Annotated in this window: 57 protein-coding genes, 1 tRNA gene and 1 riboswitch (1 of these 59 only partly in view); of the genes, 39 read left to right on the forward strand and 19 right to left on the reverse strand. The window is 71.5% G+C overall.

Features of this window, described 5'->3' with window-relative positions; genetic code table 11:
* Together ACFY32_RS32005 and ACFY32_RS32010 are read left to right on the forward strand one after the other, a co-directional pair.
* A partial coding sequence (locus tag ACFY32_RS32005; RefSeq protein WP_390676142.1) for an RDD family protein occupies window positions 1–1151 on the forward strand: 1151 nt, incomplete at its 5' end.
* Between the two features lie 86 nt (window positions 1152–1237).
* Window positions 1238–1999, forward strand: coding sequence for an RDD family protein (locus ACFY32_RS32010; RefSeq protein WP_390676143.1), 762 nt, complete (start codon window positions 1238–1240; stop codon window positions 1997–1999).
* Between the two features lie 16 nt (window positions 2000–2015).
* On the opposite strand, the gene ACFY32_RS32015 is transcribed toward ACFY32_RS32010, so the two are convergent.
* On the reverse strand, window positions 2016–2300 hold the full coding sequence (locus ACFY32_RS32015) for a hypothetical protein (RefSeq protein WP_390676144.1): 285 nt from the start codon (window positions 2298–2300) through the stop codon (window positions 2016–2018).
* 407 nt (window positions 2301–2707) lie between these two features.
* On the opposite strand from ACFY32_RS32015, the gene ACFY32_RS32020 reads away from it, so the two are divergent.
* Complete coding sequence (locus tag ACFY32_RS32020) at window positions 2708–5065, forward strand: immune inhibitor A domain-containing protein (protein WP_390676145.1); 2358 nt, start codon at window positions 2708–2710, stop codon at window positions 5063–5065.
* Between the two features lie 120 nt (window positions 5066–5185).
* Entirely contained in the window at window positions 5186–5521 is a 336-nt protein-coding gene (locus ACFY32_RS32025; RefSeq protein WP_359192594.1) for a hypothetical protein, read from the forward strand.
* Window positions 5522–5584: 63 nt separating this feature from the next.
* Here the strand turns inward: ACFY32_RS32025 and ACFY32_RS32030 are convergent, their stop codons facing one another.
* Together ACFY32_RS32030 and ACFY32_RS32035 are read right to left on the reverse strand one after the other, a co-directional pair.
* Window positions 5585–6172: an isochorismatase family protein gene (locus ACFY32_RS32030; protein WP_359192591.1), complete on the reverse strand. Its 588-nt coding sequence runs from the start codon at window positions 6170–6172 to the stop codon at window positions 5585–5587.
* 139 nt (window positions 6173–6311) lie between these two features.
* Window positions 6312–7706, reverse strand: coding sequence for a nicotinate phosphoribosyltransferase (locus ACFY32_RS32035; RefSeq protein ID WP_390676146.1), 1395 nt, complete (start codon window positions 7704–7706; stop codon window positions 6312–6314).
* A gap of 89 nt (window positions 7707–7795) precedes the next feature.
* On the opposite strand from ACFY32_RS32035, the gene clpS reads away from it, so the two are divergent.
* From clpS to ACFY32_RS32070, 7 genes are all read left to right on the forward strand, one after another.
* Window positions 7796–8113: an ATP-dependent Clp protease adapter ClpS gene (gene clpS / locus ACFY32_RS32040; RefSeq protein ID WP_359192588.1), complete on the forward strand. Its 318-nt coding sequence runs from the start codon at window positions 7796–7798 to the stop codon at window positions 8111–8113.
* A 13-nt stretch (window positions 8114–8126) separates the two neighbouring features.
* Window positions 8127–8735 carry a DUF2017 domain-containing protein gene (locus tag ACFY32_RS32045; protein WP_359192583.1) on the forward strand — a complete coding sequence of 203 codons (609 nt, stop codon included), beginning with the start codon at window positions 8127–8129 and terminating at the stop codon, window positions 8733–8735.
* A 312-nt stretch (window positions 8736–9047) separates the two neighbouring features.
* On the forward strand, window positions 9048–10490 hold the full coding sequence (locus tag ACFY32_RS32050) for an amino acid permease (protein ID WP_359192580.1): 1443 nt from the start codon (window positions 9048–9050) through the stop codon (window positions 10488–10490).
* Between the two features lie 82 nt (window positions 10491–10572).
* Complete coding sequence (locus ACFY32_RS32055; RefSeq protein ID WP_359192577.1) at window positions 10573–10995, forward strand: M67 family metallopeptidase; 423 nt, start codon at window positions 10573–10575, stop codon at window positions 10993–10995.
* 109 nt (window positions 10996–11104) lie between these two features.
* Window positions 11105–11200, forward strand: a complete 96-nt coding sequence (locus ACFY32_RS32060) for a winged helix-turn-helix domain-containing protein (RefSeq protein WP_216825713.1) — start codon at window positions 11105–11107, stop codon at window positions 11198–11200.
* A 93-nt stretch (window positions 11201–11293) separates the two neighbouring features.
* Window positions 11294–11572, forward strand: coding sequence for a MoaD/ThiS family protein (locus tag ACFY32_RS32065; RefSeq protein WP_359192573.1), 279 nt, complete (start codon window positions 11294–11296; stop codon window positions 11570–11572).
* Between the two features lie 5 nt (window positions 11573–11577).
* Window positions 11578–12528 (forward strand): cysteine synthase, encoded by a 951-nt coding sequence (locus ACFY32_RS32070; RefSeq protein WP_359192570.1) that lies wholly within the window; start codon window positions 11578–11580, stop codon window positions 12526–12528.
* A gap of 13 nt (window positions 12529–12541) precedes the next feature.
* Here ACFY32_RS32070 and ACFY32_RS32075 read toward each other — a convergent pair whose 3' ends face one another.
* Window positions 12542–12997, reverse strand: coding sequence for a type II toxin-antitoxin system PemK/MazF family toxin (locus tag ACFY32_RS32075; protein WP_359192567.1), 456 nt, complete (start codon window positions 12995–12997; stop codon window positions 12542–12544).
* Window positions 12998–13201: 204 nt separating this feature from the next.
* Between ACFY32_RS32075 and ACFY32_RS32080 the strand changes: the two genes are divergently transcribed.
* Window positions 13202–13954 carry an MBL fold metallo-hydrolase gene (locus tag ACFY32_RS32080; RefSeq protein ID WP_359192564.1) on the forward strand — a complete coding sequence of 251 codons (753 nt, stop codon included), beginning with the start codon at window positions 13202–13204 and terminating at the stop codon, window positions 13952–13954.
* A gap of 71 nt (window positions 13955–14025) precedes the next feature.
* Here ACFY32_RS32080 and ACFY32_RS32085 read toward each other — a convergent pair whose 3' ends face one another.
* Both ACFY32_RS32085 and ACFY32_RS32090 read right to left on the reverse strand, forming a co-directional pair.
* Complete coding sequence (locus tag ACFY32_RS32085) at window positions 14026–15276, reverse strand: PTS transporter subunit EIIC (protein WP_359192560.1); 1251 nt, start codon at window positions 15274–15276, stop codon at window positions 14026–14028.
* A gap of 94 nt (window positions 15277–15370) precedes the next feature.
* Window positions 15371–16660, reverse strand: coding sequence for a PTS transporter subunit EIIC (locus ACFY32_RS32090; RefSeq protein WP_359192557.1), 1290 nt, complete (start codon window positions 16658–16660; stop codon window positions 15371–15373).
* Window positions 16661–16837: 177 nt separating this feature from the next.
* Between ACFY32_RS32090 and ACFY32_RS32095 the strand changes: the two genes are divergently transcribed.
* The 4 genes from ACFY32_RS32095 to rdgB all read left to right on the forward strand — a co-directional run bounded on the left by ACFY32_RS32095 (window position 16838) and on the right by rdgB (window position 19095).
* The gene (locus tag ACFY32_RS32095; protein ID WP_359192554.1) at window positions 16838–17071 is read left to right on the forward strand and encodes a PTS glucose/sucrose transporter subunit IIB; all 234 of its coding nucleotides are present in this window, start codon (window positions 16838–16840) and stop codon (window positions 17069–17071) included.
* 90 nt (window positions 17072–17161) lie between these two features.
* Window positions 17162–17899, forward strand: a complete 738-nt coding sequence (rph, locus tag ACFY32_RS32100; protein WP_359192552.1) for a ribonuclease PH — start codon at window positions 17162–17164, stop codon at window positions 17897–17899.
* A 150-nt stretch (window positions 17900–18049) separates the two neighbouring features.
* A complete protein-coding gene (locus ACFY32_RS32105; RefSeq protein ID WP_390676147.1) occupies window positions 18050–18451 on the forward strand; it encodes a hypothetical protein in 402 nt (133 codons plus the stop codon).
* Window positions 18452–18492: 41 nt separating this feature from the next.
* Entirely contained in the window at window positions 18493–19095 is a 603-nt protein-coding gene (gene rdgB / locus ACFY32_RS32110; RefSeq protein WP_390676148.1) for an RdgB/HAM1 family non-canonical purine NTP pyrophosphatase, read from the forward strand.
* Window positions 19096–19147: 52 nt separating this feature from the next.
* Here the strand turns inward: rdgB and ACFY32_RS32115 are convergent.
* Window positions 19148–19231, reverse strand: a tRNA-Leu gene (locus tag ACFY32_RS32115).
* Between the two features lie 80 nt (window positions 19232–19311).
* Complete coding sequence (gene bcp, locus ACFY32_RS32120) at window positions 19312–19779, reverse strand: thioredoxin-dependent thiol peroxidase (protein WP_359192543.1); 468 nt, start codon at window positions 19777–19779, stop codon at window positions 19312–19314.
* Between the two features lie 96 nt (window positions 19780–19875).
* Here bcp and ACFY32_RS32125 point away from each other — a divergent pair, with 96 nt between their 5' ends.
* From ACFY32_RS32125 to ACFY32_RS32135, 3 genes are all read left to right on the forward strand, one after another.
* Window positions 19876–20205 carry a DUF3618 domain-containing protein gene (locus ACFY32_RS32125; RefSeq protein WP_359192540.1) on the forward strand — a complete coding sequence of 110 codons (330 nt, stop codon included), beginning with the start codon at window positions 19876–19878 and terminating at the stop codon, window positions 20203–20205.
* Window positions 20206–20228: 23 nt separating this feature from the next.
* Window positions 20229–20585, forward strand: coding sequence for a co-chaperone GroES (locus ACFY32_RS32130; RefSeq protein ID WP_359192538.1), 357 nt, complete (start codon window positions 20229–20231; stop codon window positions 20583–20585).
* A gap of 56 nt (window positions 20586–20641) precedes the next feature.
* Window positions 20642–20707, forward strand: a riboswitch (guanidine-III (ykkC-III) riboswitch).
* 30 nt (window positions 20708–20737) lie between these two features.
* Entirely contained in the window at window positions 20738–21058 is a 321-nt protein-coding gene (locus ACFY32_RS32135) for an SMR family transporter (protein WP_359192535.1), read from the forward strand.
* Here the strand turns inward: ACFY32_RS32135 and ACFY32_RS32140 are convergent.
* Complete coding sequence (locus tag ACFY32_RS32140; protein ID WP_390676149.1) at window positions 21052–23466, reverse strand: transglycosylase domain-containing protein; 2415 nt, start codon at window positions 23464–23466, stop codon at window positions 21052–21054. The genes ACFY32_RS32135 and ACFY32_RS32140 overlap by 7 nt on opposite strands.
* 226 nt (window positions 23467–23692) lie before the next feature.
* Here ACFY32_RS32140 and ACFY32_RS32145 point away from each other — a divergent pair, with 226 nt between their 5' ends.
* Genes ACFY32_RS32145 through ACFY32_RS32160 form a run of 4 tightly spaced genes read left to right on the forward strand, consistent with a single transcriptional unit; the run spans window position 23693 to window position 27123 of the window.
* Window positions 23693–24493: an ABC transporter permease gene (locus tag ACFY32_RS32145; RefSeq protein WP_390676150.1), complete on the forward strand. Its 801-nt coding sequence runs from the start codon at window positions 23693–23695 to the stop codon at window positions 24491–24493.
* 49 nt (window positions 24494–24542) lie between these two features.
* Window positions 24543–25307 carry an ABC transporter permease gene (locus ACFY32_RS32150; RefSeq protein ID WP_359192680.1) on the forward strand — a complete coding sequence of 255 codons (765 nt, stop codon included), beginning with the start codon at window positions 24543–24545 and terminating at the stop codon, window positions 25305–25307.
* A gap of 5 nt (window positions 25308–25312) precedes the next feature.
* On the forward strand, window positions 25313–26284 hold the full coding sequence (locus tag ACFY32_RS32155; protein WP_390676151.1) for an ATP-binding cassette domain-containing protein: 972 nt from the start codon (window positions 25313–25315) through the stop codon (window positions 26282–26284).
* 32 nt (window positions 26285–26316) lie between these two features.
* Window positions 26317–27123 carry a DUF1707 domain-containing protein gene (locus ACFY32_RS32160; protein WP_390676152.1) on the forward strand — a complete coding sequence of 269 codons (807 nt, stop codon included), beginning with the start codon at window positions 26317–26319 and terminating at the stop codon, window positions 27121–27123.
* Window positions 27124–27173: 50 nt separating this feature from the next.
* On the opposite strand, the gene ACFY32_RS32165 is transcribed toward ACFY32_RS32160, so the two are convergent.
* Window positions 27174–28541: an SGNH/GDSL hydrolase family protein gene (locus tag ACFY32_RS32165; RefSeq protein WP_390676153.1), complete on the reverse strand. Its 1368-nt coding sequence runs from the start codon at window positions 28539–28541 to the stop codon at window positions 27174–27176.
* A 190-nt stretch (window positions 28542–28731) separates the two neighbouring features.
* On the opposite strand from ACFY32_RS32165, the gene ACFY32_RS32170 reads away from it, so the two are divergent.
* Entirely contained in the window at window positions 28732–30081 is a 1350-nt protein-coding gene (locus ACFY32_RS32170) for a DUF445 domain-containing protein (protein ID WP_359192520.1), read from the forward strand.
* Window positions 30082–30211: 130 nt separating this feature from the next.
* Window positions 30212–31744 carry an MFS transporter gene (locus tag ACFY32_RS32175; RefSeq protein ID WP_390676154.1) on the forward strand — a complete coding sequence of 511 codons (1533 nt, stop codon included), beginning with the start codon at window positions 30212–30214 and terminating at the stop codon, window positions 31742–31744.
* Between the two features lie 141 nt (window positions 31745–31885).
* On the opposite strand, the gene ACFY32_RS32180 is transcribed toward ACFY32_RS32175, so the two are convergent.
* On the reverse strand, window positions 31886–32188 hold the full coding sequence (locus tag ACFY32_RS32180) for a hypothetical protein (protein WP_359192515.1): 303 nt from the start codon (window positions 32186–32188) through the stop codon (window positions 31886–31888).
* Window positions 32189–32382: 194 nt separating this feature from the next.
* Between ACFY32_RS32180 and ACFY32_RS32185 the strand changes: the two genes are divergently transcribed.
* From ACFY32_RS32185 to ACFY32_RS32205, 5 genes are all read left to right on the forward strand, one after another.
* Window positions 32383–32805 carry an Hsp20/alpha crystallin family protein gene (locus ACFY32_RS32185; RefSeq protein WP_359192512.1) on the forward strand — a complete coding sequence of 141 codons (423 nt, stop codon included), beginning with the start codon at window positions 32383–32385 and terminating at the stop codon, window positions 32803–32805.
* Between the two features lie 99 nt (window positions 32806–32904).
* Window positions 32905–33360 (forward strand): DUF2267 domain-containing protein, encoded by a 456-nt coding sequence (locus ACFY32_RS32190; RefSeq protein WP_390676155.1) that lies wholly within the window; start codon window positions 32905–32907, stop codon window positions 33358–33360.
* 325 nt (window positions 33361–33685) lie between these two features.
* Window positions 33686–35356: a glycosyltransferase family 2 protein gene (locus ACFY32_RS32195; RefSeq protein ID WP_390676156.1), complete on the forward strand. Its 1671-nt coding sequence runs from the start codon at window positions 33686–33688 to the stop codon at window positions 35354–35356.
* 79 nt (window positions 35357–35435) lie between these two features.
* Complete coding sequence (locus tag ACFY32_RS32200) at window positions 35436–36320, forward strand: alpha/beta hydrolase (protein WP_359192505.1); 885 nt, start codon at window positions 35436–35438, stop codon at window positions 36318–36320.
* Window positions 36321–36414: 94 nt separating this feature from the next.
* Window positions 36415–36888, forward strand: a complete 474-nt coding sequence (locus ACFY32_RS32205) for a carboxymuconolactone decarboxylase family protein (protein WP_359192502.1) — start codon at window positions 36415–36417, stop codon at window positions 36886–36888.
* 277 nt (window positions 36889–37165) lie between these two features.
* Here the strand turns inward: ACFY32_RS32205 and ACFY32_RS32210 are convergent, their stop codons facing one another.
* The gene (locus ACFY32_RS32210; protein WP_390676157.1) at window positions 37166–38269 is read right to left on the reverse strand and encodes a methyltransferase domain-containing protein; all 1104 of its coding nucleotides are present in this window, start codon (window positions 38267–38269) and stop codon (window positions 37166–37168) included.
* 5 nt (window positions 38270–38274) lie between these two features.
* The gene (locus ACFY32_RS32215; RefSeq protein WP_390676158.1) at window positions 38275–38664 is read right to left on the reverse strand and encodes a hypothetical protein; all 390 of its coding nucleotides are present in this window, start codon (window positions 38662–38664) and stop codon (window positions 38275–38277) included.
* A gap of 333 nt (window positions 38665–38997) precedes the next feature.
* Between ACFY32_RS32215 and ACFY32_RS32220 the strand changes: the two genes are divergently transcribed.
* Window positions 38998–40275, forward strand: a complete 1278-nt coding sequence (locus ACFY32_RS32220) for a transcriptional regulator (RefSeq protein WP_390676159.1) — start codon at window positions 38998–39000, stop codon at window positions 40273–40275.
* On the opposite strand, the gene ACFY32_RS32225 is transcribed toward ACFY32_RS32220, so the two are convergent.
* On the reverse strand, window positions 40256–40918 hold the full coding sequence (locus ACFY32_RS32225; protein ID WP_390676160.1) for an HAD family hydrolase: 663 nt from the start codon (window positions 40916–40918) through the stop codon (window positions 40256–40258). The genes ACFY32_RS32220 and ACFY32_RS32225 overlap by 20 nt on opposite strands.
* A 158-nt stretch (window positions 40919–41076) precedes the next feature.
* On the opposite strand from ACFY32_RS32225, the gene ACFY32_RS32230 reads away from it, so the two are divergent.
* Window positions 41077–42795 (forward strand): DUF262 domain-containing protein, encoded by a 1719-nt coding sequence (locus ACFY32_RS32230; RefSeq protein WP_390676161.1) that lies wholly within the window; start codon window positions 41077–41079, stop codon window positions 42793–42795.
* Between the two features lie 500 nt (window positions 42796–43295).
* Here ACFY32_RS32230 and ACFY32_RS32235 read toward each other — a convergent pair whose 3' ends face one another.
* Both ACFY32_RS32235 and ACFY32_RS32240 read right to left on the reverse strand, forming a co-directional pair.
* The gene (locus ACFY32_RS32235) at window positions 43296–44324 is read right to left on the reverse strand and encodes an SEC-C domain-containing protein (protein ID WP_390676162.1); all 1029 of its coding nucleotides are present in this window, start codon (window positions 44322–44324) and stop codon (window positions 43296–43298) included.
* Between the two features lie 288 nt (window positions 44325–44612).
* A complete protein-coding gene (locus ACFY32_RS32240; protein ID WP_390676163.1) occupies window positions 44613–46046 on the reverse strand; it encodes an MFS transporter in 1434 nt (477 codons plus the stop codon).
* 165 nt (window positions 46047–46211) lie between these two features.
* On the opposite strand from ACFY32_RS32240, the gene ACFY32_RS32245 reads away from it, so the two are divergent.
* The 4 genes from ACFY32_RS32245 (at window position 46212) to ACFY32_RS32260 (ending at window position 48935) form a co-directional block, all read left to right on the forward strand.
* The gene (locus ACFY32_RS32245; RefSeq protein WP_390676164.1) at window positions 46212–46742 is read left to right on the forward strand and encodes a winged helix-turn-helix transcriptional regulator; all 531 of its coding nucleotides are present in this window, start codon (window positions 46212–46214) and stop codon (window positions 46740–46742) included.
* Window positions 46743–46806: 64 nt separating this feature from the next.
* Window positions 46807–47118: a DUF6412 domain-containing protein gene (locus tag ACFY32_RS32250; protein ID WP_359192458.1), complete on the forward strand. Its 312-nt coding sequence runs from the start codon at window positions 46807–46809 to the stop codon at window positions 47116–47118.
* A gap of 135 nt (window positions 47119–47253) precedes the next feature.
* Window positions 47254–47940, forward strand: a complete 687-nt coding sequence (yidC, locus tag ACFY32_RS32255; protein WP_359192455.1) for a membrane protein insertase YidC — start codon at window positions 47254–47256, stop codon at window positions 47938–47940.
* A gap of 137 nt (window positions 47941–48077) precedes the next feature.
* A complete protein-coding gene (locus ACFY32_RS32260) occupies window positions 48078–48935 on the forward strand; it encodes a fumarylacetoacetate hydrolase family protein (protein ID WP_390676165.1) in 858 nt (285 codons plus the stop codon).
* Between the two features lie 220 nt (window positions 48936–49155).
* Here the strand turns inward: ACFY32_RS32260 and ACFY32_RS32265 are convergent, their stop codons facing one another.
* From ACFY32_RS32265 to ACFY32_RS32275, 3 genes are all read right to left on the reverse strand, one after another.
* Window positions 49156–50031 (reverse strand): LLM class F420-dependent oxidoreductase, encoded by an 876-nt coding sequence (locus tag ACFY32_RS32265; RefSeq protein WP_390676166.1) that lies wholly within the window; start codon window positions 50029–50031, stop codon window positions 49156–49158.
* A gap of 99 nt (window positions 50032–50130) precedes the next feature.
* Entirely contained in the window at window positions 50131–50634 is a 504-nt protein-coding gene (locus ACFY32_RS32270; protein WP_359192446.1) for a heme-degrading domain-containing protein, read from the reverse strand.
* Window positions 50631–51710, reverse strand: a complete 1080-nt coding sequence (locus ACFY32_RS32275) for a Gfo/Idh/MocA family oxidoreductase (protein ID WP_390676167.1) — start codon at window positions 51708–51710, stop codon at window positions 50631–50633. The genes ACFY32_RS32270 and ACFY32_RS32275 overlap by 4 nt, the downstream gene beginning before the upstream one ends.
* A 47-nt stretch (window positions 51711–51757) precedes the next feature.
* Between ACFY32_RS32275 and ACFY32_RS32280 the strand changes: the two genes are divergently transcribed.
* The 3 genes from ACFY32_RS32280 to ACFY32_RS32290 form a co-directional block, all read left to right on the forward strand.
* The gene (locus ACFY32_RS32280) at window positions 51758–52909 is read left to right on the forward strand and encodes an ROK family transcriptional regulator (protein WP_359192439.1); all 1152 of its coding nucleotides are present in this window, start codon (window positions 51758–51760) and stop codon (window positions 52907–52909) included.
* Between the two features lie 387 nt (window positions 52910–53296).
* Window positions 53297–54085 (forward strand): hypothetical protein, encoded by a 789-nt coding sequence (locus tag ACFY32_RS32285; protein ID WP_390676168.1) that lies wholly within the window; start codon window positions 53297–53299, stop codon window positions 54083–54085.
* A 141-nt stretch (window positions 54086–54226) separates the two neighbouring features.
* A protein-coding gene (locus ACFY32_RS32290; protein ID WP_359192433.1) for an HAD-IIA family hydrolase crosses the window boundary here: on the forward strand, window positions 54227–54595 show its 5' end (the start). Its footprint extends 411 nt past the window's final position; only the first 369 of its 780 coding nucleotides appear in the window; the start codon lies at window positions 54227–54229; its stop codon lies off the right edge, out of view.

Here is a 54595-nt window from a genome sequence, read left to right on the forward strand (position 1 = left end):
CGTCCGCGCCCGCTCAGGTTCCGGCTTCCGCGCCCGCTCAGGTTCCGGCTTCCGCGCCCGCTCAGGTTCCGGCTTCCGCGCCCGCTCAGGTTCCGGCTCCCGCGCCCGCTCAGGCTCCGGCTTCCGCGCCCGCTCAGGGCCCGGCTTCCGCGCCCGCTCACCCCTCGGCCCCCGCGCCCGCCCCTGCCCCCGGGCCCGCGCCTGCTCCCTCCCCGGCCCCTGCCCCCGGGCCCGCGCCCGCCACCGCTTCCGCCGCGCCGACCGGCCCAGCCGCCCCCCTCGGCCCCACCGCCCCCGCCGGCCCCGGCTTCGGCGCCGGAAAGGCCGCCGCCGCCGTACAGCCGGAGGCCGTCCCGGCCCCCTCCGGCCCGCAGCAGGCCCCCGGCGCCGTGCCCCCGCGGGCCGCGCCCCCGCAGGCCACCCTCCCGCAGTCGGCGGCCCCGCAGCCGCTGGCCGCCCCGCCCGCGATCCCGCACCCCGCGATCCCGCACCCCGCCGCTCCGGCGCCCGCCGCCCCCGCGCCCCTGACCACCGGCCCCGGCGGCGGGCAGTCGTCCTGGGCGCAGCAGGTGCACCGGCTCGCCGGCGCCGCCGGGGAGGAGCAGCCCGTCGCCCCGTGGAAGCCGCCCGTCGAGGACGTCTTCCAGGCCGCCGCCCGCCGGCAGGCGTCCGCGCGGCCCGCCGGGCTCGGCAGGCGGTTCGTCGCCAGGCTGCTGGACACCCTCGTGCTGGGCGCCGTCACCGCCGTGGCCGCCGTACCGCTCGGCACGAAGGCGCTCGACCACGTGAACGGGAAGATCGACGCGGCGAAGCTCTCCGGCGAGACCGTCACCGTCTGGCTGCTGGACGGCACCACCGGCGCCTACCTGGGCATCGTCCTGGCCGTCCTGCTGCTCACCGGCGTGCTCTACGACGCGCTGCCCACCGCCAGATGGGGCCGCACCCTCGGCAAGAAGCTGCTGGGCCTGGAGGTCCGGGACATCGAGGCGCACGAGACGCCCTCGTTCGGCGCCGCCCTGCGCCGGTGGCTGGTCTACAGCGTCCCCGGCCTGCTGGCCGTCGGCGTGGTGGGCGTCGCCTGGTGCCTGTTCGACCGCCCGTGGCGCCAGTGCTGGCACGACAAGGCCGCGCATACGTTCGTCGCGGGCTGACCGGCTGCCGAACGGCGCGGGCGGAACGTAGCCCGGACGGCCGCTCGCCGGATGCGCGGCCTGGGGGTTCGCGGTCGACTCGGGCCATGAGCAGCGAACCGCCCCCCGGCTCCGGTCAGCAGCCGCCGGAAGACGACCCGTTCAGGAAGCAGCCCCCGCCGCCCGGAACCGGCGCGGGCGGCGGGAGCGGCTCCCCGTACGGCACCCCGCCCCCGCCCGCGGGCGGCCAGCCCCCGCCGTACGGCTCCCCGCCCCCGCCCGGCGGCGGCGGACCCTACGGCGGAGGGGGACCCTACGGAGGCGGCGGTCCCCAGGGAGGCGGCGGCGGACCCTATGGAGGCGGCGGTCCCTACGGAGGCGGCGGACCTTACGGCAACGCCCCCGGCGACCCCCTCGCCGGGATGCCCCCGCTCGCCGACAGCGGCCGGCGCACGCTCGCGCGGATCATCGACATGATCCTGGTCGGCCTGGTGGTCTGGCTGCTGAGCTGGGCGTTCAACGTCACGAACTACGAGGTCGACGGCGACACGGTCAACACCGGCCGGTCCTTCTGGCAGTCCCTGATCGCCGCCCTGCTCTACATCGCCTACGACACCTTCATGATCAGCCGGACCGGCCAGACGCTCGGCAAGAAGTGGCTCGGCCTGCGGGTCGCCGACCTCGGCAACGGCGCGACGCCCTCCGTGCAGACCTCGCTGATCCGCGCGGCGGTGCTCTGGCTGCCGTTCGCCTTCTGCTGCGCCTGCGTGTGGACGATCATCTGCGGCGGCTGGAGCTTCTTCGACCGGCCCTACAAGCAGGGCCTGCACGACAAGGCGGCCAAGACGGTGGTGGTCAGCACCCGTTGACCGCCCGCGTCACCGCTCAGGCGGCGCGCTGCCGTACCGCGTCCGCGCCGGAACGGGCCGTACCGGTGGACACCGGCACCGGCTGCTCCGCCGGGAGTGCCGACGGCCGGTGGACGGCGACCGTACGGGACCTGGACGACGGGACGGTCATCGCGACGAGCAGCCCGAGGGCGAGCGCGGCGACGGCGATGACGGCGATCCACCCGCCCGAAGCGGTCTGGGAGAGCGCCAGCATGACGACGGTGGAGAGGACCACGGTGCAGGAACCGTAGGCGAACTGTGCGACGGTCGGACGGGGCATGGCCATCGTGTCCTCGGAAGGGGGGAATCTCGGGGGTGAGACGAGCGGTCGGCCTGACTTTCCGCCGACTTCCGGGCGTTCTGCCGAACGACTCTAATCGGCTGGATGCCCGAGGGGAACAAATAGTAAGCGTGACCTAACCAACAGTGCTGGTGCACGGGGGGCGCACGGAGTCATGGCGTCCAGAAAGCGGACAGCGGCACGCGCCCGCCCGGCCGGGTCAAGCGTCCGTAAAGCGAACACCGGCTCCGCATAGTGCACTTGATCTGTTCAAGTCAAGGTCTGTCTTTTCCCGCGATCCTCTAGTCAAATGACGTCACTTGACTACACGCGTTGATCACGCGTCCGCGGACCAGCAGAGCATCCGGCCCCCCTTCCGCGTACGCGGACGCTGGGGAGGATCTCAAGTGACCAGCAGACCCTGGACGTTCAGAGCGGCGGCCACCGTCGTCGCGCTCGCCACGGCCACCGCCACGCTCGCCACCGCCACCGCGGCGCAGGCCGACTCGCCGGCCCGCCCGGGTGCCGTGGACCGCCACGACCCGGGAGCGGCGAAGGACAACCACGCCCACGACCTCGACGGACCGCTGAGCCGGACCCAGGACGCCCAGCGCGAAGAGGCGCTGAACCAGGTCATATCCGGCAAGGCCGCGGTCAAGGACCGCGACGGCTCGAAGGTCGTCCAGCTCAAGGGCAAGAAGGGCGACAGCAAGTACGTCGAACTCGGCCGCGAGAAGACCGACAAGATCTTCACCATCCTGGTGGAGTTCGGCGACAAGACCGACAGCCGCTACGGCGGCACCCCCGGCCCCCTGCACAACACCATCGCCGCGCCGGACCGGACCAAGGACAACTCCACGGCCTGGCAGGCGGACTACAACCAGAAGCACTACGAGGACCTCTATTTCGGTACCGGTGACGACACCGAGTCGGTCAAGAAGTACTACGAGAAGCAGTCCTCGGGCCGCTACTCGGTCGACGGCGAGGTCTCCGACTGGGTCAAGGTCCCCTACAACGAGGCCCGTTACGGCAACAACGCCTGCGGGTCCAGCACCTGCTCCAGCGTCTGGAACGTGGTCGGCGACGGTCTGAACGCCTGGGTCGCCGAGCAGAAGGCGGCCGGCCGCACGGACGCCGACATCAAGGCGGACGTCGCGGAGTTCGACCAGTGGGACCGCTACGACTTCGACGGCGACGGCGACTTCAACGAGCCCGACGGCTACATCGACCACTTCCAGATCGTGCACGCCGGCGAGGACGAGTCCGCGGGCGGCGGCGCCGAGGGCGAGGACGCCATCTGGGCCCACCGCTGGTACGCCTTCGGCACCGACGCCGGCGCCACCGGCCCGGCCGGCAACAGGCTCGGCGGCGCCCAGATCGGCGCCACCGGCATCTGGGTCGGCGACTACACCATCCAGCCGGAGAACGGCGGACTGGGCGTCTATGCCCACGAGTACGGCCACGACCTCGGCCTGCCCGACCACTACGACACCGCGGGCGGCGACAACTCCACCGGTTTCTGGACGCTGATGTCCTCCGGTTCCTGGCTGGGCACCGGCCGGGGCGAGATCGGCGACCTGCCCGGTGACATGAACGCCTGGGACAAGCTCCAGCTCGGCTGGCTCAACTACGACACCGCCAAGGCGGGCGTGGACTCCTGGCACAAGCTGGGCGTGGCGGAGTACAACACCAAGCACAAGCAGGGCCTGGTCGTCCAGTTGCCGAAGAAGGCGGTCACCACCGAGATCGTCACCCCCGCGCAGGGCGCGACCCAGTGGTGGAGCGGCAGCGGCGACGACCTGCGCAACACCCTGACCCGTTCCGTCGACCTGACCGGCAAGTCGTCGGCCGCCCTCACCCTGGACGGCTGGTACGACATCGAGGCCAACTACGACTACCTCTACGCCGAGGCGTCCACCGACGGCGGCGCCAACTGGACCGCCCTGGACGGCACGTTCGACGGGCAGCCGATCGCTCGCGACGGCAGCGACAAGCCCGCCCTCACCGGCACCGCCGACGCCTACGGCGAGCTGGCGTACCCCCTGGACGCCTACGCGGGCAAGAAGATCGACCTGCGCTTCCGCTACCAGACCGACGGCGGCGTGGCCCAGAAGGGCTTCGCGGCCGACGAGATCACGGTGACCGCCGACGGCGCGACCGTCTTCGCCGACGACGCCGAGAGCGTCGACGCCGCCTGGACGGCCGACGGCTTCTCCCGGGTCGGCGCGTCCTTCACCAAGGACTACGCGCAGTACTACATCGCCGAGAACCGGCAGTACGTGTCGTACGACAAGACGCTGAAGACCGGCCCGTACAACTTCGGCTTCTCCACCACCCGGCCGGACTGGGTGGAGCACTACGCGTACCAGAACGGTCTGCTGATCTGGAAGTGGGACACCTCCCAGCAGGACAACAACACCAGCCAGCACCCCGGCACCGGCCTGGTCCTGCCCGTCGACTCGCACCCGACCGCGCTGAAGTGGTCCGACGGCACCCTGATGCGCAACCGCTTCCAGTCCTACGACTCGCCGTTCAGCCGGTTCCGCACCGACGGCATGACCCTGCACAAGGCGGGCGTCCCGGTCCGGGTCCCGTCCTCCAAGGGCGTGCCGGTCTTCAACGACCACACCAGCGACTACTACGACCCGTCGAACCCGACCGGCGGCGTCGAGGTCACTGACACCAACACCGAGATCGAGATCACCAAGGAGGCCGCGGACGGCTCGACCATCGAGCTGGAGGTCGGCCCCGCGACCAAGCGGTAATACGTTTTCGCAGGTCAGCGCGTGATCGGCGGCGACCCCCTGGCGGGTCGCCGCCGATCCGTGTTTAGGTGCGCCCTGTGGCTCTCTTATTGACACTCGTGGACACGGGGGTATGACCGCATGGCCGCAGGAGGTTTCTGCAAGCTGCCGAACGGCACCGTGGTGGTGGCCCTCAACCTGCCCAGCCCCGCCGGCGCCGGACCCGGGGCGGTCCGCGTCCTGGTCCACGCCCACAACCGGGCGCGCGCCCTGACCAGGCTGCGCAACCTCGGGCTGCGCGCCGTCTACCTGCGGGGCAACGCCGCACCGCCGAGCCCCGACGAGATCACGGCGGTGCTGCACCACCCCGACGGCCTGATATGGCGCACCGCGCCGGCGGCCGGCGCCGCCGAGCTGGTCCAGGAGCTGTGGCACCCGATCCGTACGCTGCTCGGACGGCCCGCGGCACAGACCTGACGCGCCGCCGCCGCACCACGGCCCTGACGCGGCGCTCCCGCACCGCGGACCTGAAGCCGCGCGCTACTGCACCACGGGCTTGCCGGACAGCTCCACGCCCGCCGCCCGCATCTCCTCCAGCGCCCGCTCGGTGGTCTCCGCGCCCACCCCGGCGGTCAGGTCCAGCAGCACCTGGGTGCGGAACCCCTCGCGTACGGCGTCCAGCGCGGTGGCCCGCACGCAGTGGTCGGTGGCGATGCCGACGACGTCGATCTCGTCGACCTCCCGGGCGCGCAGCCAGTCGGCCAGCCGGGTGCCGTTCTCGTCGGCGCCCTCGAACCCGCTGTACGCGGCCGAGTACGCCCCCTTGCTGAACACCCCGTCGATCGCGCCGGAGGCGACGGCGGGCGCGAAGTTCGGGTGGAAGCCCACGCCCTCGGTGCCGGCGACGCAGTGCGCGGGCCAGGAGTGGACGTAGTCGGGGTTGTCGGCGAAGTGGCCGCCGGGCGCGATGTGGTGGTCCCGGGTGGCCACCACGTGCCGGTAGCCGGCGGGCGCCTGCCCGATCAGCTCCGTGATGGCGGCGGCCACGTCGGCACCCCCCGCGACCGCGAGGCTCCCGCCCTCGCAGAAGTCGTTCTGCACGTCTACGACGATCAAGGCGCGGCGCATGGTCGGTGTCCTTCGACTATGGGGTCGGACAGGTCTCGCGGAGCGAGGGGTATGGGCCCGGCCGGTGAACCTCCGGGCCCATGGGCCGCGGGACCGGTGGGGGAGGGGCCCTGGGGGGCCGGATCGCTGCGCACCAGCTTTAGCTACCCGAGCCCCCGTGCGCGTACTCCGTCGGAAGGACGGGTTCCCCTCGCGACAGTTGGGTCGCGGACAGCGGCAGGCCCGCGCGGGCCGCGGCGTGCCGGTCCCGGGCCGCGTCCAGCGGCTCGCGGGCGACCACCTCGCCGCCCTTGACCAGCTCGACCAGGAGCTGCCGGTCGGCCAGGTCGGCCGGGACCGGCCCGGTGCCGACCACCTCGGCCTCGGCGACGCCGTACGCGTCCAGGCGGCGCGCGGCCCACTTGCGGCCGCCGACCGAGGTCTTGCCGCCGCTGGACTTCTTGGCGACCGGCACCAGCGGCGCCCCGGGGTCGTCGGACTCGGCGCGGGCGACCAGCTTGTAGACCATGGACGCGGTCGGGTGCCCGGAGCCGGTCACCAACTGGGTGCCGACCCCGTAGGCGTCCACCGGCGCCGCCCGGAGCGAGGCGATGGCGTACTCGTCCAGGTCCGAGGTGACGACGATCTTCGTCTCGGTGGCGCCCAGCTCGTCCAACTGCTGCCGCACCCGGTGGGCGACCAGCAGCAGGTCGCCGGAGTCGATCCGGACCGCCCCGAGCCCCGGCCCGGCGACCTCCACGGCCGTGCGGACCGCCTCGGCGACGTCGTACGTGTCCACCAGCAGGGTCGTGCCCCGGCCCAGGGAGTCGACCTGGGCGCGGAAGGCGTCGCGCTCGCTGTCGTGCAGCAGGGTGAAGGCGTGCGCGGAGGTGCCGACGGTGGGGATGCCGTAGCGGAAGCCCGCGGCCAGGTCGGAGGTGGTGGCGAAGCCGCCGACGTAGGCGGCGCGGGCGGCGGCGACCGCGGCCAGCTCGTGGGTGCGGCGGGCGCCCATCTCGATCAGCGGGCGGTCCCCGGCCGCGGACGCCATCCGGGAGGCCGCCGCGGCGATCGCCGAGTCGTGGTTGAGGATGGACAGGATCACGGTCTCCAGCAGCACGCACTCGGCGAAGCTGCCCTCCACCCGCATGATCGGCGAGCCCGGGAAGTACACCTCGCCCTCGGGGTAGCCCCAGATGTCGCCGCCGAAGCGGTAGTCGGCGAGCCAGGCCAGGGTCCGCTCGTCGACGATGTCGTGTTCGCCCAGGAAGCCGAGGACGTCCGCGTCGAAGTGGAAGTTCTCCACCGCGTCGAGCACCCGTCCGGTGCCGGCCACCACCCCGTACCGCCGCCCCTCGGGCAGCCTCCGGGTGAAGACCTCGAACACGCTGCGCCGTCCGGCCGTGCCCCCGGTCAGGGCGGCCCGCAGCATCGTCAGCTCGTACTGGTCGGTGAAGAGCGCCGTCGAGGGAACGCCCACCCGTCGCCCGCCGCCCTCCTGGGGAAGCGCTCCGCGCCCTTCTTCTTCCGGCAGCCCAAGGTCCGCTGTGTTCATGGTCAGTGATCGTACTCCCATTTCGTCAAACTGACGATTTAGGGCCGCGGGCGGACCCGTTCGTGCGTCTGCCCCCTGGCGGTGGCAGCATGGGTGATGTGACGTCACCCGCTCCCGTAGAGATCGAACGCACCGAGTCGGCGGAGGAGACCTTCGCCGTGCCCGAGCCGGACGTCCCCTGGGTCACCATCGTCCACAACGACCCGGTCAACCTCATGAGCTACGTGGCGTACGTCTTCCAGACGTACTTCGGCTACTCCAAGGACAAGGCCACCAAGCTCATGCTCGACGTCCACCACAAGGGCCGTGCGGTCGTCTCCAGCGGCAGCCGCGAGGAGATGGAACGCGACGTGCAGGCCATGCACGGCTACGGTCTGTGGGCCACCCTCCAGCAGGACCGGAAGTAGCTGAATCGCCTCCATGCCAGGACACTTCGAACCGCTCCCCGGCGGCGGCGCGGCCGTCGCCCTCGACGACGTCGAGATCTCCATCATCCGGTCGCTGGCCGTCCAGCTCCTGGAGCTGATCGGGCCGGGACCCGCCGAGGACGCGCCCGACGACCCGCTCGCCGAACTCTTCGCCGAAGGGCCCAGCGAGCCGCCCTCCGACCCGGTCCTCAGGCGCCTCTTCCCGGACGCCTACATCGACCCCGAGGGCACCCCGCAGGCGAAGGAGGCGGAGGAGCAGCGGGCGCACTCCGCGGAGTTCCGCCGCTACACCGAGAACGACCTCAGGGCCGGCAAGCGGGAGAACGCGCTGGCGGTGGTCCGCTCCCTGGACGCGCTGGCGTCCCGGGCCGCCGGGGACGGCGGGGCGGTGCTGGAGCTGTCGGCCGGGGAGTCCCGGCAGTGGCTGGGCGCGCTGAACGACCTGCGCCTGGCGATCGGCTCCCGGCTGGACATCGCCGACGAGGACGACACCGACCTGCTCTACCGGCTGCCCGACGAGGACCCGCGCAAGCCGATGGTGATGGCGTACCTCTGGCTGGGCGGGCTCCAGGAGACGCTGGTCTCGACCCTCATGCCGTGACGGCACCCTCCGCTCAGCGGAGCCTCATATCCGGATAACGATCGCGTCAAAGTGACGTACCGGTATGCCCCTTTCCGGCGCCTTTCATCCCTTTTTGTCTGTGATGTGCGTCACATCGACCCCCTGTGATCCGCCGGGCGACCGTGGTAAATCTTCTCGACCGCCCGGACGAACACCACCCGAATGTTCGACCGGGTGCGCCACCGAGCCGGCGGACCGCCGGCCAGGCACCGCTCCATCATCCGGGGGGATCGAGACCCGATCCGAGGCCGAAGCGAAGGCCCGGGTCGGCATGGAGAAAGGCGCACCACCATGACCTCTGCGCAGGTCGACAAGGCGAACACCCCTGAGGAGGGGTACGAGCGCGGGCTCGGCAGCCGCCAGGTCCAGATGATCGCGATCGGCGGCGCGATCGGCGTCGGGCTCTTCCTGGGCGCCGGGGCCAACATCGCCAAGGCGGGACCCAGCCTCATCGTCATGTACGCCCTCGCCGGCGTGATCATCTTCTTCATCATGCGGGCCCTGGGCGAGCTGCTGCTCTACCGGCCCGTGTCGGGTTCCTTCGCCGAGTACTCGCGCGAGTTCCTCGGCCCCTTCTTCGGTTACTTCACCGGCTGGACGTACTGGCTGATGTGGGTGGTCACCGGCATGGCCGAGCTGACCGCCGCCGCGATCTACATCAACTACTGGTTCCCGGACATCCCGCAGTGGATCTCCGCGCTGGTCTTCCTGGTCGTGCTGTTCGTGGCCAACCTGATCTCGGTGAAGCTGTTCGGCGAGATCGAGTTCTGGTTCTCGATGGTCAAGGTCACCGCCATCATCGGCATGATCGTGATCGGCCTCGGCGTGCTCACCTTCGGCTTCAGCCAGGCCGGCGACACCGCCGCCGTCTCCAACCTCTGGGAGTTCGACGGCTTCTTCCCCAAGGGCATCGGCTCCTCCCTGATGACCCTCCAGGGCGTGATGTTCGCCTACCTCGCCGTCGAGCTGGTCGGCGTCACCGCCGGCGAGTCCGAGAACCCGGAGAAGACCCTCCCCAAGGCCATCAACACCCTGCCCTGGCGGATCGCGCTGTTCTACGTCGGCGCCCTCACCGTCATCCTGTGCGTGGTCAAGTGGACCGAGTTCGCCCCCGGCGTCTCGCCCTTCGTCGCGGCCTTCTCGAAGATCGGCATCCCGGCCGGCGCCGCCATCGTCAACTTCGTGGTGCTCACCGCCGCCCTGTCCTCCTGCAACTCCGGCATGTACTCCACCGGCCGGATGCTGCGCACCCTCGCGGACAACGGCGAGGCCCCGGGCGTCTTCAGCAGGCTCTCCGCCACCAAGACCCCCGCCCTCGGCATCACGGTCTCGGTGGTCTTCATGGGCATCGGCGTGGTCCTGAACTACGTCGTCCCGGAGAAGGCGTTCGGCTACGTCACCTCGGTCGCCACCGCGGCCGGTATCTGGACCTGGCTGATGATCCTGATCAGCCACGTCATGTACCGCCGCAAGGTCGTCGCGGGCAAGCTGCCCGCCTCGTCCTTCCCGGCGCCCGGCGGCTCGGTCTGCTCCTGGATCGCCATCGCCTTCCTGCTCTTCGTCACCGGGATCATCGCCTACGACGCCGACGCCCGCGTCTGCCTGTACGTGATGGCCGGCTGGGCGGTCGCCCTCGGCATCGGCTGGGCCGTGCTCAAGAGCCGCAACCCGCAGGTCACCCGGCGGGACGAGGGCGAGCTGGGCGGCGAGCCGGAGTTCGAGAAGGTCGGCTGACCCGCCCGCCCGCTGTCCGGCATGTGGGCCGTCCCGTACCACCCCTCGGTACGGGACGGCCCCTCTGCTTATCCTGCTGTCCATGCTGACCATCACCCAGGAGCTGTACGACCGGATCGTCGCCCACGCCCGCGAGGACCACCCCGACGAGGCGTGCGGCGTGGTCGCCGGACCCGTCGGCGCGGGCCGCCCCGAGCGGTTCATCCCCATGCTGAACGCCGCCCGCTCGCCGACCTTCTACGAGTTCGACTCCCAGGACCTGCTCAGGCTCTACCGCGAGATGGACGACCGCGACGAGGAACCCGTGGTCGTCTACCACTCCCACACGGCCACCGAGGCGTACCCCTCGCGCACCGACATCTCCTACGCCAACGAGCCCGGCGCCCACTACGTGCTGGTCTCCACCGCCGACACCGACGGCGCCGGCGACTTCCAGTTCCGCTCCTTCCGGATCGTCGAGGGCGAGGTCACCGAGGAGGAAGTGAAGGTCGTGGAGGCGTACTGAGGCTCACGGAAGCGGCCCTGTACTGGCGTGTCTCGTCCTGCGGATGAACATCGTCCGAAGGGTGAGATCACCTTCCAGAACCCGGACCGGGAATCGATACGATGAGCCCATGGTTCTGAACGACGTGAGCGACAAGACGCCGGGCGCACTGCTCGTCGCGCGGCTGCACGTCGATCTGTGCAGGCTCGCCAGCGCCATCTGTTGACCCCGCGGCCCCGCCGCCGTACCGCCGTGCGCAGCGGCGTGCGTCCCGCGCGCCCGAAGAACCCACGACACCTTCCGACAGGAGCCCTGAGCCATGGCCATCGAGGTCCGCATCCCCACCATCCTCCGCCAGTACACCGACGGTCAGAAGGCGGTGGAGGGCAGTGGTGAGACCCTCGCCGACCTCTTCGCCGACCTCGACGCCCGGCACGCGGGCATCCAGGCCCGCATCGTGGACGGCGGTCAGTTGCGCCGCTTCGTGAACGTCTACCTCAACGACGAGGACGTCCGCTTCCTGGACGGCATCAACACCAAGCTCTCCGACGGCGACAACGTCACGATCCTGCCGGCCGTCGCCGGCGGCATGGCCTGATATCCATGCGCTACGACTCCCCGCTGGCCGCGGTGGGCAACACCCCCCTGGTGCGCCTGCCGCGGCTGTCGCCCTCCGCCGACGTCTCGATCTGGGCCAAGCTGGAGGACCGCAACCCCACCGGCTCGGTCAAGGACCGCCCCGCCCTGCACATGATCGAGCAGGCGGAGAAGGACGGCCGTCTCACCCCGGGCTGCACCATCCTGGAGCCGACCAGCGGCAACACCGGCATCTCGCTCGCCATGGCCGCCAAGCTCAAGGGCTACCGCATGGTCTGCGTGATGCCCGAGAACACCTCGCAGGAACGCCGTGACCTGCTCGGCATGTGGGGCGCCGAGATCATCTCCTCCCCGGCCGCGGGCGGCTCCAACACCGCGGTGCGCGTCGCGAAGGAACTGTCCGCCGAGCACCCCGACTGGGTCATGCTCTACCAGTACGGCAACCCGGACAACGCCGGCGCCCACTACGCCACCACCGGCCCCGAGATCCTCGCCGACCTGCCCTCCGTCACCCACTTCGTGGCCGGCCTCGGCACCACCGGCACCCTCATGGGCGTCGGCCGCTATCTGCGCGAGCACAAGCCCGACGTCAGGATCGTCGCCGCCGAGCCCCGCTACGACGACCTCGTCTACGGCCTGCGCAACCTCGACGAGGGCTTCGTCCCGGAGCTGTACGACGCCTCCGTGCTGACCACCCGCTTCTCGGTCGGCTCCGCCGACGCCGTCACCCGCACCCGCGAACTCCTCCAGCAGGAGGGCATCTTCGCGGGCGTCTCCACCGGCGCCGCCCTGCACGCCGCGATCGGCGTCGCCACCAAGGCCCGCAAGGCCGGCGAGAGCGCGGACGTCGTCTTCGTGGTCGCCGACGGCGGCTGGAAGTACCTCTCCACCGGCGTCTACACCGCGGCCACCACCGAGGAGGCCATCGAGACCCTGCACGGCCAGCTCTGGGCCTGACCGCCCCGCTCGGCTACGTCGCCAGGTGACGGACCTGGTCCCACAGGACCGGGTCCACCACACCCACCCGGCGGCGGAACTCCCGCACCGGGACCTCCCGCAGCTCCTGCGTCTCCAGATAGCTCGCCCGCCCCCGCGCGTCCCCGACCGATCCCGGCGGCAGCGGGATCACTCCCGACCGGCCGTCCCGGTACCGGCTGGTGATCTTCACGACGGTCACCCGCCGCCCCCGCACCGCGATCACCAGACACGGCCGGTCCTTCGCGCCGCCGGTGTCCTCGTACGGCACGTTCGCCCACCAGATCTCCGCCGGCCGGGGCCGCGCCCCCCGCCCGCCCCGCTCCCCGGGCCGGCCCGGGGGACGCCGCCGCCCGGCCGGGCGCCGCCCCCGGCCCCACCCGTCGACGAGCGTGGCGACGAACCCCAGCAGAACCACGGCCGCGAGCACCAGCCACCATGACGTGTCCATAGCGGCGACGTTACCGGCGCACGACCCCGCCGCGCGCCCCAGGTCCGGCCCCACACGCCCCGCTTCCAGCCGAACCGGTGACACCACAGGTGAGTTCGCCCACAACGGCCCCTGGCGGAGGAGCGACCCGAGGTTTCGCGCCTTACGCTCGACGGACCGCACGACCCCCGTCTCTCCCCATCCGCCAGCGGAGGTTTCTGCTCCATGAAGCTCACCGTCGTCGGCTGCTCGGGGTCGTTCCCGTCCGCGGAATCGGCCTGTTCGAGCTACCTCGTCGAGGCCGACGGCTTCCGGCTGCTCCTCGACATGGGCAACGGCGCCCTGGGCGAGCTGCAGCGCCACTGCGGTCTCTACGACCTCGACGCGATCTTCCTCAGCCATCTGCACGCCGACCACTGCATCGACATGTGCGCCTACTTCGTGGCGCGCTACTACCGGCACGACGGCGGCCGCTGCTCCCCGCTCCCGGTCTACGGCCCCGAGGGCACCGAGCACCGCCTGACCACCGCCTACGCCGACACCCCCACCGCCTCCTCCATGAGCGAGGTCTTCGACTTCCACACCGTCAAGCCGGGCACCTTCGAGATCGGCCCGTTCACGGTGCACACCGACCTGGTCGCCCACCCCGTCGAGGCGTACGGCATCCGCGTCGAGCACGCCGGGCGGTCGCTGACCTACTCCGGCGACACCGGGGTCACGCCCACGCTGGACGAACTCGCCCGCGACAGCGACCTGTTCCTGTGCGAGGCCGCCTTCACCCACGGCAAGGAGGCGATCCCCGACCTCCACCTCAACGGACGCGAGGCCGGCCAGACCGCCGCCCGCGCCGGCGCCCGGCGCCTGGTCCTCACCCACATCCCCCCGTGGACCGACCCCCGCACCAACCTCGCCGACGCCCGCGAGGTCTTCGACGGCCCCGTCTCGCTGGCCGCGCCGGGAGCGACGTACGAGATCTGAGCACGGACGCGCGAAGGCCCCGGAACCCACCCGGTTCCGGGGCCTTCGTCATGCCGTACGGCGAGGAGTCCTCACGCCTTCGTGAGGTCCTCGACCTCCTCCTCGGGCTCGCGGCCCGGGGTCTTGAGGTCGAACTTGAGGATGGCGAAGCGGAACACCACGTAGTAGAGGGCCGCGAAGACCAGGCCGATCGGGATGATCAGCCAGGGCTTGGTCGCCAGGTGCCAGTTGAGGGCGTAGTCGATGAAGCCGGCCGAGAAGTTGAAGCCGGCGTGCACGCCCAGGCCCCACGTCACCGCCATGGACACCGCGGTGAGCACCGCGTGCAGCACGTACAGGACCGGCGCGATGAACATGAACGAGAACTCGATCGGCTCGGTCACACCGGTGACGAACGAGGTGGCCGCCAGCGAGATCATCATGCCCATGACGGCCTTGCGGCGCTCGGGGCGGGCGCAGTGCGCGATGGCGATCGCGGCGGCCGGCAGACCGAACATCATGATCGGGAAGAAGCCGGCCTGGAAGATGCCGGCGGAGGGGTCACCGGCCAGGAAGCGGGTGATGTCGCCGTGCACGATCTCGCCCGAGGCGTCCTTGAAGTCACCGAGCTGGAACCAGGCCACCGTGTTGACGAACTGGTGCATGCCGATCGGGATCAGCCCGCGGTTCACCGCGCCGAACAGGGCCGCGCCGCCCGCGCCGAGGCCGGTCATCCACTCGCCGAAGTTGGAGATGGCCTCGCCGATGGGCTCCCAGACCAGACCGAAGAAGACGCCCACGACGATGCCGACGAACGCCATGATGATCGGCACCAGCCGGCGGCCGTTGAAGAAGCCGAGCCAGTCCACCAGCTTCTTGCGGTGGTAGCGCTGCCACAGCACGGCGGCGAGCAGACCCATGATGATGCCGCCGAGCACCCCGGGGTTGTTGTACGTCGCGGCGACGTCCGGGCCGTCCTTGACCACCGCCTCGGTGACCGGGAACGCCTCCAGCACCTTGCTGTAGACCAGGAAGCCGACCACCGCGGCGAGCGCGGTCGAGCCGTCCGCCTTCTTCGCGAAGCCGATCGCCACGCCTATGCAGAACAGCAGCGGCAGCGAACCGGTCAGCGCCCCGCCCGCGTTGTTGAAGACGGCGGCGACCTTGTCCCAGCCCAGGCCGTCCTTGCCGAAGATGTCGTCCTGGCCGAGGCGGACCATGATGCCCGCGGCCGGGAGTACCGCGATCGGGAGCTGTAGGCTGCGTCCGACCTTCTGCAGGCCCTGGAACAGGCCCGATCCCCGCTTCTTTGCGGGGGCCGCCGATGCGGTGGCGGTGCTCATTGTTACGTTCCTCCATCGGGTGGTGGTCTACACCACTCAGTGGTGTAGACCTGTTGTAGCACGATGAAGGCGGCGTAAGGAACCCTCGATTCCGCTAACCCTTCGTGACGTCCTCCACCTCGTCCTCCGGCTCCCGGCCAGGCGTCTTCAGGTCGAACTTCCGGATCGCGAACCGGAACAGCAGGTAGTAGACGACGGCGAAGCACAGCCCGATCGGAATGATCAGCCACGGCCTGGTCGCCAGGTTCCAGTTGATGACGTAGTCGATCAGGCCCGCCGAGAAACTGAACCCGTCCTTCACCCCCAGCCCCCACGTCACCGCCATCGACACCCCGGTCAGCACCGCGTGGATCGCGTACAGCACCGGAGCGACGAACAGGAACGAGTACTCCAGCGGCTCGGTGATGCCGGTGACGAACGACGTCAGCGCCACCGACAGCATCAGGCCGCCCACCTCCTTGCGGCGGTGCGGCTTGGCGCAGTGCGTGATCGCCAGCGCCGCGGCCGGCAGCGCGAACATCATGATCGGGAAGAAGCCCGAGGTGAACTGGCCCGCGTCCGGATCGCCCGCCAGGAACATGTTGATGTCGCCGTGCACCACCGTGCCGTCCGGCTTGGTGAAGCTGCCGAACTGGAACCACATCGGCACGTTCAGGAACTGGTGCAGCCCGATCACCAGCAGCGCCCGGTTCGCCAGCCCGAACACCCCGGCGCCCCACGCCCCGATGTCCGTCAGCCAGTCGCTGAAGCTCTCCAGCGCGTCACCGATCGGCGGCCACACCCACAGGCACAGCGCCGCGAACGCGATCGCCACGAACGCCATGATGATCGGCACCAGCCGGCGGCCGTTGAAGAAGCCGAGCCAGTCCACCAGCTTCGTGCGGTGGAACCGCCGCCAGAAGTACGCGGCCATCAGCCCCATGACGATCCCGCCGAACACCCCCGGATTCTGGTACGTGAACGCCGTCACCGTCCCGTCGGTGAGCCGGCAGCCGATCTGCGGCACCGCCTTCGACCCCGACGGGCAGTCCTCCGGGAACTGCCGCAGCACGTTGAAGTAGACGAGGAACCCCGCCACCGCCGCCAGCGCCGTCGACCCGTCCGCCTTCTTCGCCATCCCGATGGCCACGCCCACGCAGAACAGCAGCGGCAGCCCCAGCGAACCGTCCAGCAGCGCCCCGCCCGCGCCCGTCATCACCTTGGAGACATCGGTCCAGCCCAGCCCGTCGGCCCCGAACACGTCCGGCTGCCCCAGCCGGTTGAGGATGCCCGCCGCGGGCAGCACCGCGATCGGCAACTGGAGACTGCGCCCCATTTTCTGCAGGCCCTGGAACACACCCTGGAAGCGGGCACGGGCGGGGCTGGCCGCACGGTCGGCACTCATCCGGTCTCCTTGGCGGGGGAGGCGCGTTTGGCGGCCGTCCCCGGGGTGGTGTAGACCAGTTGGCGGACGGTTCCGCTGTCGTGACGCCATCATTCGGTACCGACCGCATGACCGCTCGCGAAGATGGGCCAACTGTGGGTTACTGCGACAAAGCGGTTCGGATCAGGGAGAAAGAACATGGCCAGCAAGGCTGAGAAGATCGTTGCCGGGCTCGGCGGCATCGACAACATCGACGAGATCGAAGGCTGCATCACCCGCCTGCGCACCGAGGTCAACGACCCCTCGCTGGTCGACGAGGCCGCCCTCAAGGCCGCCGGCGCCCACGGCGTCGTGAAGATGGGCAGCGCCATCCAGGTCGTCATCGGCACCGACGCCGACCCGATCGCCGCGGAGATCGAAGACATGATGTGACGGCGGACGTGAGCGGCGCCCGCTCACCCGCCCAGGGGGCCCCTCCCGCCACGGGAGGGGCCCCCTCCGCATACGGCTAGGCTCACCCGCATGTCACGAATCGACGGCCGCACCCCCAACCAACTCCGCCCCGTCACCATCGAACGCGGCTGGAGCAAGCACGCCGAGGGCTCCGTCCTCGTCTCCTTCGGCGACACCAAGGTCCTGTGCACCGCCTCCGTCACCGAAGGCGTCCCCCGCTGGCGCAAGGGCAGCGGCGAAGGCTGGGTCACCGCCGAGTACGCCATGCTGCCCCGCGCCACCAACACCCGCGGCGACCGCGAGTCGGTCAAGGGCCGCATCGGCGGACGCACCCACGAGATCAGCCGCCTCATCGGCCGCTCGCTGCGCGCGGTCATCGACTACAAGGCGCTCGGCGAGAACACCATCGTCCTGGACTGCGACGTCCTCCAGGCCGACGGCGGCACCCGCACCGCCGCCATCACCGGCGCCTACGTCGCCCTCGCCGACGCCGTCTCCTGGGCCCAGGGCAAGAAGATCATCAAGCCCGGCCGCAAGCCCCTCACCGGCACCGTCTCCGCCGTCTCCGTCGGCATCGTGGCCGGCGTCCCCCTCCTCGACCTCCGCTACGAGGAGGACGTCCGCGCCGACACCGACATGAACGTCGTCTGCACCGGCGACGGCCGCTTCGTCGAGGTCCAGGGCACCGCCGAGGCCGAACCCTTCGCCCGCGAGGAACTCGACACCCTCCTCGACCTCGCCCAGACCGGCTGCGCCGACCTGGCCGAACTCCAGCGCACGGCCCTCGGCACCGCCCTCGAAAGGTAAAGACCCGGGAAAGAGCGGCCGCCCGCGCACGCAACTGCGCCGCCCGCCACCGCGTCCCTAGGGGTACGGGCGTACGGCCTCACCGCCGTACGCCCGGCGCACCGGACCGAGGGGGCCGCACGGCCCTGTCCCCAGGGGAGGACCGCACCCATGGCCAGGACCCGACGCCGCAGTCGTCGCGCCGCCGTCGCCGCCGCCGTGGCGGCCGTCGGCCTGACCGCCGCGCTGACCACAGGCTGCGACGCCGTCGACCGCGCACTGGACTGCGTCCAGAGCGCCGACGCCATCGCCGACAGCGTCACCGCCCTCCAGCAGGCCGTCGAGGCCGCCGTCGACGACCCGACGCAGGTGGAGGAGTCGCTCGACAGCATCGACAAGAACCTCGACAGAATCGGCGACAAGGCCGACAACACCGACGTCGACCAGGCCGTCGACGACCTCGGCCGGGCCGTGGAGAACGTCCGCGTCGCCATCGAGAACGGCGACGCCACCCCCGACATCAGCCCCGTCACCGACGCGGCCGGGGAACTGACCAAGGTCTGCACCCCCTGACCGGGCGGCCGCGCGACCGCCCCGCCTGGGACACTTGACCCATGACCCGCCTGATCCTCGCCACCCGCAACGCCGGGAAGATCACCGAACTCCGCGCCATCCTCGCCGACGCCGGTCTGCCCCACGAACTCGTCGGCGCCGACGCCTACCCCGAGATCCCCGACGTCAAGGAGACCGGCGTCACCTTCGCGGAGAACGCCCTGCTCAAGGCGCACGCCCTCGCGCAGGCCACCGGCCTGCCCGCCGTCGCCGACGACTCCGGCCTCTGCGTCGACGTCCTGCACGGCGCGCCCGGCATCTTCTCCGCCCGCTGGGCCGGCCGCCACGGCGACGACAAGGCCAACCTCGACCTGCTCCTCGCCCAGCTCGCCGACATCCCCGACGAGCACCGGTCCGCGTCCTTCGCCTGCGCGGCGGCCCTGGCCCTGCCCGACGGCACCGAACGCGTCGTCGAGGGCCGCCTGCCGGGCGTCCTGCGCCGCGAGCCGGCCGGCACCGGCGGCTTCGGCTACGACCCGATCCTCCAGCCCGACGGCGAGACCCGCACCTGCGCGGAACTCACGGCGGCCGAGAAGAACGCCATCAGCCACCGCGGCAAGGCGTTCCGGGAACTGGTGCCGGAGGTACGGGAGTTGCTGGGCTGAGCCGAACGCACCGACGGCCTGCGTATCACCTTGGATTCGCAGGCCGTCTGGGTGCGGCGGAAGGGATTCGAACCCTCAAGCCCGATCAAGGGCCACAGATCCTAAGTCTGCTGCGTCGCCATTGCGCCACCGCCGCGAGTGCCCCTCATGGTACCGGGCGGCGCGCTCCGCCTTGCGTCCGCACCGGGGCGGCGGCACGGGGCGAGGCGGGCCGGATCAGACGCCCAGGTCCTTGATGATCTTCGCTACGTGGCCCGTCGCACGGACGTTGTACAGGGCGCGTTCCACCTTGCCGTCCTCGTCCACGACGATGGTGGAGCGGATGACGCCCTGGTACGTCCTGCCGTAGTTCTTCTTCTCCCCGAAGGCGCCGTACGCGTCGAGGACCGTCCTGTCGGGGTCGGCGAGGAGGGTGACCCGCAGGGACTCGGTGTCGCGGAACCTGGCGAGCTTCTCCGGCTCGTCGGGGGAGATGCCGATGACGTCGTACCCGGCGCCGGCCAGCAGGTCGAGGTTGTCCGTGAAGTCGCAGGCCTGCTTGGTGCAGCCGGGGGTAAGGGCAGCGGGGTAGAAGTAGACGATGACCTTGCGGCCCTTGTGGTCGGCCAGGGACACCTCGTTGCCGTCGGCGTCCGGGAGGGTGAAGGCGGGGGCGGTGTCCCCGGGCTGGAGTCGCTCGCTCATCGGAACAGCGTAACCGGGGGTCCTGACAGTGCGGTCGGCCGCAGAGCTGACAGACTGTCCGGAACAAGCACTCAGCTTCACATCGGAGGCCGTACGGTGGCGGACACGTCGGACACGAGAACCCCGGCGCAGATCGAGGCGGACATCAAGCGCCGCCGCGAGGTGCTGGCCGAGACGCTGGACGAGATCGGGATGCGGGTGCATCCGAAGACGATCGTGGGGGACGCGAAGGCCAAGGTCGCCTCGAACATCGACCACACCCTCGGGCGTGCGTACGTCCAGGTCAACCGGGTGGTCAGCGATGTGAAGGCGCAGTTCGTGGACGAGCAGGGCAGACCCAAGCCGGAGCGGGTCGTGCCCGTGGCGCTCGTGGTCGTCGGGGTGGTGGGCCTGCTGGCCCTGCGTACCCGGCGGCGCAGGGGCTGAGACGGAGCAGGTAGGTTCGAGGCGTGAGCGCCAAGAGAAACGACCACAGCACCCAGGACGACAAGCTGCCCATCCGGATGCTGCACGACCGCGTGCTCGTGCGGCAGGACACCAGTGAGGGCGAGCGGCGTTCGGGGGGCGGCATCCTGATCCCCGCCACGGCGGCGGTCGGCCGGCGGCTGGCCTGGGCCGAGGTCGTCGCGGTGGGGCAGAACGTCCGGACGGTGGAGCCCGGTGACCGGGTGCTGTACGACCCGGAGGACCGTGCCGAGGTGGAGGTGCGGGGCGTCGGGTACGTGCTCATGCGGGAGCGCGATCTGCACGCGGTGGCCGCGGACCGCTTCGAGGGCTCGGAGGACTCCACCGGGCTGTATCTCTGAAGCGCCGACGGGACGACAAAGGGCTGGTGACCATCGTCACCAGCCCTTTTCCGCGTGGCTTGCTACCGTGGAACGACCCCGACGAGACGCGCCGTACCGGGTGAAGGCAAAGACGACGCACCGCCGTTCGGTCCGTTCACGGAGGTGTTGTCATGGCGTGGGTTCTGCTCGTCGTCGCCGGTCTGCTGGAGGTCGGCTGGTCGATCGGGATGAAGTACACCGAGGGGTTCACCCGGCTGGTGCCGAGTCTGTTCACCGGGGCCGGGATCGTGGCCAGCATGGTGCTGCTGTCGTACGCGGCGCGGACGCTGCCGATCGGTACCGCCTACGGCGTGTGGGTGGGGATCGGCGCGGCCGGTGCGGCGGTGCTCGGCATGGTGGTGCTGGGGGAGCCGGCGACCGCCGCCCGGATCTTCTTCATCTGTCTGCTGCTGGTCGCCGTCGTGGGTCTGAAGGCGACCTCGGGTCACTGACGGGGGCCGCCGGTGAGCTGCCCGCCGGTGAGCTGCCCGGCGGTGGCGGACGGGTCGGCGTTGCCGTCGTCGGTGCTGCCGCCGCCGCCGGTGGCCGGCTGCCCGCCGCCGGGGTCCGTCTCGCCGGCGCCGCCGCCGCCGTCCGCGCCGGGTTCGGTGCTGGGGCCGCCGGTCGCGCTGGGGCCGGTGCCGGTGCCGTCGCCGGACGGGGTGGCGTCGTCGTTCTCGTCGGGGGAACCGCCGGAGGTCTCCCGGCCGGACGGGGTGGCGCTGCCGGTGTCGCCGGTGGCGCCGGTGCCGGTGTCGGCGGAGGGCCCGGTGGACGGGGCCTGGCTGGCGTAGGCGCCGGACTGGAGGTCGAGGTCGAAGTCGCGGACCGGCTTCCCCTGGAGGGCGTCGCGGGTGTACTGGCCCCAGATCTCGGCGGGCGCCCCGCCGCCGTTCATCCGGGGCAGGCCCAGGGCGCCGTAGAGCGGCTGCTGCGCGGCGGTGACCGGGTCCTGGCCCATCACGGCGACGACGGTGACCAGGTCGGGGGTGTAGCCGGCGAACCAGGCGGCCTTGTCCTTCTCCGCGGTGCCGGTCTTGCCGGCGGCGGGCCGGCCGGCCGACCGGGCGGCGGTGGCGGTGCCGTTCTGCACCACGCCGCGCAGGACGGAGGTGGTGGTGTCGGCGGCCTCGCGGCTGATGGCCTGCTTCTCGTGGCGCGCGGGGAGGTCGAGTTCCTCGTCGCCGTCCTTCACGACCTTCTCGACCATGGTGTACGTGCCGTGCCGCCCGTGGTTGGCGAGGGTGGCGTACGCCTCGGTCATGTCCAGGACGCTGGCGGTGGCGGTGCCGAGCGCGATGGCGGGGCCGTCGGGCATCTCCGGGGTGTCGGAGGGCAGGCCGAGGGCGACGGCGGTCTTCTTGACCTGGGTGGGGCCGACGTCCACGGCCATCTGGGCGTACACGGCGTTGACGGACTTGTCGGTGGCCTCGCTGACGGTGATGTCGCCGTAGTCGGTGTGGTCCTCGTTCTCCGGGGCGTAGACGGTGCCGGTCCAGCCCTGGACGGGGCGTTCGCTGGTGCCCTCGTAGACGGTGTTGGGGGTGATGGGCCGGCCGTCCTGGGTGTCGGCGCCGTGCTCGACGGCGGCGGTGAGGACGAAGGGCTTGAAGGTGGAGCCGACCTGGAAGTCGCGGCGGGTGGCGTTGGGCGTGTACTGCTTGACGTAGTCGATGCCGTTGTACATCGCCACGATCTTGCCCGTCTTCGGGTCGATGGAGGCGCCGCCGGCCCGGACGTACGTGTCGACCTTGCGGTTCTTCCTGTCGAGCTGGGACATGAGCTGGTCGTCGACGGCCTTGACGAAGGCGTCCTGCTTCTTCTTCTGCAGGGTGGTGGTGATGCGGTAGCCGCCGCGGTCGAGGTCGTCGGAGCCGACGATGCCGTGCTCGGTGAGGTAGTCGTTGACGATGCCGACGAGGTAGCCGCGCTGGCCGGACATGCCGGTGGAGGCGGTGGACTCCTTGGGCATGGGGAACTTCATCCCGGCCCGGTCGGCGGCGTCCAGCCAGCCCTTGGCGACCATGCCGTCCAGGACGTAGTTCCAGCGGGCCTCGGCGGCGCCCCGGTTCTGCGGGTGGGCGACGACGTCGTACTCGCTGGGCGCGTTGAGCAGGGAGGCGAGGTAGGCGCCGCGGGCGGCGTCCAGGTCGGTGGCGTCGATGCCGTAGTACGCCTGGGCGGCGGCCTGGATTCCGTAGGCGTTGCGGCCGAAGAAGCTGGTGTTGAGGTAGCCCTCCAGGATGTCGCCCTTGCTCTTCTCGTGGTCGAGCTTGATGGAGATGAAGAACTCCTTCACCTTGCGGGTGACGGTCTGCTCCTGGGCGAGGTAGTAGTTCTTCACGTACTGCTGGGTGATGGTGGAGCCGGACTGCTTGCCCTTGCCGGTGGCCGTGTTCCAGGCGGCGCGGATCATCGCCTGGGGGTCGACGGCGGACTCGGTGTAGAAGTCGCGGTCCTCGGCGGCGAGCACGGCGTGCTGGGCGTCCTGGGAGATCTTGGCGAGGTCCACGTTCTCCCGGTTGACCTTGCCCTCGCGGGCGAGGACGGTGCCGTCGGCGTACAGGTAGACGTTGGACTGCTTGGTGGCCAGGGCGTTGGCCGGGGGGATGCGCACCAGGGAGTAGCCGAGGAAGAGTCCGCCGACGACCAGCACGACGGCGACCACCAGGCCGCCGAGCGTCATGCGCCAGGTCGGGACCAGCCGGCGCCAGCCGGTGCGCCTGGGGCGCTTCGCCTTGCCGGCGGTGCCGGTGCCGGTGCCGGTGTCCGCGGGGTCCGCGGGGTCCGGGGACGGGGGTGTGGCGTCCCGGCGGGCCCGGCCCGGTGACGGCTGCTTCGGCTGCGGATCGTCGCTCATGGTGTGCGTGTGGCTCCTGTGGTGCGGTGCGTCGTACGTCGTGTCCGTGCGGTCCGTACGGTCCGTACGTGTTCGGCGCTTTCGTGCGCCCCCACAGAAGACTGTCGCATCCGGCGATCAGTTCCCCCACCCGGGGCCGCGGGTCGGGAAAACCCGTGGCCGGGCGGACGGCACCGGCACTAGGCTCCTGCGCTTCGGTGCCGTAGGGGCCAAGGAGGGCACAGGCGTGGGTTCGGGGCGGTTGTACGTCGCCGTCGCGGCGGGCGGCTTCCGGCGGTACGCGACGTACCGGGCGGCGACCGCGGCCGGGGTGTTCACCAACACGGTGTTCGGCCTGATCCTGGTCTACACGTATCTGGCGCTGTGGGACGAGCGGCCGCACCTGGGGGGTTACGACCAGGCGCAGGCCGTCACCTATGTGTGGGTGGGGCAGGCGCTGCTGTCGACGCTGGCCATCGGGGGCGGCGGGGTCGAGGGCGAGCTGATGGAGCGGATTCGCAGCGGTGACATCGCGGTCGACCTGTACCGGCCGGCCGATCTCCAGATGTGGTGGCTGGCGGCGGACGTGGGCCGGTCGCTGTTCCAGTTGCTGGGGCGCGGGGTGGCGCCGTTCGTGTTCGGGGCGGTGTTCTTCCCGGTGGCGCTGCCCGGGGAGCCCGGCCGGTGGGCGGGGTTCCTGGCGGCGGTGCTGCTGGGGATGGTGGTCGGGTACGGCCTCCGGTTCCTGGTGGCGCTGTCGGCGTTCTGGCTGCTGGACGGCGCGGGGGTGGCGCAGATGGCGTCGATCGCGGGGCTGTTCTGCTCGGGGCTGCTGCTGCCGCTGAACGTGTTCCCGGGGGCGCTCGGCGAGGTGGTCCGGCTGCTGCCGTGGTCCTCGCTGCTCCAGGGGCCCGCGGACGTGCTGCTGGGGGAGGCCGATCCGGTGCGGGTGCTGGCGTTCCAGGCGGGGTGGGCGGTGCTGCTGCTGGCGGCCGGGCGGTCGGCGCAGCGGGCGGCGACCCGGCGGGTGGTGGTGCAGGGTGGGTGACGGCGGCCGGGTGGCGACCGGACTGCGGGTGTACGGGCTGATCGCGTGGATGTGGACCCGGTCCACGATGGCCTACCGGGCGTCGTTCGCGATGACGGCGTTCGGGAGCTTCGCGGTGACCGCGCTGGACTTCGTGGCGATCGCGCTGATGTTCTCCCGGGTGGACGCGCTGGGCGGCTGGTCGCTGCCCGAGATCGCCTTCCTGTACGGGCTGTCCGGGGTCGCCTTCGGCCTGGCGGACCTGGCGGTGGGGTCGATGGAGCGGCTCGGGCAGCGGGTGCGGGACGGCACGCTGGACACGCTGCTGGTGCGTCCGGCGCCGGTGCTGGCGCAACTGGGCGCGGACCGGTTCGCGCTGCGCCGGATCGGCCGGATCACGCAGGGCGCGCTGGTCCTGGGCTGGTCGCTGGCGGCCGTGGAGGTGGCCTGGACGCCGGCGAAGGTGCTGCTGGTGCCGGTGGCGCTGGTCAGCGGCGCGGTGATCTTCTGCGCGGTGTTCGTGGCGGGGGCGGCGTTCCAGTTCCTGGCGCAGGACGCCGCGGAGGTGCAGAACGCGTTCACCTACGGGGGGACGACGCTGTTGCAGTACCCGCCGGCGGTGTTCGCGGCGGAGCTGGTGCGCGGGGTGACCTTCGTGCTGCCGCTGGCCTTCGTGAACTGGGTGCCGGCGTCGTACGTGCTGGGGCGGCCCTATCCGCTGCACCTGCCGCAGTGGGCGGCGTTCGCCTCGCCGCTGGTCGCGGCGGGGTGCTGCGCGCTGGCGGGACTGGCGTGGCGGGCGGGGCTGCGTTCCTACCGGAGTACGGGGAGTTGAGCGGGATGGACGGGGACGGCTTCATCCGGGTGGACGGCGTCGAGAAGGTCTTCGCCGTGCGGAAGAGGACGGGATTCCTGCGGCGTGAGCGGCGGGAGGTACGGGCGGTGGACGGGCTGTCGTTCACCGTGGCGCGCGGCGAGATGGTCGGGTACATCGGGCCGAACGGCGCCGGGAAGTCGACCACGGTCAAGATGCTCACCGGCATCCTCGCGCCCAGCGGCGGCAGGCTGAGCGTGGCCGGCATCGACCCGTCCCGCGAGCGCGTCCGCCTCGCCCGCCGGATCGGCGTCGTGTTCGGGCAGCGCACGACGCTGTGGTGGGACCTGCCGCTGATCGACTCCTACAAGCTGGCGCACCGCATGTACCGCATCCCCGACGCCCGTTACCGGGAGAACCTCGACCGCTGTGTGGAACTCCTCGACCTGGGCGGCCTGCTGGACGTGCCGGTACGGCAGTTGTCGCTGGGGCAGCGGATGCGCGGGGACATCGCGGCGGCCCTGCTGCACGACCCCGAGGTGCTCTACCTCGACGAGCCGACCATCGGCCTGGACGTGGTCTCCAAGGCCAAGGTGCGCGGCTTCCTGCGGGAGTTGAACGCCGGGCGCGGCACCACGGTCCTGCTGACCACCCACGACCTGACGGACATCGAGCAGCTCTGCTCCCGCGTGATGGTCATCGACCACGGCAAGCTGATGTACGACGGTCCGCTCACCGGGCTGCACGAGGCGGGGGAGAGCGAGCGGACCCTGGTGGTGGACCTGGCGCGGGAGTTGCCGCCGATCGAGGTCCCGGCGCCCGCCCGGGTGGTCCGGGTGGACGGTGTCCGGCAGTGGATCGGGTTTCCGGCGTCGGCGTCGGCGGCCGGGCTGGTGGCGGCGGTCGCGGCGGCGTATCCGCTGGTCGACCTGTCGGTGCGGGAGCCCGACATCGAGGCGGTGATCGCCAGGATGTATGCGGAACGGGCGAGCGCGTAGTGCCCGCGACGGCGACCTCGTAGGCTGCTGCCATGACCGACGACGCCCCGGAACTGCGCGCATCCGACGCCGATCGTGAACGAGTCGCCGAGATCCTGCGGGACGCCCTCGCGGAGGGCCGGCTGGACATGGCGGAGTTCGAGGAGCGGCTGGACGCCGCGTACCGGGCCCGGACCTACGGGGAGCTGGCGCCGATCACCCGGGATCTGCCGGCCGGCGCGGCCCCGGCGGTGTCGATGGCCAAGGAACCGGCCGGGGCGGGGAGTTGGGCGGAGCGGATCACCGGCGGCGGGGGTTCCTCGACGTGGGCGGTCGCCATCATGTCCGGGTTCCAGCGCAAGGGCCGCTGGACGATGCCCCGGCGGTTCAACTGCTTCGCGTTCTGGGGCGGCGGGGAGATCGACCTGCGCGAGGCGGACTTCGCCGACCGGGAGGTGGTCGTCAACTGCGTCGCGATCATGGGCGGGATGAACGTGGTCGTGCCGCCCGGCGTGGAGGTCGTCGTCCGCGGCATCGGCGTCATGGGCGGCTTCGACCACAGCGAGGCGGGCGTCGCCGGTGAGCCGGGCGCCCCGCGCGTGATCGTCACCGGGTTCGCCTTCTGGGGCGGGGTCGGCGTGGAGCGCAAGGTGACCCGGGCGGAGCGGCAGCGCCTGCGGGAGGAGCGGCGCCGGGAGAAGCTGGAACGCAGGGCGTCCCGGCAGGAGTGGGCCGCCCGGGTCCGCGACGACGTCCTCGACGCCCACCACCGGATGCTGGAGAACCACCAGGAGTTCCGACGCCAGGCCCGCGAGGACCGGCGGGAGCGGCGCCCGCGCGGATCGCGGGGGGAGGACTGAGAGGGCTCGGCGACCGCGGGGGAAAGCGGACTCACGGGGCCCGGCGGTGATCAGAGGCGGGCCGGTGCCGCGCCCCTCAGGCCGCCGAGGTCGACGGTCCCGGCCATCCGGGCGTACCCCTTGTCGCTGGGGTGCAGATGGTCGCCGCAGTCGTAGTCGGCGCGCAGCTTCCGCGGGTCGTAGGGGTCCCGGAGCGTCCGGTCGAAGTCGGCGACCGCGTCGAAGACCCGCCCGGCCCGGATCTCGGCGTTGATCCGCTGCCGTACCGCCTCCCGGGCGGCGCTGTACCCGCGGTGCCCGCCGAACGGCATCAGGGTCGCGCCGGTCACCTTCAGCCCGCGGGCGTGCGCCCGGTCGACCAGGGCGCGCAGCCCGTCCAGGACGGCGTCCGGGTCGGCGAGGGCGCGGTGGCGCAGGATGTCGTTGACACCGAGGTCGATGATCACGGCCCGGACGCCGGTGCGGTCCAGGACGTCCCGGGAGAACCGGTCCCGGCCGCTGGGGTTGTCGGCGGGCCGGCCCCGGCCGCCGGTCAGCACCCGGTTGCCGCTGATGCCCTGGTTGACGACGCTGTAGCGGGGCACGTCCCGGCCCGCCTCGGCGGCGGTGCGCAGGCGCGCGGCGAGCACGTCGGTCCAGCGGCGGTTGGCGTTCTCGGTGGAGGTGGCGCCGTCGGTGATCGAGTCGCCGAGCACCACGACCGTCCCCTCGGCCTCGTCGCTGAGCACGTCCAGCGCGGTCAGGTAGCGCCAGTACGGGGTCCGCTCGGTGTACGGCCCGCCGGTGGTGTCCTCGGTGCGGTCGCCGGTGGCCAGGAAGCTGGTCTGCCGGGCGCGCGGGTGGTGGGTGACCGGCCCGGACCGGGTGGGGGAGTAGGTGGTGACCAGGACGTCGGCGCCGTACGGCACGGTCAGGCGGACCGGGTCGCTCGTCACCTGCCCGCCGGCCGGGACGACGACCCGGTGGCTCCCGGCGAAGGCCAGCTCGCGCATGGTGCCGGGGGCCGCCGCGGCGGTGCCGGTGCGGCCGGCCAGCGCGAGGGAGGCGTGGGTGACGGTCAGCGGGGTCCGGCCGTAGAGATTGGACAGCGTGATGCGGGCACTCGTCCCCCCGGTGCCCGCGTGCACCACGTTGCGTACCGAGCGGCCCGCCAGGCCGGTGGTTTCGGTGCCCGGCTCGGCCGCGGCCGGCGAGGCGGACCAGGCGCCGACCCAGGTGCCGGTGGAGGCGGGCGCCGCCTCGCCGCGCGGGTGGCCGCCGTCGGCCCGCGCGGCGCGGTCCGCGGTGCCGTCGTCGGCCGCCGCACCGACGTATATGCCGACCGACAGCGCCAGCACCGCCGCGAGGACCGCGGCGAGCAGGGCACGGTACTGGGTGGCGGGGGGCCTGCCCGCACCCCGGTCATGACCGGCGGTCATGAGGTGCTGTACTCCTCGGCGGAGGGGAGCCGGGGGCTCCGGTGGCGATGAGCCCATGATGCGTCACGGGCCCGGGGCGCGCGACGCCGTCGTGTCGCCCCTTCCGGACAGACGCCGGGAACTCGTGTTCCGTTCCGGGAGTAGGTCAGGCAGGGACAATGTGTGAGGGATCACCGAACGGGTGGAGCGGATGGAACGGACGAACAACGAACTTCCCGGCGATACGGCGCCCGCCGCGGAGCGGCCCGCCCGCCCCGGCGCCCCCGTCGACCGGGCGATGACGGCGTTCAGCCCGGCGGACGAGGAGAAGCGGCGCGGAGTGCGCCGCATGAAGCTCACCGCCACCGGGCTGCTCCTCTTCGTCGCCCTGGTGTACGCCCTCGCCGAGTGGGCCGCCCACCGGGGCGCCGGCGCCTGGGCGGGCTATGTCTCCGCCGCCGCCGAGGCGGGCATGGTCGGCGCGCTCGCCGACTGGTTCGCCGTCACCGCCCTCTTCCGGCACCCCCTGGGCCTGCCCATCCCGCACACCGCGATCATTCCCAAGAAGAAGGACCAGCTCGGCGTCTCCCTCGGCGAGTTCGTCGGCGAGAACTTCCTCTCCGAGGACGTCGTACGCCAGCGGCTGCGCGCCGTCGGCATCGGCTCCCGGCTCGGCGCCTGGCTCGCCGACCCCGACCACGCCGACCGGGTCACGGCCGAGCTGTCCGCCGCGCTGCGCGGCGCCCTGACCGTACTGCGGGACTCCGACGTCCAGGCGGTGGTCGGCGAGGCCATCACCCGGCGGGCCGACGCCCAGGAGATCGCCCCCGGCGTCGGCAAGATGCTGGAGAGGGTCGTCGCCGACGGCGGCCACCGCCGGGCCGTCGACCTGGTCGTCACCCGCGCCCACGACTGGCTGGTCACCCACGGCGGCTCCGTGATGGACGCCGTGCAGGGCGGGGCGCCCGGCTGGACGCCCCGGTTCGTCGACAAGCGGGTCGGCGAGCGCGTCTACAAGGAGCTGCTGCGCTTCGTCACCGAGATGCGCGACATGCCCGCCCACCCCGCCCGCGGCGCCCTCGACCGCTTCCTCACCGACTTCGCCTCCGACCTCCAGTCCGACACCGACACCCGGGCGCGGGTCGAGCGGCTGAAGACCGAGGTCCTCGGCCGCGGCGAGGTCCAGGACCTGATCGCGTCCGCCTGGACGGCCGTACGATCCATGATCGTCTCGGCGGCCGAGGACGAGCGCAGCGAACTGCGCCTCAGGGTCCGCGCCTCCCTGCTCTCCCTGGGCGCCCGCATGGCCAGTGACCCCAAGGTGCAGAACAAGGTCGACGGCTGGGTGGAGGGCGCCGCCGTCTACGTCGTGTCCACCTACCGGCGCGAGATCACCTCCCTGATCACCGACACCGTCGCGAGCTGGGACGCCGAGCACACCACCAAGAAGATCGAGGCCAACATCGGCCGCGACCTCCAGTTCATCCGCATCAACGGCACGGTGGTCGGCTCCCTCGCCGGGCTGCTGATCTACGCGGTCTCCCGCATGCTGGGGGCGTAGCCGCCCGGCGTGACTTCACCGGTCGAGGGCACAAGGGAGGCGTCCGATCACCCCCGATCGGTGTTCGACGGACGTCCGGTCCGCGTCCGGTCGGCGTCCGCCCGGCGTTCGCTCGACGGAGAGGGAGCCCATGACAGCAGAATCGTCGCCGGCCCCGGTGCCCGCCTCCACCGGCACGGTGACCACCGCCGTGCCGGCCCGCCTGGACCGGCTGCCCTGGTCCCGCTGGCACTGGATGATCGTGATCGGCCTCGGCACCGTCTGGATTCTCGACGGTCTCGAAGTCACCATCGTCGGCAACGTGGCCGGCCGGATCGCCGAGGACGGCAGCGGCCTGGACATCAGCGCCGCCCAGATCACCGGCCTCGCCGCCGCCCTCTATGTGGCGGGGGCCTGCTGCGGCGCGCTGTTCTTCGGCTGGCTGACCGACCGCTTCGGCCGCAGGAAACTGTTCATGGCGACCCTGGTCGTCTATCTCGCGGCGACCGCGCTGACCGCCCTGTCCTTCGAGTCCTGGTGGTTCTTCCTCTTCCGCTTCCTGACCGGCTTCGGCATCGGCGGCGAGTACGCGGCCATCAACTCCGCGATCGACGAGCTGATCCCGTCCAAGTACCGCGGCCGGGTCGACCTCATCATCAACGGCAGCTACTGGCTCGGCGCGATCGGCGGCTCCCTGCTGTCCATCGTGATGCTGAACACCGACATCTTCCCCAAGGACCTCGGCTGGCGGCTCAGCTTCGCCCTCGGCGTGGTCCTCGGCCTGGTCATCCTGCTGGTCCGGCGGCACGTCCCGGAGAGCCCGCGCTGGCAGTTCATCCACGGATACGGCGACGAGGCCGAGACCCTGGTCAAGGGGGTCGAACGCGAGATCGAGCGGGAGAAGGGCGCGAAACTGCCGCCGCCCGCCGGTGAGATCACCATCCACCAGCGCAAGAGCATCGGCTTCGGCCTGATCGCCAAGACCGTCTTCGGCAAGTACCCCCGCCGCGCGGTCCTCGGCCTCTCCCTCTTCATCGGCCAGGCGTTCCTCTACAACGCCATCACCTTCGGCTTCGGCACCATCCTCATCACCTTCTTCGACGTGCCCACCGGCCACACCGGCTACTACTTCGCCGTCATCGCCGCGGGCAACTTCCTCGGCCCGCTGCTCCTCGGCAAGCTCTTCGACACCGTCGGCCGGCGCATCATGATCTCGTCGACCTATCTGCTGTCGGGCGTGCTGCTGTTCGGCACGGCCTGGCTGTTCGACCGCGGCTCGCTGACGGCCACGACGATGACCGCGTGCTGGTGCGTGGTGCTGTTCTTCGCCTCCGCGGGCGCCTCCAGCGCCTACCTCACGGTCTCCGAGATCTTCCCCATGGAGACCCGCGCGATGGCCATCGCCTTCTTCTACGCCCTCGGCACCGCCGCCGGCGGCATCAGCGGCCCGCTCCTCTTCGCCGACCTCACCGAGTCCGGCGTCGTCGGCGACACGGTGCTCGCCTTCCAGATCGGCGCGGGCCTGATGTGCGCGGCCGGCCTGGTCGCGGCGTTCCTCGCGGTGCGGGCGGAGCAACGGTCGCTGGAGGACATCGCCGCACCGCTGTCGGCGGCCGCGCCGACGGGGGGGTCGGGGACGGCGGGGACGGCGGGGTCGCCGGGGACGGGGGCGGCTTCGGTGTGATGCGGGGGGCCGGGGCGGCGTCGGTGTGAACCGGGGGAACGGGGCGGCGTCGGTGTGAACCGGAGGTTGGTGGGGCCGGGAGGCCGGTTCCATCAGCCCCCCGGTCCGTCAGCCCCCCAGTTTCGTCAGTCCCTGGTCCCGTCAGCCCCGCCGGTCCGCGACCGCCCAGGACGCCAGGGCGACGGCGCCCGCGACGCCGAGGACGGCGGGCCAGGCGCCCACCTTCTTGGCCAGCGGATGCGACCCGGCGAACGCCGCCACGTACGCGGCGCTCAACGCCCCCGCCGCCTTCCCGCCCGCCTGCCGCCGCCACTGCTGCGCCGCCGCGGCCCCCGCGACGGCGAGCACCGCCCCGCCGAGCTGCCGCTTGCGCGTCCAGCGGGCCACCCCGTACCCGCCGACGAGCCCGCCGGCCGCGACCACCGCGCTGGGAACCTTCGCCATCACTGCCTCCTCCACGGATGCGCTGCACTGCCACCACCGAGGCTAGACCCCGTTCCCACCGTGGTCGGACCCCGCCCCCACCAGCTCTTCCACCGGCACCTGAGTCGAGGCTTGTCAAGTTTCCTCTCCGGGGCTATATAAGAAGAGACACCACGGGCATCGCACCCAGCGCCGAAGGAAAGGAGTGACCTGTGATGCTCATGCGCACGGACCCCTTCCGTGAATTCGACCGGCTCGCCCAGCAGGTTCTCGGGACCACCTCGCGTCCGTCCGCCATGCCGATGGACGCCTACCGCGCCGGAGACGACTTCGTCGTCCATTTCGACCTCCCCGGCATCGACCCCGAGTCCATCGACCTGGACGTCGAGCGCAACGTCCTGAACGTCCGCGCCGAGCGCACCTCTCCCGCCCCCGAGGGCGCGGAGCCGGTCGTCGCCGAGCGGCCCACCGGCACCTTCACCCGCCAGCTCTTCCTCGGCGAGACGCTCGACACCGAACGCATCGACGCCTCGTACGACGCCGGCGTGCTGACACTGCGCATCCCGGTCGCCGAGCAGGCCAAGCCACGCCGTATCCAGATCACCGGCGGCAGCGAGCGCAAGCAGATCAGGAGCTGACCGCCCCGTTCGCGGAAGCGTCCCGCAGGCCCGGCCCGCCCGGCGCCTGCGGGACGCTTCTCGACCCCGCCCCACCGGAACCGGAGGAGGACACCGCAGATGACCGTGACGACGATGCCGAGCACGACGACGGCACCGCTCGTGGACCGGCCCGGACGGGCCTGGGCCGACCTGATCGAGGAGGTGCGGGAAGCCGGCCGCTACCCCACCCGGGCGGAGGCGGAACGTGTCACCCGCATCGTCCTCTCCGCCCTCGGCGGCCACGTCGTCGGCGACGAACGCGTCGACCTCGCCCAGGCGCTGCCCGAGGAGGCGGCCACCGTGGTCGCCTCGCAGATCCCGGCCACCCGCCCGCTGACCGCCGCCGAGTTCGTCGACTCGGTCGCGGCCCGCATCCCGGGCGCGACCCCGGCGACCGCCCGCTGGGACGTCAGCTCCGTCCTCAGCGTCCTGCCCGGCCTGGTCGGCGACGACCTGGTGACCCGCGTCCTCGCCCAACTCCCGCCGGGCTACGCCCTGCTGTTCGGCCGCGCCGACCTGAGCCCGGCACGCTGAGCCCGGCGCACTGCCCCCGGCACGCTGAGCCCGGCGCACTCGGCCCCGCGCACTCAGCCCGGCGCACCGCCCCGCGTAACCCGCCGTACCCCCCGGCGGCGCCTTCCCGCCCCCACGGCGAAACCCGCAGTACCCCACGGTGACCGGCCACAGCCGACCGTCGGACGGCCGACGACGGTCTGGCGGTGGCCACCGCCCCGCCGCGATGCTGGAAGACCGGACGACACCGGACGACACCGGACGACACCGGACGGCACCGGACACGGGCCGGCGGACACGGGGGCGGTGCACAGGACACGGGGCGGCGGACAAGAGGGAGCGGTCAGTGATCAAGGTCAGCATCGTGGTGCCGGTCTACAACGCGGGCCCCTACCTGGAACGCTGCGCCCCCTCCCTCCTCGGCCAGACCATCGGCCGCGACGCGTACGAGATCGTCTACGTGGACGACGGCTCCACCGACGGCTCCGGCGCCCGCCTCGACGCCCTCGCCGCCCGCCACCCCGGCCGGGTCCGCGTCGTCCACCAGGAGAACTCCGGCTGGCCCGGCCGCCCCCGCAACGTCGGCGTCCGCGCGGCCCGCGGCGAGTACGTCCAGTTCGTCGACCAGGACGACGAACTGGCCCCCGACGCCCTGGAACGCCTCCACCGCTTCGCCGTCCGCAACCGCTCCGACATCGTCCTGGGCAAGGTCGCCGGCACGATGGCGGACCCCAGCAACGTCTTCAAACGCACCGTGGACCGCTGCACCGCGGCCGACGCGCCCCTCTTCGAGAGCCTGACCCCGCACAAGATGTTCCGCCGGGACTTCCTCCTCACGCACGGCATCACCTTCCCCGAGGGCCGCGTCCGCCTGGAGGACCAGATCTTCATGGCCCGCGCCTACGTGCGCGCCGAGACCGTCTCCATCCTCGCCGGCCGCCCCTGCTACCTCTGGAACCGCCGGGCGGACGGCGGCAACACCAGCTCCCGCGCCACCTCCCCCGAGACGTACTACGGCCACTTGCGCACGGTCGTCGAGGAGATCAAGAACGGCACCGAACCCGGCCCCCTCCAGAACCACCTCCTGCGCCGCTCCTACCGCGTCGAACTCCTGCGCCCGGTCACCGAACCCCGCGTCCTGCAACGCACCGGCCCCGCCCTGGAGCGCTACTTCACGACCGTCCGCGACCTCGCCCTCGACGCCTACCCGCCGGGCGTCCGCGACGGCTTCCCGGCGCTCACCAGACTGCGCGCCACGCTCCTGGAGGAGGGCCGCCTCGACTCCCTGGTCGAACTGGCCCGCCGCACCCGCCGGATCACCCCCCACGTCACCCTGGACGACGTCCGCCGCCGAAACGGCCGCCTGCTGCTGACCACCACCACCTCACTGCTCCGCCCCGACGGAGAACCCCTCACCCTCCACGAACGCTACGGCCGCCTCCTCCTCGACCCCGACCTCCTCGACGGCATCAAGGGCGCCGAGAACTGGGAGGTCCCGCACCCCCTCGCCTACGCGTACGGCGAACTCCTCGTCCAGGACACCGACCGCGACCAGTGGTGGTTCCCCGAAGCCGACCTCACCCCCCGCACCCGCCCCCTCGGCGCAGGCCGCCACCAGGTCGTCGTCTCCGGCACGACGGTCATCGACCCCGCCACCCTCGCCGACGGCACGGCCCTCCCCCCGGGCGCCCATCTCGTCTGGGCCTCCGCCCAGCTCCTCGGCATCGGCCGCCGCGCCCGGATCACCCGCCCGGCCACCGACCGCCCCTTCCTCCCCGCCACCCGCGTCGCCACCCCGCCCCGCCTGCTCCTCCCCACCTGGACCGCCCCCCACGGCCAACTGACCCTCACCGTGGGCCCGCCGGACCACACCTCACCCCTGGACCACGTACTCCTGCACACCGCCACGTCCCCCCATCTCCGCCGTCGGGCCCGCACATTCGTCAAACGGCTGCCCCCACCCGTTCGCTCCCGCATGGCCCCCTTTGCCCGCCGATTCACCCGTTCGAGTAGGTGAACGCGTGCGTGTGACGCCTGTCCGTCGTTGCTCCGGGCAGGCCCGGCCCCGCGGGCCCACGTACGACGAGGAGACTCCGATGACCAGCCAGAACCCCGGCAAGCCGCCCACCACCGCGCCCCGCACGGCCACGGTGGACGGCGGCGCCCGCGTGGCGTACTGGGAGTCGGGCCCCCCCGACGCCGAACCGATCCTTCTCCTGCACGGCTACCCGGCCAACCACCGCTGCTGGCGCCACCAGATCCCGCCGCTGGCCCGCACCCACCGCGTCATTGCCCCCGACCTGCTCGGCTGGGGCGCGTCCGACCGCCCCCCGCACCTCTCCTTCGACTACGACACCGAGGTCGCCCGCGTCGGCCTGTTCCTGGACGCCCTCGGCATCCGGTCCGCCAACCTCTTCGGCCACGACTACGGCGGCTTCCTCGCCCTCGGCTTCACCCAGGCCCACCCCGACCGCGTACGCCGCCTGGCCGTCCTCAACAGCCGCGCCCAGGCGTCCTTCTCCCACCCCTGGTACGAGGTCTTCTCCTTCCTCACCCTCGCCGGCCGCACCCCCGGCGTGCGCTCCCTGGTCCGCCACCTCCCCTTCGCCACCCTGCACCGCCGCTCCCTCACGCCCCTCTGCCACGCCGGCCACCTCGACCCGGAGACCCTCGACACCTACGTCGACTGGATGGCCGGCCCCGACGGCAGCCGCTGGCTCCTGCGCTTCTTCGCCGACTACCGCACCTCCCCCCGCCCCGAACTGCGCGCCCGCCTCGCGGAGATCACCTGTCCCACGGCCGTCATCTGGGGCCGCAAGGACCCCTACCTCGCCCCCGGCATCGCCACCGACCTGGCCGCGAACATCCCCCAGGCGGAACTGACCATGCTCAGCGACGCGGGCCACTGGCTCCTGGACGAACAGCCCCAGACCACCACAAAGGCCCTCCAGCACCTCCTCACCAGAAGGCCGCGCCCCTGAATCTTTCCCGGACCTGTCACACTCCCGCCCGCCCCTCCGTCATAGCTGCGTAAGCACCTCACGACGTACGCGCACGACCCCCGGAGGAGACACCATGGAAGCCCGCATCGACCTCTTCGCCAACCCGGTCACCAGGAAGCTGTTCGGCCACTTCCAGGCGGCGGGCAAGGTCCTCACGGACTCGTCCCTGCCCCAGGCCACCCAGGAACTGGTGAAGATCCGCGCCAGCCAGATCAACGGCTGCGGCTTCTGCACCGACATGCACACCAAGGACGCCGCCCACGCCGGCGAGACCCCGGTACGCCTCAACCTCATCGCCGCCTGGCGCGAGGCCACCGTCTTCACCGACGCCGAGCGCGCCGCCCTCGAACTCACCGAACAGGGCACCCGCATAGCCGACGCCGCCCCCGGCGTCACCGACGAGGCCTGGTCCAACGCCGCCAAGCACTACGACGAGGACCAGCTCGCCGCCCTCCTCTCCCTCATCGCCCTCATCAACGCCTACAACCGCGTCAACGTCCTCGCCCGCCAGCCGGCGGGCAGCTACGAGCCGGGCATGTTCGGCTGACCCACCCCGGGCGCCGCCCTGCCCCGCCAGCGGCGGCGCCCCAGGGTCAGTACACCCTGCTTCCATAGGCCCCGACACGGCGACACCCGGCCGGGGAGGGGACCACATGGGCGCCTGGGGCCGCGGAAACATCAAGAGCGTTACGGCGCTGGATCATCTTCGCCGAGCGCTTCTCACCGTCGCCTCGCCCTGACAGTGACGGTCCTGCTGCGCATGGCAGAGGCCATGAGGCCGCGGGAAGATCGAACCGAAACGCTCATCCCACCCACGCCCTCGCTCACCGGCCACGAGCCTCCCGCTTCGGTCGTACGGTCAAGTCAACGCCCTTCAGGAGAGCGAGGTCGAAGTCCGGGTCGGCCCGGGGCAGCGGTACGGGCGCCACGGGCGCGTGCGCCCAACGCACATGTTGTTTCCCCTGGTCCACGCACAGCACGAAATGTTCCGCTCCAGGCCGCCCCGCCGCGTCGAAGGCGCTGACCAATTGCTCGATCCGCTCCCACAGGTTCATGGGGCCGCCCTCGCGTACTCGCCAGGAGTCACCCTCCGGAACAAGGCTGGCCGCCGACCCGGACACGACGTCGATGAGGTGTACCGCGCCACCGTTCATGAGCAGTTGAGCGGATGGCAACGAGCACTGGACCAGGAAGCGCAGCACTGACGCCTCGGCGGTCGAGGCGGTGATGCGCTTCGGGCTGTGCTGGGTCGAACGGGCCTGTGCTGTGAGACCAGCGGTCCAGTCGGCGGGATGACCGAACACAGGCGGCGTGAGAGTCCGAGCCGAGGTGAAGGAGACCGTACTCGGCAACAGTGAACCCTCGGCCGCGCCGTCCTCGGACACGGTGAGCAGGACCCGAGCGTGCCCACCCAACCAGCCCGAGAGCTGGAGCAGCACCTTCCCACCCGGGCGCGTCTGGGCGAGCAGCGTCTGAGGTACGGACCGGAAGGAGCAGGCGGTCACGATGCGGTCGAACCACGCTTCCGGCCAGTATCCGTACCTTCCGTCCGCCACGGCCAGGGTCGGCGTGTAGCCGCAGTCGTAGAGCGCGTTCGCCGCCACATCCAGACGACGCGGGTCGATGTCGACACTCGTGACGTGCGAGGAACCCAGTCGCTCGCACGCCAATGCCGTCGCGTAGCCGGACCCCGTGCCGACCTGCAAAATCGTGTGGCCTTCGACCACTTCGGCGTCGGACCACATCCGTACGGCAGACGAGGGCAGCGTGGACGAGGACACAGGCGGCCCTCCCCGGCGACCCCGGGGGACGAACCGGTGTCGTGGCACCGTCTTCACCGCCGTACGCCAGCCCGGATCTCCCGCCACCCCCTCGCCGTCGAGCGCGGTCACCGTCGCTCCGGTCTCCGCACCGGTACGCGTTGCCATCGGCCTTATCCCTCTTCCACCAGCGGCACAGGACACATGCCGTCGATGTGTTCGTGGTGCTCGTCCAGCATCGACCGCCCTCGATCCAGCAGGGAGACGATCAGATGGGGAGCGCACAGATCGCCCTCGTAGCGCGGTGGCACGACCCAATACGTGCCGGGCGGCTGCTGTCGGTCGAGACGCGGCACACCCAGATACGTACCGTGGCCGAGGCACACGGTAGTGGGCTCGTACGCCCAGTCCAGGCCAGCATGGGCTTGGATGAGGGCGTAGTACGTCCCCCCGCCCACTCGCCGGTCGTAAATGATCGACCCACCGAGCGACGTACCGAGCGCCACGGCCACGTGGTCCCTGTCCTCCGTCTCGACGGCCGCGTGCACGATGCCAGCAGGCATGCGCACCGCCGCGAACCGCCCACCGAGCGGCAGCAGTGCGACTCCGTTGCTGTCCCACTCCCGCCACGCCGCTTCCGGCGTCGGGTGAGTGCGCGCGAGCCACTCCGCGATGGCTCTGTCCAGACCTTCTTGTGCGTACACGGCCTGCCTCTCGTCGCTTTGACGGATACGTGCAGGGCCCAGATTTCACGATGCGCTGCCTCCTCTACGAGGACTCTTAGAGGCCATCTAGAGGACGTGAAGCGGCCGTTATCGGCACTTGGAGGGTCAAACGCTGCCGCGGACAGGACCCACCGTGAGAAGGTCGAAACCGTCGACAGCAGGAGGTCTCTCATGCCCAGGCCCGTAGGCAACGTGCGACTCAAAGCCGCCCGTGTGGCCGCCGGTTACAACTCTCAACAGGATTTGGCCGACGCCCTCACCGACCACGCCAAGCGCATGGGGATGCGCGGCCTGTCCATCGGGGTACGCCAGGTGCGCCGGTGGGAGTCGGACACCCCGCCCTGGCCGCAACCGGACTGCCAGCGAGTGCTCGTACACCTGCTGGGGCAGGACATGGAGGCCCTGGGCTTCACACCCCCTTGGGGCGAAGTCGACGGCCGAACTCACGACGTCGTCCGCCGCCCGCTTACCGGAGGGACGGCGGCCTTGAGCGTGGCGGCAGTGCCACCCCGAAGGACCGCCGCCACCGTGCAACCGGCCTCAGCGGGCACGGACTACGAGACCGTCACCCGGGCCCATCGGCGCCTCTACTGGTCGGTCGCGCCGACCCAACTGCATCCTGCCGTCATGGCACACGCGGCGCTGGGCCGCGCCATGCTCCCGGAGACTGCGGAGACCACCCGTCGAGTCGTCGCCACGGCTCTGGCGGAGACGTATCTCCTCGCGGGCAGGATCGAGTTCTTCGACCTGAGCGAACCGACCGCCGCGCACGACACTTTTCTCCTGGCCCTGCAAGCCGCCGGTGAGGCCGATGACGCGCTACTGGGCGCAGCGACCCTCGCCCACATGGCTTTCGTTCCGGGCTGGGCAGGAGACCGCGATGGAGCCCAGGAACGCGTCATCGCCGCCCGCACCTACGCTCGCCGCGCCGAGGCATCGGCCGAGTTCCTCGCCTGGTTGGACGCGGTGGAGGCGGAATGCGAAACCCGGTGCGGTGATACGCGCACAGCCTTGAACCTCATCCGTCACGCCGAGGACATCCTCCGGGACGGCAACGAGTACGCATCACCGCCCTGGATGGACTGGTTCTCCCCGGCTCGGCTCGCGGCTTTCAGGGGCAACACCCAACTGCTCGCCGGACATCTCCCGCAAGCACGTGAGTCACTGCTCGAAGCCCTGGACGCCTTGGCACCCGGCGAGGAGAAGCAGCGCACAGTCGTTCACGGCGACCTGGCGGCTGTGGAAGCCGCCTCCGGCAACCCGGCCGCGGCGTGCGACTACGCGGGCCGAGCCCTCGACCAGTTGGCCGTCACTTGGTACGCGACAGGGATGGATCGAGTACGAGAAGTACGCCGCGCGCTCACCCCGCACCAACACGAGCGGTGCGTCCGCGACCTGGACGACCGCCTGTACGACTGGTCGACCACGCTCAGTGCGCTGAGCCGTTGAACTGCCGCACGCACTCAGCCAGTTCCAGAAGCCCTTCGACATGGAAGGTCGGCATCTCCCTCGCTGCCGCACTGCCCCACTGAATGGTCGCCCAAGGCCCCCGACGCACCAGTGCGGTGTGCATTCCCGCTTCCCCCGCCGGCTTGATGTCGTTGTCGCATCGATCGCCGACGTACAGGATCTCGTCGACCTCGAACGGCACGACGTCGGCCACCCGCTTGAAGAACTCGGGGTCAGGCTTGGCGGCACCCCAGTCGTCCGACGTGCCGATCAGATCGACGTCGTCGGAGAACAGCTCCCGCAGTATCCGACCGGCCCGGACAGTCTGATTCCCGGCGATACCGAGCCACAGGCCGTCCCCGCGCAGGCGCTGGAGCGCGGGGCGGACGTCCGGGTACAGGTCCTCTTCCCCGAACGTCTCAGGTCGCCCGGCAGCGGCCCGCTTCTCACGCTCGTCGTACAGGTCGAACCCGGGCCGAAACTCCTGGAACGTCTCGCGGTAGTCGCGCCCCTGAGCGATCACGGCACCGAACATGGCATGAAACGTATGCCGAGGCACACCCAGCCAGTCCGCCCACGTCCCGTACTCCCGCGTCTCGTCCACGAGACATTCCCCGACATCGAAGACCACTGCGCGAATCATGACGGCAGGCTACCGAGGCGCTACCCAACCTGGACACCAGGTTGCTCGTCGCTGACTCACCCGCTAGCAGTTGCTGACGTATAGTCATACAGGCCGTAAGATCGATGCTTCTGAGTCTCGCTACTCGCATCCTGATCGCAGCTTGGACGGACGGTCTAATGACAAGCGCCTATGAGTCAGATCCCATCTTCGAGACGGTTCCGCGACAGCTCTCGAACCTAGTCACGCGTATCCATGGGCGAGAGATAGCGCTCCCGAACTTCCAGCGCGACTTCGTATGGGACGCGACTCGAACTGAGGAATTGATCCAGTCGATCATTTCTGAATTTCCGGTGGGCACCCTCCTGCTTTGGAAGCAAGGGGGCGGTGAAACGTTCGCGAGTCGTAGTTTCGAAGGCGCTCCTGACTTGGGAGATAAGAAGCCTTCGGAACTTGTCCTAGACGGTCAGCAACGACTTACAGCACTGTATCAAGCGTTGACCGGCGTGGGAGACGAGCGTTTCTATCTGAAGATAGATGAATTCGTTGACGTGGCAACAGATTACGTCAAAGATTTCCACGAGGTGGATTTTGACAAAGCTGTGACTTCTGTGCCTGTCGCGGCCGGCAAGGGGCAAGCCAAGAAGAATGATGAACTGCTAGAAGCTTCACATTTCCCGGTATCTGAGGTGGGTAAGTTCGATGACTGGCTTGACGAGTACGTGGATGAGGTAACCAGCGGTGATTGCACTTACGGCCCGAAGCGTTTGAAGTCCTTGTATCGGAGAATGCGGGACAAATATGTGGTGCCGCTTCGCTCTTATGGAGTCCCGGTTCTCACTCTTCCGGAAGCTACGCCGATAGAGGCGGTTTGTACCATATTTGAGACGCTGAATCGTACCGGTAAGCCGCTTGGGCCATTCGAACTCCTCACGGCTCGTTATTTTCCGCAGGGGGTCAACTTGCGCGACTTGTGGGACGAAGCCCTCGGAAATTACAAAGCGTTGATTGACTTCAAAGTTGATCCGTACAGTGTCCTGCAGGCCGTCTGTTTGCGTGCGCACGGGTCAGCTCAGCGGTCTGACGTTCTGAAGAAGTTGACGGCGTCTGACATATCTGCGCACTGGTCATCCGCTGTGAAGGGGGTAGCCGGAGTCCTTGACATGCTGCAGTCTGACTGTGGTGTAGTCGCCCCGAAGTGGCTTCCGTATGGGATGCTGCTGATACCCATGGGAGCTGTCTGGGCAGAGATCCAAAAGCTGGAACCTCTTGATCGCGCGAACGCTTACACGCGTCTCCAGCAATTTTTCTGGTGCAGTGTGTTCACTACTAACTACGATCAGGGGGCCAATAGTCAGGCGGGTGCTGATTACTCTCGTCTGAAGGAATGGGCTGTTAGGGGAGATGGACCCGCACCTGAAGCGGTCGAGGAACTGCCGTTGACTGCCTCTACTCTGCAATCCGCGTCTGTACGCAGAAAGGCATTGTACTGCGGTTTGATGTGTTTGCTGGTGACAATGCGTGCCGAGGACTTTCATACAGGTCAGGCCATGACGCCGTACAGGGTAAGGGAAGTTCGAATAGACTCGCATCACATATTTCCGAAAGCGTACTTGTCGCGAGTTGGTGCGAAGGAAAGCCCTGAACTGCTTCTGAATAGGACGCTAATCGATGCAGAGACGAATCGAATCATAAGAGATAAGGCGCCGAGTCAGTACCTTAGTGAAATGGCGACTGCGTACGGAGAGGACAAGCTGCAGTCAGTTCTCTCATCTCATGCCATCGAAAGTGGTGCTAACAGTGGACTGGCTATCGATGACTATGCCATGTTCTTGGATCAGCGTCTTTCGACCGTGATGCAACTAATCGAACGCGTAACGGGTCGTAAGTTGGAGTGATGAGTAGCGGGTGACCCTACGACGCTGGCTTCGTCACCGGTGTGTGAGTGACCTAGAAAGCTTCGGCACCCTGCCTATCTTCCGCTAGCAGGGTGCCTGAGGTGTCGACGGTCGTATTAGTGTGCTGGCCACATTTCAAAACCTCTGGCGAAGGTGGCCAGCTCCTTTTCCTCAGCGCGCGAGGTTGGGAAACGCCCCCTCGATGATTTCGAGCAACTTGCGGGCGGATTCGGCGTCGAGTTGCAAGCTGCCGCTCTGTGGAACCGTACGTGTCCAGTTGGAGGACGCGTCGACCGTCGACCGTGAAAGTGCGGTAGCCGCACGTGACGGGCCCGTGCAGTTTCTGGGTATCGGAAGTCACTGACTGAAACGTCTTGATCAAAGCCATGAAGATACTTTGTCATGTGAGTTGGCGGATCACCATGGGGTTGCCGTGGTCCCTGTTCCCGCACCGATGCGGTGTTGGTGGCGAGTCGAGTGCCTGTGGGGAGGCGATGCTCCTACCGCGCTGATGCGGTCTTCACCCCATGACACTCCCCATAGACCAGCCCCGACCCGCACCAACACCCCGCCCCCCGCTCCGGCGGCCAGGCCACCGCCCGGCCTCGTGCCGCCAGGGTCGTCGCGTACTGGGGGAGGAGGGATGCGTCCGACGGGGAGGTGGACTCCGAGGCGGCGAAGGCCTCGTAGGAGGGGACCGTGCCCTGGACGACGCCGAGGTTGCGGGTGCCGGAGGCGGCCAGTTCGCGCAGGGCCGACTCTATGGCCGCGAGGTGGGTCTCGTAGGAGGGGTATTCGGCGGTCAGGGTGGGATACGCCTGGAGGAGTTCGGTCAGCTCGGCGGCGGGCCAGTGGAGCATGGCGACCGGGAACGGGCGGGAGAGGGCCTCGCGGTAGGCGCCGAGTTCGGCGCGGAGGCGGGAGATCTCGGCCTCCAGTTCGGCGGGGTTGGAGGAGCCGAGGGACCACACGCGCTTGGGGTCGTGCAGTTCGTCCAGGGAGACCGGCATGGAGTGCAGGGTGTCGGCGAGGGTGTCCCAGTCGTCGTGGGGGAGGCCGAGCATGCGGCGGACGCGGTGGCGGCCGAAGAGGAGGGGGTGCGTGGCGTACGGGGGTTCGGCGACGTCCGTCAGGAGGAGGCGGGCACCCTCCGTGAACGTCTCCTGGGCCGCTTCCAGCTCGTCGTGGGCCTCCAGGGACTCCGCGACGATCACCCACGGGGCCGGGTCCCGGGGGGCCGCCGCGCGGACGCCGTCGATGATCGCGCGGGCCTCGGCCTCGTGGTCGTACTCCCACAGGTTCGACGCCTTCAGGGCGCGGACCAGGGCCGGGTTCTCCAGGGTGCCGGGGGCGGAGAGCAGCCGGTCGTAGAGGGTCGTCGCGGCGGGGCGGTCGCCGGCCAGTTCGAGGTGGGCGGCGGCCCGCAGCAGCAGGGCCTCGGCGTCCTCGGGGTACAGGCCGGCGGTCCGCTCCAGGCGTGCCGCTTCGGCGGTGTGGTCGACGTTCTCGGCAGGCGTGTCGGGGCGCATGGGGGACACCGTACTGCCGCCGGGTGACAGAGGTGAGGAGCCGGTCCCCCTACCGGTTCGCCCCCAGTGGTTCGTCTCCGGCCGGTTCGCTCCCGACCGGTTCCGTTCCAGGCGGTTCGCCTCCGGCTCGTACCGCCCTTGCGGTCTGTTCGCTCCCGACCGGTTCCGTTCCAGGCGGCTCGCCCCCGGCCCGTACCGCCCCGGCGGCCGGTTCGCCCCCGGCCCGTCCCCCCTGTGGCCGGTTCGCCCCGGCCGGTTCCCCCGGCGGCCACGGCCGGGGCGTCGTCCTCACGCCCCGGTCGTGGTGCGTGCCCTCTCCTTCAGGAGGGCCAGGCCCACCGCCGCCAGGGCCGACAGGCCCGCCGAGACCGTGATCGCCAGGTCCGCGCCCCGCCCCGGGGCGCCGGCCGAGGTCGTGATCGCGATGGTGAGGGCGACCCCGGCGCAGGAGCCGATGTAGCGGAACGTCTGCTGCGCGCCCGAGCCCATCGCGGCGCGGGCCGGCGGCACCGACTCCACCGCGAGCAGCGGCAGCGCGGCGTTGAGCAGGCCGCTGCCGACGCCCGCGACGATCAGGCCGGGGAGCAGCCGGTGCCAGGAGCCCGCGTCCAGCGCGCCCAGCATCGACAGGGCGCCGGCGGCGTGCAGCAGGAAGCCGAGGGCGAGTTGGTGGCGGGGCGGGACGCGGCCGGCGAGGCGGCGGGCCTGGAGGGCGACCGCGAAGGAGAGGCCGGACCAGAGCAGGAACAGCCAGGCGGTGTCCATGGGGGACATGTCCAGTGCCTGTTGCAGCAGCGTCGGCAGGAAGCTGAACAGGCCGATCACCGCGAGCCCGGTGAACAGGCCGCCCGCGGAGGAGGCGAGGAAGAGCGGGCGGCGCAGCAGGGCCAGGTCGATCATGGGGGTGGCGGACCGGCGTTCCACGAGGGCGAACGCGGCCGTCAGGACGATCGCCGCCGCGAGGAGCAGCAGGACCGGTGGGCGCAGCCAGCCGTCCCGGCCCAGGGTGAGGGCCGCGACCAGCGCGATCAGTGCCGGTCCGAAGGTCGCGGCCCCGGCGAGATCCGGCCGTCCCCGGCGCGGGGAGCGGGACTCGGTCAGCCCGCGGACGCCGAGCGCGGCGACGATCAGGGTGGCGGCGCCCAGGACGCCGTACCCCAGGCGCCAGGACGGGATGGAGCCGGTGACCAGCGGGCCGACGGCGATGCCGCCGCTGACGAACGCGCCCCACACGCCGGTCGCGCGCAGCCGCCCGGCCGGGGTGGGGAAGGCGTGCGCGAGCAGGCCCAGGCTGCTGGCGAGGAGGGCCGCGCTCGCCGCGCCCTGGGCGATCCGGGCCAGGGTGAACAGCCAGGTCGAGTCGGCGAACGCGCCCAGCGCGGTGGTGAGGCCGAGCGCGAAGGTGCCCGCGACGAAGATCCGGCGGCGGCCGTGGTCGTCGGCGAGGCTGCCCGCGACCAGGAGCAGCGCGGCCAGGCCCAGCGGGGTGCCGTTGAGCAGCCACGCCTGGGCGGACGGCGGGGTGTGCAGGTCGGCGGCGGTCTGGGGGAGCGTGACCATCGGCGCGGTGTACGTCATCAGGGCCAGCGCGGTGGCGGCGCTGGTCAGGGCGAGGGTGCGGCCGGGGTGCGGGGGCGCGTCGCGGGCCGCGCGGTCGTGCGGTGGTACGGCGGTGGCGGCGGGGGCGGGGGCCGCCTCCGTGTCGTTGCCCGTACTGGTCATGGCCGGGTGGTCCTTCCCGTCCGCGGTCGGGCCGCGGCACGTCGAGAGGGCACTGCGGGGAATGGGACATGCTCCGGTTCAGTGAACGAACCGACGGAGGGTCACGCTAGCACTGTTGGTTCTGTCATTGAACCTATGAGTCGGAAAGTGGTTACAGTGGACGGCATGGCTCTGGGCAAGGACTACGCCAAGCAGGAGTGCTCGATCGCCCGCGCGCTGGAGGTCGTCGGCGAGCGGTGGACGCTGCTGGTGGTGCGCGACGCCCTCTACGGCGTGCGGCGCTACAACGACTTCCTCGTCCACCTCGGCGCCCCCCGCGCCGTCCTCGCGGGCCGCCTCCAGGCGCTCACCGCCGAGGGCATCCTCGAAAAGCGCCGCTACCAGCAGTCGCCGCCCCGCGACGAGTACGTCGTCACCGAGCGCGGCCTCGCCCTGTGGCCGACCCTGTGCGCGCTCGGCGTCTGGGGCCGCGAGCACTACGACACCACGCCGCTGCGGATCTTCCGGCACGCGGACTGCGGCTCCGGACTCGGACGGTACGGCGAGTGCCCCGCCTGCGGGATCGTCGTCCCCGTCGCGGACGTCGAGATGCTGCCGGGACCCGGACTCGACCCGGACCCGGCCGACCCGGTCAGCCGCGCGCTGCTCCGCCCGAAGCGGATGCTGGAACCGGTGATCACCGATCCCGCGTCCTGATGACCGACGCCCCAAGGACGCTATAGCCTTCGGGGAAACGCCGGTCGGGGAGGAGGGAATCGACGTGCCGCACGGCCTCTCGCGCCCGCGCCCCCTCGTCCTGCTGCTGGTCCTCCTGCTCCAGGTGGCCCTGGTCGACGCCGGCAGCCTCTCCGCCACCGTCGCGCTGGCCGCGACCGCCGCGGCCGGTTCCGCGCTCGCCCTGTGCGCGGTCCTCGCCGCGCGTCGCGTGCCCGCCGTGCCGCCCGCCCGGGTCCGTACGGCCATCCGCGACCGCGACCGGCGTACCGCCTTCCTGCCCCAGCGCGATCCCGACGCCGCGGGCCGCCGCCGGCCCCGAGCGCCCGGCCGGGCCCTCCCGGCGACCGCCGCGTAAGAGGGCACCACCCCGCGTACTGGGTCCGCTCGTGCGAGCGTCCCGTACGCGCCGTTCCTCCGTGCCCCCGCCCCGGCCGCCGTCCTGCCGCACTTCCCGACCCGGCACGACGAGACCCCCGGAGGGCTCCTCACCATGTCCGTATTCGCCACCCTGGTCGACGGCCTCGCCGACCTGCTCCAGCCCCTGTTCGGCGCCGGTGCCGCCGCCGCGGCGATCGTCCTGATCACCGCGCTCGTACGCCTCCTCGTCCACCCGCTGTCCCGGGCCGCCGCACGCGGCCAGCGGGCACGGGCCGCCCTGCGGCCGCGGATCGCCGAACTGCGCCGCGAGCACGCCCAGGACCCGCGTCGGCTCCAGCAGGCCATACTCGACCTGCACACCCAGGAGAAGGTGTCACCCCTGTCGGGGACGCTGCCCGGCCTCTGCCAGCTCCCCGCGTTCTTCGTCCTCTACCACCTCTTCTCCAGCTCCTCCGTCGGCGGCCGCCCCAACGGACTCCTCACCCACCACCTGTTCGCCGCTCCGCTCGGCGGACGCTGGACCGACGCGCTCGGCGACGGCGGGCTCCTGGGCGGTCCCGGACTCGTGTACGCGGGTCTCTTCGCGGTCGTCGCCGTGGTCGCCGCGTTCGGCTACCGCCGCGCCCGGCAGGCGATGGCCGACCTGCCCGCCGAACTGCCGGGCGCGGTCGGCAGGGCCATGCCGTTCCTGTCCTTCTTCACCCTCGTCACCGTCGCCGTCGTCCCCCTGGCCGCCGCGCTGTACATCGTCACCAGCACGACCTGGAGCGCGGTCGAGCGAGCCGTGCTGTACCGGTGATGCCTACGGTCCAGTACATGAACGGGGTATTGCGGAGCGGACGCGGACCTTGGACGATCGACCAGTCCTCCGATGGCTGGTCCGCCGCACCCGGCCGGCCGTCGGACGGGCGCCCGCGATCGAGGGAGATGGCCAACATGAAGCTGCTGCGAGTCGGTACGGCCGGGGCGGAGCGGCCCGCGCTGCTCGACGCCGACGGGACCCTGCGTGACCTGTCGGGCGTGGTGCCGGACATCGACGGCGCGCTGCTCGCCGACGACGCGGCGCTCGCCCGGGTCCGGGCCGCCGCCGCCTCCGGGGAACTGCCCGCGCTGGACGCGACGGGGCTGCGGGTGGGGCCGCCGCTGGGGCGCGTCGGGAAGATCGTGTGCATCGGGCTGAACTACCACGACCACGCCCGGGAGACCGGGGTCGAGCCGCCCGCCGAACCCGTCGTCTTCCTCAAGACGCCGGACACGGTGGTCGGGCCGTACGACACCGTGCTGGTGCCGCGCGGGTCCGCCAAGACCGACTGGGAGGTGGAGCTGGCGGTCGTGATCGGGCGTACGGCCCGCTACCTGGAGTCGGCCGAGGAGGGGCTCGCGTGCGTCGCCGGGTACGCCGTGGCGCACGACGTGTCCGAGCGGGAGTACCAGATCGAGCGCGGCGGGACCTGGGACAAGGGCAAGAACTGCGAGACGTTCAACCCGCTGGGGCCCTGGCTGGTGACGGCCGACGAGGTGCCCGACCCGCAGCAACTGTCGCTCAGGCTGTGGGTCAACGGGGAGCTGAAGCAGGACGGCACGACCGCCGAGCAGATCTTCCCGGTGGGGGAGGTCGTGGCCTACCTCAGCCGCTTCATGGTGCTGCGGCCCGGTGACGTGATCAACACGGGGACGCCGGCGGGGGTGGCCATGGGGCGGCCCGAGCCGAAGCCGTATCTGCGGGCCGGGGACGTGGTCGAGCTGGAGATCGAGGGGCTGGGGCGGCAGCGGCAGGAACTGAAGGACGCGTAGGCGCTCCGCGGGGGCGGGGGACTGTGCGGGTGTGTTCCGGTTTTCGCGCAGTTCCCCGCGCCCCTGGGAGAGGTGGCTGAGCGTTCTGGGGCGTGCGGGTGCGTTGTGGGTCTTCGCGCGGTTCCCCGCGCCCCTGAGGTGTGGCTGAGCGCCTCGGGAGCGGGCGGGATTGTGGTGGCCGGTCGCGCGGTTCCCCGCGCCCCTGGCGGGGCGCTTCTGCTCAGGCCAGCAGGGCGGCCAGGCGGCGCCAGCCTTCCCTCGGGAGGGTGTCCGTCGGGGCGTCGGTGACCAACTGGAGGGCCACGTGGTCGGCGCCCGCCTCGTGGAAGGCGGTGATGCGGCGGTGGATGGTGTCCTCGTCGCCCCAGGCGAACACCGCGTCGATCAGCCGGTCGCTGCCGCCGTCCGCGATGTCGTCCTCGGTGAAGCCCAGACGCAGGAAGTTCTGGGTGTAGTTGGGGAGCCCGAGGTAGAAGGAGAGATAGGCGCGGGCCGTGGCGCGGGCGCTGGACGGGTCGGGGTCGAGGACCACCTTGAACTCCGGGGCCAGCAGCGGACCCTCGCCGAGCGTCTCGCGGGCCTTCGCGGTGTGCTCCGGCGTGACCAGGTACGGGATCGCGCCCGCCGCCCGGTCCCGGGACAGCTCCAGCATCTTCGGGCCGAGCGCCGCCAGCACCCGCCCGTGGGCCGGCATCCCCGCCCGGTCCAGCTCGTCGAGGTAGCCGACCATCGTCGAGTACGGGCGGCTGTACCCCTTCACCGCGGGGCCGTGGCTCACCCCGAGGCCGAGGACGAATCGGCCGGGGTGGGCCACCTCCAGCTCGGCGTAGCCCGCGGCGGCGGCCGGTGCCTCGTGCTCCCAGATGCTCTGGATGCTGGTGCCGACCACGAGCCGCGAGGTCGCCTCGATCAGCGGGGCGGCGTGCCGGGCGGCGCTGTTGCCGCCCAGCCACACCGCACCGAAGCCGAGGGACTCCAACTCCGCGGCGGCCTCGGCGCGGTCACCGCGCCCCTCCGGGTCCTCGGCGCGCAGGCCCACGCTCCAGACGCCGTACCGTCCGACGGATCGCTTCAAGGCGGCCGTGGTGTCGTTCATCGATGTCGGTCCTTCCGGTGGGGCGGTGACGATCATTCCTCTACCGCGTGCCAACGGGGGCGGACCGGCGGGACATTCCCGGTGCGGCCGAACGGGTGGTCACTCGCCCAGGAACCGCTCCAATGCCTCCACGACCAGCTTGTGGTCCTCGAGCTGCGGCAGTCCGGACACCGTCACCGCGCCGACCACCCCGACGCCCTCCACGGTGACCGGGAAGGACCCGCCGTGCGCCGCGTAGGTGTCCGGGTCCAGGCGCGAGGACTCCTCGAAGGTGCTGCCCTTGGCCCGGAACCGGGCGCCCACCAGGTACGACGCCGAGCCGTACCGCTCCACCACCCGGCGCTTGCGGGCGATCCAGGCGTCGTTGTCGGGGGCCGAGCCCGGCAGCGCGGCGTGGAACAGTTGCTGCCCGGCCCGGTGGATGTCGATGGCGACCGGGGCCTGGCGCTCCCGGGCCAGCTCCACCAGCAGCGAGCCCAGCGCCCAGGCGTCGTCATGGGTGAACCGGCGGAAGACCAGCCGGCGTTCCTGCGCCTCCAGCTCCGCCACGCCCGGCGTCGGCTCGGGGGCGGTCTTCGGGGTCGCCGTACGGTCCTGGGTCACAGCGCCACCGCCCCTCCGTCGCGCGCCGAACGGCGGGCCGCCTCCAGCACGTCCAGGGCGTCCGCCGCCTCCCGGGCGCTCACCGGGTTGGGGCCGCCGTCCAGCAGGGCCCCGGCCACCGCCGCGTAGTACGCCGGGTAGTCGCCGGGCAGGGTCGGCTCGACCCGGCCGCCGCCGGTCACCGGGGACTCGCCGGACCCGACCCGGCCCCACAGCGACTCGTCCTCCTCGCCCCAGCCCCGTCCGGGCCGCTTGCCCTCGCGCAGCGCGGCCTCCTGCGGGTCCAGGCCGTACTTGACGTAACCGGCCCGCGAGCCGAGCACCCGGAACCGGGGGCCGAGCTGGGCCGTGGTCGCGGAGACGTAGAGGTGGGAGCGGACGCCGCTGGTGTGCGTGATCGCGACGAACGTGTCGTCGTCGGTCTCCGCGCCCTCGCGCCGGACGTCCGTCTCGGCGTACACCTGGGCGGCCGGGCCGAACAGGACCAGGGCCTGGTCGACGACATGGCTGCCGAGGTCGTACAGCAGACCTCCGATCTCTGCCGGGTCGCCGGATTCGCGCCACCCGCCCTTCGGCTTCGGCCGCCACCGCTCGAACCGCGACTCGAACCGCCATACGTCGCCCAGCGCGCCCTCGGCGAGCAGCTTGCGCAGGGTCAGGAAGTCGTTGTCCCAGCGGCGGTTCTGGAAGACGGAGAGCAGCAGGCCGCGCTCCTCGGCGAGCGCCGCCAGCTCGCGGGCCTCGGCCGCGGTGCCCGCGACGGGCTTGTCCACGACGACCGGCAGCCCGGCCCGAAGGGCGGCGGTCGCGAGCGGCACGTGCGTCTTGTTCGGGGACGCGACGACGATCAGGTCCAGGTCGGCGGCCCGGCCGAACAACTCGTCGGGGGTCGCGGCCAGGCGGACGTCCGGGAACTCGTCGCGGGCCTGCCGCTGCCGGTCGGGGTTGGCGGTGACCACCGTGTCCAGGGCGAGTCCCTCGGTGGCGGCGATCAGCGGGGCGTGGAAGACGGAGCCCGCGAGCCCGTAGCCGACGAGGCCGACGCGCAGCGGAGTCCCGGGGGGAGTACCAGTCATACGTCCACTTTGGCAACGGTGTTGCCAAAGTGCAAGTAAGGGCGAGAATGGGTGGCGTGAACAGGGCGAACGACACAGGCGGCGGGGTCGGCGCGGGCGGGGCCCGCAGCGGGGTGAACCTGCTCGCGCTGCGCAGTCACAACTCCGCGCTCGTGCTCGACCTGCTCCGCGCGGCCGGCCCGGAGGGGATCAGCCGGCTGGAGCTGGCCGAGCGGACGGGGCTCACCCCGCAGGCGGTCAGCAAGATCACCGCCAAGCTGCGGGCGGACGGCCTCGCCGCGGCGGCCGGACAGCGGGCGTCCACCGGCGGCAAGCCGCGCACGCTGCTGCGCCTGGTGCCGGAGGCCGGGCATGCGATCGGCGCGCACCTGGACCGGGACGAGCTGCGGACGGTGCTGGTCGACCTCGACGGCGCGGTGGTGGGGGAGCGGCGCGCCCCGCTCGACCTGGGCGCGGGCGCCGGCGCGGTGGTCGCGGAGGTGGCGCGCGAGGCGGAGACGCTGGCCGCCGAGGTGCTGGGGACCGGCCGCCGCGCCGGGCTGTTCGGGGTCGGGGTCGCGCTGCCCGGCCCGCTGGACCACGCCCGCGGGGTGCTGCACCGGGTCACCGGATTCCCCGAGTGGGACGGGTTCGCGCTGCGGGACGCGCTGGCGGGGCGCCTCGGGGTGCCGGTCGTCGTCGACAAGGACACCAACGCGGCGGCGCTCGGCCTGGCGGCCGGCGGCGAGCGCGGCTCCTTCGCCTACCTCCACCTCGGTACCGGGCTCGGCGCGGGACTGGTGATCGGCGGGAGCGTGCACCGGGGGGCGCGGACGGGGGCGGGCGAGTTCGGGCACCAGGTGATCCAGCTCGACGGCCCGCCCTGCACCTGCGGCGCCCGTGGCTGCGTCGAGGCGCTCTGCCTGGAGGCGGTGGCGCGCGGCGACCTCGCCGGGGCGGCCCGGGTGCTGGGCGTGGCCACCGCCAACCTCGCCGCGCTGCTCGACATCGACCTGGTCCTGCTCGGCGGCCGGACCGTCGCCGCCCACCCCGGGGCGTTCGTCGAGGGCGTCGCCGCCGTCCTCGGCGCCCGTGCCCGCCGCGAGGGCGACCACGACCCGGCCGTACCGGTACGGCTCGCCCCCGGCGGCCCCCGGGCGGTCGCGGAGGGCGCGGCCCAACTCCTGCTGGGGCCGGTGTTCGGGCGGGCCGACGGGTGAGGGGGGTGCGTGCGGCGGCTGCGCCGGGTCGGTTCACGCACCGCCGAGCGCGGGTCGATGGGTGAGGGGGCCGGACGGGGGCGTGCGGGGTGGGTCGATGGGTGAGAGGGCCGGACGGGGGCGTGCCAGGGTGGGTGATCATGCCGGACGGCGGGTGAGCACGCGGGCGTGCGTGTGTCGGCGGACGGCTGTGCCGGGTGCGGGTGTACGCCGCCGGGTGCGGGCCCGCGCCCACGGGTGAACCGCCGCCGGGTGCGGGCCTGCGCCCACGGGTGATCCGCCGCCGGGTGCGGGCGCGCGCCCACGGGTGAATGCCCGCCGCCATCCGGAGTGCCCTCCGGAGTGGCGTCACCGGATGCCGCGCGGGTCCGGAACGCTCATGTGTTCATGCGACTGTGTACGCCCGCGTCCCCCTGCCTGGCGGCGGCAGCCGCCCTCCTCGCCGCGGCCTCCCTCGCCGCGGCCTCTCCCGCCGCGGCCTCTCCCGCCGCGGCCCGCACGCCTTCGGCCCCCGCCTCCGGCCTCGCCGCTCCCGCCCCCCTCCCCGCCTGTACCGCCGCCGAGGACCACACCTTCCCCCTCACCACCCGACTGCACGGCGGCCCCGCCGCGTACCGGGCCGGGGGCGGGTACGGGACCTGGTACCTGGACCTCACCAACACCACCGACCGGACCTGCGAGGACATCCACCCCGTCGTCGTCCTGGTCGACGAGCGGCGCGCGCTCGGACCCGCCCAGCCCCGCCTGGAGTTCTACGACGGCACCCGTCCGCACCCCGTCCGGCTGGAGCGGACCGACGCCGACGAGCTGGTCGGCGTCCTCGCCGACGACGCCGCCGGGTTCCCCGGGTTCGCGGTCGGGCCCGGCCGGACGCTCACCGTGAAGATCCGCCTCGCCTTCACCTCGGACGCCGTGCCCAACGAGGTCACCGCCAACGCCGCCGTCGTCCAGCGCCGGGGCGGCGACGGCGAGTGGGTCGGCCAGTCCGACGACTACCGCTTCCGCGTCGACGCCGGTCCGGCCGCCCCCGCCGCCTCCCCGTCCGCGGGCGGGCTGCCCTTCGCCGACGAACTCGCCGGTACGGGCGAGCGCCGTGCGTACACCCTGCTCGCCTGCGCTGCCGTCCTGGTCGCCGCGGGCGGTACGGCCGTCGCGCTGGCCCGCCGGCGCCGCTGACCCCGGGCGAGCGGGGTACGCCGACGCCTGGACGGGCCACGACCGGCAGTTGACCCCCTGATTAGGCTGAGGGCCGTCGGCACGCCGTGGTTCCGGCACCCCCAGCCTCTCGCCCACCGCACCGCCAGGAGTACGAAGCACATGGCAGACCGCAGGCCCATCGAGTCGTGGCTCACCGACATGGACGGCGTACTCATCCACGAGGGCGTCCCCATCCCCGGCGCCGACGCCTTCCTCAAGCGGCTCCGGGAGTCCGGCCGGCCCTTCCTGGTGCTGACCAACAACTCGATCTACACCCCGCGCGACCTGCACGCCCGGCTGCGCCGGATGGGCCTGGAGGTGCCGATCGAGTCGATCTGGACCTCCGCGCTGGCCACCGCCAAGTTCCTCGACGACCAGCGGCCCGGCGGATCGGCCTACGTCATCGGCGAGGCCGGGCTCACCACCGCCCTGCACGACATCGGGTACATCCTCACCGACCACGAGCCGGACTACGTCGTCCTCGGCGAG

This window comes from Streptomyces sp. NPDC000134, assembly GCF_042899225.1.
Taxonomy (GTDB): Bacteria; Actinomycetota; Actinomycetes; order Streptomycetales; family Streptomycetaceae; genus Streptomyces.

Bases quoted from the DNA above. Each gene is read 5' to 3' on its own strand.
- ACFY32_RS32010 (WP_390676143.1), top strand. From the start codon at position 1,238: ATGAGCAGCGAACCGCCCCCCGGCTCCGGTCAGCAGCCGCCGGAAGAC.
- ACFY32_RS32015 (WP_390676144.1), bottom strand. From the start codon at position 2,300: ATGCCCCGTCCGACCGTCGCACAGTTCGCCTACGGTTCCTGCACCGTG.
- ACFY32_RS32025 (WP_359192594.1), top strand. From the start codon at position 5,186: ATGGCCGCAGGAGGTTTCTGCAAGCTGCCGAACGGCACCGTGGTGGTG.
- ACFY32_RS32030 (WP_359192591.1), bottom strand. From the start codon at position 6,172: ATGCGCCGCGCCTTGATCGTCGTAGACGTGCAGAACGACTTCTGCGAG.
- ACFY32_RS32035 (WP_390676146.1), bottom strand. From the start codon at position 7,706: ATGAACACAGCGGACCTTGGGCTGCCGGAAGAAGAAGGGCGCGGAGCG.
- clpS (WP_359192588.1), top strand. From the start codon at position 7,796: ATGGGTGATGTGACGTCACCCGCTCCCGTAGAGATCGAACGCACCGAG.
- ACFY32_RS32045 (WP_359192583.1), top strand. From the start codon at position 8,127: ATGCCAGGACACTTCGAACCGCTCCCCGGCGGCGGCGCGGCCGTCGCC.
- ACFY32_RS32050 (WP_359192580.1), top strand. From the start codon at position 9,048: ATGACCTCTGCGCAGGTCGACAAGGCGAACACCCCTGAGGAGGGGTAC.
- ACFY32_RS32055 (WP_359192577.1), top strand. From the start codon at position 10,573: ATGCTGACCATCACCCAGGAGCTGTACGACCGGATCGTCGCCCACGCC.
- ACFY32_RS32060 (WP_216825713.1), top strand. From the start codon at position 11,105: ATGGTTCTGAACGACGTGAGCGACAAGACGCCGGGCGCACTGCTCGTC.
- ACFY32_RS32065 (WP_359192573.1), top strand. From the start codon at position 11,294: ATGGCCATCGAGGTCCGCATCCCCACCATCCTCCGCCAGTACACCGAC.
- ACFY32_RS32070 (WP_359192570.1), top strand. From the start codon at position 11,578: ATGCGCTACGACTCCCCGCTGGCCGCGGTGGGCAACACCCCCCTGGTG.
- ACFY32_RS32075 (WP_359192567.1), bottom strand. From the start codon at position 12,997: ATGGACACGTCATGGTGGCTGGTGCTCGCGGCCGTGGTTCTGCTGGGG.
- ACFY32_RS32080 (WP_359192564.1), top strand. From the start codon at position 13,202: ATGAAGCTCACCGTCGTCGGCTGCTCGGGGTCGTTCCCGTCCGCGGAA.
- ACFY32_RS32085 (WP_359192560.1), bottom strand. From the start codon at position 15,276: ATGAGCACCGCCACCGCATCGGCGGCCCCCGCAAAGAAGCGGGGATCG.
- ACFY32_RS32090 (WP_359192557.1), bottom strand. From the start codon at position 16,660: ATGAGTGCCGACCGTGCGGCCAGCCCCGCCCGTGCCCGCTTCCAGGGT.
- ACFY32_RS32095 (WP_359192554.1), top strand. From the start codon at position 16,838: ATGGCCAGCAAGGCTGAGAAGATCGTTGCCGGGCTCGGCGGCATCGAC.
- rph (WP_359192552.1), top strand. From the start codon at position 17,162: ATGTCACGAATCGACGGCCGCACCCCCAACCAACTCCGCCCCGTCACC.
- ACFY32_RS32105 (WP_390676147.1), top strand. From the start codon at position 18,050: ATGGCCAGGACCCGACGCCGCAGTCGTCGCGCCGCCGTCGCCGCCGCC.
- rdgB (WP_390676148.1), top strand. From the start codon at position 18,493: ATGACCCGCCTGATCCTCGCCACCCGCAACGCCGGGAAGATCACCGAA.
- bcp (WP_359192543.1), bottom strand. From the start codon at position 19,779: ATGAGCGAGCGACTCCAGCCCGGGGACACCGCCCCCGCCTTCACCCTC.
- ACFY32_RS32135 (WP_359192535.1), top strand. From the start codon at position 20,738: ATGGCGTGGGTTCTGCTCGTCGTCGCCGGTCTGCTGGAGGTCGGCTGG.
- ACFY32_RS32140 (WP_390676149.1), bottom strand. From the start codon at position 23,466: ATGAGCGACGATCCGCAGCCGAAGCAGCCGTCACCGGGCCGGGCCCGC.
- ACFY32_RS32150 (WP_359192680.1), top strand. From the start codon at position 24,543: ATGTGGACCCGGTCCACGATGGCCTACCGGGCGTCGTTCGCGATGACG.
- ACFY32_RS32155 (WP_390676151.1), top strand. From the start codon at position 25,313: ATGGACGGGGACGGCTTCATCCGGGTGGACGGCGTCGAGAAGGTCTTC.
- ACFY32_RS32160 (WP_390676152.1), top strand. From the start codon at position 26,317: ATGACCGACGACGCCCCGGAACTGCGCGCATCCGACGCCGATCGTGAA.
- ACFY32_RS32165 (WP_390676153.1), bottom strand. From the start codon at position 28,541: ATGACCGCCGGTCATGACCGGGGTGCGGGCAGGCCCCCCGCCACCCAG.
- ACFY32_RS32170 (WP_359192520.1), top strand. From the start codon at position 28,732: ATGGAACGGACGAACAACGAACTTCCCGGCGATACGGCGCCCGCCGCG.
- ACFY32_RS32175 (WP_390676154.1), top strand. From the start codon at position 30,212: ATGACAGCAGAATCGTCGCCGGCCCCGGTGCCCGCCTCCACCGGCACG.
- ACFY32_RS32180 (WP_359192515.1), bottom strand. From the start codon at position 32,188: ATGGCGAAGGTTCCCAGCGCGGTGGTCGCGGCCGGCGGGCTCGTCGGC.
- ACFY32_RS32185 (WP_359192512.1), top strand. From the start codon at position 32,383: ATGCTCATGCGCACGGACCCCTTCCGTGAATTCGACCGGCTCGCCCAG.
- ACFY32_RS32190 (WP_390676155.1), top strand. From the start codon at position 32,905: ATGACCGTGACGACGATGCCGAGCACGACGACGGCACCGCTCGTGGAC.
- ACFY32_RS32200 (WP_359192505.1), top strand. From the start codon at position 35,436: ATGACCAGCCAGAACCCCGGCAAGCCGCCCACCACCGCGCCCCGCACG.
- ACFY32_RS32205 (WP_359192502.1), top strand. From the start codon at position 36,415: ATGGAAGCCCGCATCGACCTCTTCGCCAACCCGGTCACCAGGAAGCTG.
- ACFY32_RS32210 (WP_390676157.1), bottom strand. From the start codon at position 38,269: ATGGCAACGCGTACCGGTGCGGAGACCGGAGCGACGGTGACCGCGCTC.
- ACFY32_RS32215 (WP_390676158.1), bottom strand. From the start codon at position 38,664: ATGCCTGCTGGCATCGTGCACGCGGCCGTCGAGACGGAGGACAGGGAC.
- ACFY32_RS32220 (WP_390676159.1), top strand. From the start codon at position 38,998: ATGCCCAGGCCCGTAGGCAACGTGCGACTCAAAGCCGCCCGTGTGGCC.
- ACFY32_RS32225 (WP_390676160.1), bottom strand. From the start codon at position 40,918: ATGATTCGCGCAGTGGTCTTCGATGTCGGGGAATGTCTCGTGGACGAG.
- ACFY32_RS32230 (WP_390676161.1), top strand. From the start codon at position 41,077: ATGACAAGCGCCTATGAGTCAGATCCCATCTTCGAGACGGTTCCGCGA.
- ACFY32_RS32235 (WP_390676162.1), bottom strand. From the start codon at position 44,324: ATGCGCCCCGACACGCCTGCCGAGAACGTCGACCACACCGCCGAAGCG.
- ACFY32_RS32240 (WP_390676163.1), bottom strand. From the start codon at position 46,046: ATGACCAGTACGGGCAACGACACGGAGGCGGCCCCCGCCCCCGCCGCC.
- ACFY32_RS32245 (WP_390676164.1), top strand. From the start codon at position 46,212: ATGGCTCTGGGCAAGGACTACGCCAAGCAGGAGTGCTCGATCGCCCGC.
- yidC (WP_359192455.1), top strand. From the start codon at position 47,254: ATGTCCGTATTCGCCACCCTGGTCGACGGCCTCGCCGACCTGCTCCAG.
- ACFY32_RS32260 (WP_390676165.1), top strand. From the start codon at position 48,078: ATGAAGCTGCTGCGAGTCGGTACGGCCGGGGCGGAGCGGCCCGCGCTG.
- ACFY32_RS32265 (WP_390676166.1), bottom strand. From the start codon at position 50,031: ATGAACGACACCACGGCCGCCTTGAAGCGATCCGTCGGACGGTACGGC.
- ACFY32_RS32275 (WP_390676167.1), bottom strand. From the start codon at position 51,710: ATGACTGGTACTCCCCCCGGGACTCCGCTGCGCGTCGGCCTCGTCGGC.
- ACFY32_RS32280 (WP_359192439.1), top strand. From the start codon at position 51,758: ATGGGTGGCGTGAACAGGGCGAACGACACAGGCGGCGGGGTCGGCGCG.
- ACFY32_RS32285 (WP_390676168.1), top strand. From the start codon at position 53,297: ATGCGACTGTGTACGCCCGCGTCCCCCTGCCTGGCGGCGGCAGCCGCC.